Raw genomic sequence first — 57,671 nt, 5'->3', positions numbered from 1 at the left:
GTCGGCTGTCAGGGCGAGGTCGGCTCAGCGTCGGCCATGGCGGCGGCCGGGCTTTGCGCCGCCCTCGGCGGCACAAACGAGCAGATCGAAAACGCAGCCGAGATCGCCCTGGAACATCATCTCGGCATGACCTGCGATCCGATCGGCGGCCTCGTTCAGGTGCCCTGTATCGAACGCAACGCCCTTGGCGCGGTGAAGGCCGTGACCGCCGCCTCGCTGGCGCTGCGCGGCAACGGCTCTCATTTCGTGCCGCTGGACGGTTGCATCGAGACCATGCGCCAGACGGGCATGGACATGATGGAGCAGTATAAGGAGACCTCAAAGGGCGGTCTGGCAGTGAATGTCGTCGAGTGCTGAAAACGCTCCGGCGTCGTAACCCGGCCACTTGCGCACGGCAAGACCGATTGACTTGACGGCGGCAGTGGGCGGGCCTCCGATCACCTGAAGGCTCCCCCGTAAGAAGATCAGATCTGCTGAAGTCGCGTCTTGTGAGCGTGGGCGATGTGCCGCCGAGCGGCGGTTTCGGCTGCCGCGCTGTCGCCCTTGCCGATCGCATCGACAATCGCCGCATGTTCCTCGACCGCCGTCTCGCGGCGCTCGGGTGTATCCAGCGTCGTGCCGGCCATGAGGATCAGCGACAGGCGCAGATGGTCGATCTGGTCGACAAGATAGCGGTTGTGCGAGGCAAGGCAGAGGCGACGGTGGAACTCCCGGTTGGAGCGCACCAGGCTGTCCTTGTCGGCAATGCGCCGGCGGTCCGCGGTCACCAGATCCTGCAGAATTTCGATTTCCGGCTCGGAGGCGTGTTTGGCGGCAAGACCGGCAGCGGTGCCCTCCAGCACTTCGCGCATGAAATAGACTTCGTTGATCTGACCGTGATCCAATGTCGGAATGACCATACCGCGATTGGGCTCGTGAACGGCAAGCCCCTGCGCTTCCAGGCGCTTCAATCCCTCGCGGATCGGCGTTCTGGAAACACCGAACTCCTCCGCCAGATCCGCCTCGCGCAAGCGGTCACCGGGTTTCAGCACCCGCTCCTCGATAAGCCCGATCAGCCGCCGGTAGATTTCAGATCCGTTCATAGGATCTGGTTAGCGGCTGCACGGGTTTTGCGCAAGAGTGGCGGGAAGGTCTGGACCGGGTATGGATCTTTGTTGGTTTATCTATTTAGCGGGTAACCCCACCCATTACTCTTCTCTGCGCAGGTGGACCCCCACCCCTAACCCCTCCCCACAAGAGGGAGGGGGACTTGGCAGCGGCGCTTGGATGGGTTCGATGGCAGAACTTTTTTGAAAGACAAAGGCTGTGAAGGAGGCACAGCGGAATTCCCCTCCCCCTTGTGGGGAGGGGTTAGGGGTGGGGGTGCACCTGCGTATCTAATGCCAAACCAACTCTAATGCAGCCGCACGCCCTGACGCTTCAGTTCCGCCTGCAACAGCTGAATATCCATCGCCTCCAGATCCAGTCCATGTTTGACCGACAGCGCGGCGGCTACCCCTGCACCCTGGCCGGTCACCGTGCAGCACATCATGTTGCGGGTGGCGGCGTGGCTGACCTTGTCGCCGCCGGTGGCGCGGCCGGCGACGAGCAGGTTCTTGACTCCTTTCGGCAGCATCGTGCGGTAGGGGAGCTGGAAGTAGCGGCCTGTTGTCGGCAGGATCAGGATGCCGTAGCCGTCGATGAATTCCGGAAAGATGCCGACACTGTCCTCGAAGCGGCCCTCGCCGCGGACATCTTCGCCCATCATGTCATAGGCAGCAAAGATCTTGCGGGTGTCGCGGATGCCGATGGTCATGCCGAAATTGCGGAGCTTGGCCGTATCGCAGCCTGGCTGAAAGCGTTTCAGAGCTTCCACGGCCAGCATTGCCTGACGGCGGCCCTCGATCTCGTTCTTCGTCATGGACCCGGGATCGGTGCCGTCGCATTCGGGCAGATGCACCAGGTTGAGATAGGTGAGATCGCCGCTGTCATAGACCGCGCCCCAGGTTCCGGAGATCGTTTGCAGGGCCGCCGGGATCATGCCGGCCTGCATGGCCTGTTCGAACGGCTTGCGCAGGAAGGGCGAGAACATCGTGTCTTCCTTGCCGGTGGTTTCCACCGACCACTCGCCGCTTTCCCAGTCCTTGTAGGTCTGTGGGTCCGCCTTGACGGCCTCGATAAACTTGCGCTTGTCGACACCGGTCATGGAGAACATGACGGACGCCGCCTGCATCTCTTCTACCGGGGTCTTTTTCGTCCTTGCACCCGCCCGGAAGGCCACGTCGGCATCGCCGGTGGCATCGATCACCTTGCGCGCCAGGATCGCCTCGCGGCCCGCCTTGCTTTCGGTAATGATGCCGCGGATTTCGTTACCTTCCATGATGGGGGCCGCGAAGGCCCGGTGCAGCATGGGATGAATTCCGGCTTCTTCCACCAGAGTGTCGGCGACCAGCTTGAAGCCCTCTGCGTCGATTGCGTGGCTGTCGGATTGTGGTTCCGGCGTAGCTGCGCCCGCTTCCCGTGCCCGGTCCTCGAACTCGCGGCCGACGCCTTCCGTATCGATGGTCTTTTCGTGCCGATACCAGGCGAAGCCTTCGACCCCGACTGCGGTGATATTGCCACCGAAACAGCCGAACCGCTCGACCAGCGTCACCTCGACACCGGCCCGCGCCGCGCCAAGGGCAGCCGCCAGACCGCCCGGCCCGGATCCGACCACAAGCACGTCGGTTTCATGGATGACATCGATCTCGCGCGCGGGCTCAAGAATTCTCTTCACGCTTCCTCCGGAAAGTTGGACTGAATCACCCGGTCAGTTGCCCGGCGTATATAGCTTGCCGCCAACCACCGGACGGCTCACGCCGGTGGTCTCGGGGAAAGTTGTCGGCAATCCGGCCTTTAGCCGCGCGCCCAGAAACGCCATCGCCTGTGCTTCAAGCGTATCGCCGTCGATTTTGAGGGCATCGGCCGAAACGACCTCTCCGGAAAGACGGTCCGCCAGCGCCCGCATCAGCACCGGATTGTGCCGCCCGCCGCCGCAGACCAGCCAGAGCCCGGGCTTGTCCGGCAGAAGCTGCTCGGCCTTGGCGATTGTCCCGGCGGTGAAGGCCAGCAGGGTCGCCGCACCGTCTTCCAGGGAGAGCCCTTCGGCGAAGCTTCCGGAAAAACTGTAGCGGTCAAGAGATTTCGGGCCGGGCGCGTCAAGGAACGGGTGGCGCAGAGCCTCGTCCAGACGCTGCTCATCCACGCGCCCTGCCGCCGAAAGCCTGCCTCCGGCATCATAGTCGCCTGCCCCGTGCCGGCGGACCCAGTCGTCCAGCAGTGCGTTGCCCGGACCTATGTCGAAGGCCAGCAGGCGTTCAGCGTCGATATAGGTCAGGTTGGAAACGCCGCCGATATTGAGAAAACACAGGGGTTCCCTGTCCTGACCGACCAGCGACCTGGCCAGCGCCTGATGGTAGACGGGCACCAACGGAGCGCCCTGCCCGCCGGCGGCCATGTCCGCCAGCCGAACATCGCCGATCACCGGCAAGCCCAGCGCGTCAGCAAGCGCCTGCGGATCGCCGAGCTGGATGGTTTCTGCCGCCGCCGGATCGTGCCAGACCGTCTGGCCGTGAAAGACGACGGCATCCGGTGTCAGGTCGTGTTTTTCCAGATAGCTGCGGAGTGCAGTGGCGTGGTCGTGCGTCACGGCCTCGGCAAGATCGTGCCAGGCGTCGCGCCGCGTTCCCTTGGTCGCGGCGACCTCCAGCACCCGCCGTTTTGTCTCCGGCCGGTAAGCCAATGTCTCGGCCGGGCCGATGCGGGCGACTGTCCTGCCGTCCGTTTCGATTTCCGCAAGATCGATGCCGTCGGCGGAGGTGCCGCTGATCGTGCCGACGACGGACCATCCGGTCATAGGCTTTTCGCCACCGCATCAAGCCCGGCCTGCGCAATGTCGAACATCTCGTTGATCTGAGCCTCGGTGATGATCAACGGCGGGCAGAAGGCCATTGCGTCGCCCATGTTGCGGGAGATCAGGCCGTTCTCCTGAAAGACCGCATTGGTTTTCGCACCGAGCGCGCCCGGTGTCGCGGCAAGAGCCTGGTGGGACAGTTCTGCCGCCCCGATCAGGCCGATGCCGCGCGTTTCGACCACCAGCGGGTTTTCCGCCAGTCCGGCGAGCCGCTTCTGGAACAGCGGCGCCACGGCCTTCACATTGCCGACCAGATCGCGCTCCTCGATGATCTTCAGGTTCTCCAGCGCGACCGCGGCCGCCACCGGATGGCCGCTGCCGGTGTAGCCATGACCGAGCACGCCGATCTTGTGGCTTTCATCGGCGATCGGCTGGTAGACCGCGTCGTTGATCAACAGCGCCGAGATCGGCTGATAGGAGGAGGAAAGCGCCTTCGACAGCGTCATCATGTCCGGCTGCAGATCATAGGTCTGGGTGCCGAACATGTTGCCCGTGCGCCCGAACCCGCAGATCACCTCGTCCGCGACGAAGAGGATGCCGTATTTTTTCAGGACCGGCTGCACCGCCTGCCAGTAACCCTCCGGCGGCACGATCACCCCGCCGGCGCCCATCACCGGCTCCGCGAAGAAGGCAGCAATGGTGTCCGGGCCTTCGGCGAGGATCATGTCTTCGAGATCCTGCGCACAGCGTTTGGCGAATGCCGCCTCGCTCTCGCCGTCCTTCTTCATCGAGCGGTAATGCGGGCAGGTCGTATGCAGAACCTGCGGTATGGGCAGGTCGAAGGAGCGGTGATTGTTCGGAAGGCCGGTCAGGCTGGCCGAGGCGAGCGTGACGCCGTGGTAGCCCCGGACACGGGAAATGATCTTCTTGCGCTGCGGCTGGCCGAGAGCGTTGGACCGGTACCAGATCAGCTTGATCGCGGTGTCGTTGGCCTCAGAACCGGAATTGGTGAAATAGACCTTCGACATTGGCACGGGTGCTATCTCGATCAGCTTCTCCGCCAGCTCGATCGACGGGCCGTGGGTCTTGTAGGTGAAGGTATGATAGTAGGGCAGCTTCTCCATCTGGCGGGTCGCCGTCTCGACAAGACGCTTCTCGCCGAAGCCGACCGCAACGCTCCACAGCCCCGCCATGCCCTCGATATAGCGCTTGCCGTTGATGTCCTCGACATAGATACCTTCGCCCCGGTCGATCACCAGCGCGCCAGTTTCCTCCTGACGGCGCGCGTCGGCATAGGAGTGAAGCTGGGCCGCGATGTCACGGGCTTCAAGGGAATTTGGGAGCTGCGCCATGAAACGCCTCGTCTTGATGGCAGGAGGGAAAATTTCAGGTCAACGAAGCGAGCGGGCCGCGCCGTTTCCGCTCACGCTAGCCTTGCGGAAACCTGATGACAATCGGGATTTTTCTTTCTTGCACCGGCGTTCCCGGCGGGCGGCTTTTTCCGACCGGTATTACCGCAAGCCGCTGTTCTCAGGCCCGTTCAGGATTGCGTCGAAGTAAAGCTCCGGCTCCGGCCCCTCGACCGCCTCGAAATCAGGGCCCCAGTTCTTGCGAATGCGCGCGATCCGCCGCCGAAGGTACAGCTCCCAGTTCGACGAGATCCCACTGCGCCCGATGTCTTCGGGCGCGGGCAAGGTTTCAAAGAAATGCCCTTGGCTCCGAAGCACGGAGAACAGCCGCGGCGGGCAGACCACCACCACCGTTTCGAACCCGCTCAGCTTGGCCAGCTTGTCGGACAGCCCCGCTGACAGATGATCCTCCGTCTCGTCAAGCGCCCATATCAGCGCGACGCTGCCGCGTTTGCGCAGTTGCGACAGCAGGAGCGCATCTTCCTTGTCGGTGACACCGAGAATTCGAAGACCGCGCAAGGCAAACCTGAGACCGATATTTTGCAGTTGCCGCATCATGGTGCCGGTTCCTGAGAGGATCGCGGAAGCCGGGCCTGTATCTGCAGCTGACGGGCAATTTGCCCGGCACCATCCCAGCAGCCGGTCTTCCGGGCACAGGCCAGGGACAGACCTTGCCGGATATCGGGCTCAAGCAGTTTTCGCAGCTGCGTTTCAATTTCGTAGGGGTCTTCGGCGGTGCTTGCCAGGTTCCAGCCCGCACGCGCGCCATGCAGGGCTCTTGAGTCCTGATCGTCGGTTTCCGGATTGCTGTTGGGAATGAAAAGCGTCGGCAGCGCGGCGGCAATGTTTTCGTGGAACGTGTTGTATCCCGCCGCGCAGACAGCGAAGTCGAACGCCTTCAGATAGCGGCCTAGCGGAAACAGCCGCCGCTGCAGAAAACGTTCGTGAATATCGCTGTGCTCCTTCAGATGCAGCGGCGACCTGACATCGACGGCGATCACATCCGGATGTCTGTCGAGAAAATCGAACAGGAGTTCCCTGGGAACCGACATGTTGAAATTTGCCTCTGCCCCGAGCTGGACAAGACAGAGTGTGGCATTTTCCGGCAGGTCGAGCGCGCGCCTCGCGGCGGCCTTGTCGAGGAGCTGATGCGGCTGTGTCATCAACACGGGATTCACGCTGGTCACATTGTCCGGATTTACCCTTGAGTATCCGAGGTCCAGAGCTTCACAGAGTTCTCCAGGTTCGATTATGGCATCGAAAAAGCCTTCCCGGGCGATGCTGTCGGGCTGCGGCGTGCGCCACATCCCCCGCCTGATCCAGGCGGAACAGCTTTTGCCGTAGGAGTCCACCGCGTCGATAAAACCGGCGTAGGGCACATTGCCGTCGAAGAGAACCAGGGAAGGTTTGTAATGGCTCAGGGCTTCGCGCATTTCCTGAAAGAAAAAGCTGTTCCAGTCATCGACGTCCAGTTGCAGCCGGCGGTGGAAGGGCCGGAATTCGGCCAGGTAGCCCATGGACCGGGCGACTTCGATGGCTTCTGAAAGCGAAAAGAAAACCACGTTCACGGCGGGCCCGAGCGCCTCGGCTATGGCGAGCTGCCGGGTAAGGTGACCAAGGCCGACACCGTTGGAGGTCACCGAAAGAACAACCGGCCGCTCCGATGTCCGGGGGTGTTTCACCCTGCCCGGTGAAGAGGTTTTCGGTGCCTCGACGATTTTTTCGAACTTGTTCGCAAACTGATCCAGCCCGAAACGGGATTCGACATGGGCCCGAGCTCTCAGGGAGACCTCTTCCCTCAGCGACCTGTCGGATCGAAGGCGGTCGTAAGTCTGCTGGGCGTTTGCAGGCTCGGCATACAAACAGGCGTCGGAGAACGTCTCTTCCATGTAGTGCGGCACGACACAGGGCAGGCCGGTCGCCAGAGCTTCGAGCACGTTGTAGCCGAATGCTTCGACCCAGGTGTCTGAATGGAAATAACTATAGATATCCAGGCTTTGCAGAAACCCGGATACCGGCCGCGACGAAAACGCATAGATCTGCCAGTTCCACGGCAGCGTGTCGAACGCGTCGAGAAAGTCCTGGGGGACGCCCATCATCAGGTGGGCATAGTCCGGATGCTGCGGATAGCACTCCAGCGCGACCTTTGGAGAAGGCAGCTTGTCTCTACTGGGCCGACTATGGCGTCCGATCCTGACCGGCGAATTCAGCTCTCCGATCTGCTTCAGCGGGAAGTCTTCCAGATCAATCAGGTTGGTCCAGTTGGCGGGATGAAGCGCATGTGAAAAGCCATGCCGCTCCAAATCCTTGCGCACGACGTCGCTGACAGGCAGCAGCCGCAAGTCATGAGAGAACAGGTCAGCGGCAAGGCCGGACCAGTGCTCGGTCCGGTAATAGGCGCGCCCGCGCCGGTCCCGCGTCGGCTGATGCACCACAACGTAGAAGACATCCGCATCGAACCCGGCGCGCACATGCACGGTCTTGTCCAGCAGCGAAGGATGATACAAAAGCGCGACCCTGGCTTTCGGCGTTTCGTCTTGCGGCACGATCACCGTTCCGGTTGCCTCGATTTCAGCGAGCAACGCGGAATTGGGAACCTGGCATCTGGCAAACACCGGAGACGACAGAGGCACGACCCCTGCCCTCAGCCCCGCCTGTTTGCAGGCTCTTAGGTCGTATTTGAGCGATGTGGATGTGCCGCCGGGAAAGCGCAGGTCAGCCAGATAAAGGACGTCCAGTTCCATATTCTGCCCTTGCCGAGGAAAACAGCTTCAGATCCGCATACGAGTGTTCAGGACGGCGAACCGCCGTAGAGACGCCACAGTTCGAGTCCGCGATTGAACCGCGGACCGGGCACACCATCCAGGGCACCGTCATAGTACCCTGCTGTCTTCATTTGCGACTGGACGGCCCTGATCGTGTCAAGCGACCAGCTGTTAGCGTCAGCCGCCAGTTTCGAGAGTATCTCGCCATTGTCAGAAGTCAGAGCCGACAAAAGCAGCTCCGAAGCCTTTTGAGGTGATTTGTCGGTGTGAAAGCCTTCATCGTAGATCGCCGCAGCAGCGAGCGCGCCTTCCGCATAGCCTTGCCGGGCAGCGAGCTCGAAATAGGCCACGGCGTTTTCAGGCGACTTGTTGATGCCTTCCTTGGCGAACACACCAAGATTATAGGTCGCCCTGGCGGCCCCTTCCGAAGACGCGAACTCCAGAAGTTCGACCGCGCGCGCAACGTCCCGCGTGCCCCCGGCTCCCGAGTAAAGCGAAACGGCCAGGTTGATCGCTCCGTCCGTGCTGCCGTGGCTGTTGGCTTCCTCGAACAGCGCTCTGGCCGTAGTCAGGTTTTTCGGCACGCCCTGTCCAAGTTCGTAAAACAGGCCCAGGCTGACCAGCGCCCGCGTATTTCCCGCCAGCGCGGCCTGCTTGTAAAAATCTATCGCCCGGTCGGTGTCACCGCCCGCAGCAAGTGCCCGGGCCAGCAGGGCCTTGTAATGCGGATCTTCGGGAAATGTTCCCACGGCCCGCTCGCAGGCCCTGATCGCAGCGGCGGAATTTTTCGCCAGCCGATTGAGCGACACGCCCCGATAGACAATCGTGGAATCATTGGGATGTGTCGCGAATTGACGGCAGAGTTCGGCAGGTGTGATGTTCGCGTCATCGCCGGGTGCGATCTGGGTGATAATTTCCTTCGCCTGCTGCAGATTGCGCCCGTTCGGAAAGCGTTCGATGTAATATTCGAGCAACGAGCCGTTTCGGGACGCCAGCGCATTCGACCAGATTTCCTCTTCCAGCGCGTCGCGGTTCTTCGGGCCCTGCGTGAGCGAAACGGCCGGGTCCGATCCCGCCTTTTCCAGCAGGGTCCGCGCTTCACCGGCAAAACGTCCTTCCGGATAGCGTTGCATGTACAAGTCGATCAGTTCGGGATCCGCCTGCTGGGCCGCCAGTTTCCAAAGCCTGACCTCCACATCCAGTTCAGGCTTTTCGCCCGGCAGAAAGTAGAACTCTGGTTTGACCGAAAACTGGACGTAGGGAACCTGAGCACCACCGGTATCCTTGCGCACATAGCGGTTCACCTCCGCCAGCACGGACAGTACCTCCTGTCCCGGGGCGTGCATGTTGGCGAGAAGCGCGGACGTGTAAGGGCTGTTCTTGCCGGCGCCGTCGAAGGCGACCTTTCCGGGCTGCGTCGCGAAACCGATAAGGAACCCGCTGACATCGGGGGGCGGCGCAAGGCCGGCCTCGATACTGTCGATGCGATCATGAAACGGATTGTTCTGGCAGGCGTCGAGGAAGACCATCTTGAACGCGTTGCTTCTTCCAATCAGGTTCAGAAGCTTGTCGAAATGGACGCTTTGATCCACGAGACTGTCAACGTCGCTGATGGCCGCATCCACCGGGATGAAATAGTTCTTGCCGGCCAGTTGCACCCCGTGGCCGGCATAGTAGACGAGCACGACACCGGCATTGCGGCGGAGCGTGTCTTCCGCGAATTCCTCTATTTCACCAAGGAAGCGATCGCGCGTTGCATCCAGCACCAGCCGGACGTCGAAATCGAGCGTTCGCAAGGTGGTGGCGATACTCTCGGCATCGTTCCCGGCGTTGGGCAGCCTTTCGGATGTGTAGTTGGAGTTGCCGATAATCAGCGCCATTCTGATGCCGGAAAGCTCACCCTGAGCCGACGCGCTTCCGGACCACAATGCGACAATCAAAAGCCCGCAGGCGAGACCGGAAAATCTCGCCAGCAAGCGCTGTACCGCAAACCTTTCCAGGATCCCGAAAAGCTTTTCCCTCAAATCGCAATCGCTTTCGCAAGGTTGATCTCGACCGCCTGCAAGGTTTCCACCAGAACGCCACGTTGCTGCTGCTGAAGCTTCGCCACAACGGCGTCCTGCGATCTGACGAGGCGAATTCGCTGGACTTTACCGATCCCCCTTCGAACGATCTCCAGCCCCTGTGCGCTGCTGTTGGCCCTGCGGATATCTCTGGCCATCTGCCTGACAATCGGCAGGGCCGACTTCGCCACGCTGCTGCCACGACCGGCTTCGCGTGCCAGGCGTGCCTCATATCTCGCAAGCACATCGGCGAAGCATCTCAAGGGTTCCAGTCCACGCAGGATTTTCGTTTTGCATCGTTCGGATTCGGCAACGATGCGCGCCTTGGTGTTCAACAAGCGCTGAAGGATGGCCCTCTCCTGAGGGGCGCCCGAACCGTTGTCGGCATTGTTGCCGGGCGCAGGCAGATTGGGACTGATCGGGTCACTTCCCGATCCGGCCTTGGCATTGGGAGAGTCGCCCCCATAAGCGGCAATCGTGATTGACCCGTCGGTTCCCTGTTCGAGCGCGCCGGACGTCAGCCCGGCGCCAACCGGCACTTCAAGCGCCAGAAAAACCGAAGACGCCGGTCTCCGGCCTGAGAATTTCCAGACACCGGTCTCGACAGGATCCGCCTGCTCCAACCTGCTCCCCTTGGCGGAAGAGGTTGCTCCGGTAAGCCAGAAAATGATCAGCGACAGTAAAAAAGAAATGAGATTCAAAAATTTGCGCTTCGTCAGCTCAGCCATCATTCACCAAAAAAATATTGAAACAGGCGTCTTCTCAATTCAGGGCAATCTAGCATTCTTACGGAGAGTTCACAAACAATCGCGCGGCTACGATCTCGTGACCATCGTCGGTCGAACCGGGTCGGGACACCTGAGGGCAACCGGGTGCGAATCGCTCGATACGGCAGTTTCCTGTTTCTTCGAGGCAATGCCCGATGATGCCGAGACTGCTGCTTTTTTCTGGATTATCGGCGTAATCAGGGGCGTAAACCGACCGCAACAATGTGGAAAAGCGTATAAACCATTCAAATGTGCACTTGTTTTTCAGCATTCCCCCGGAGAATTTTTATCAAAAAAGTCATCATATTTGAGAAACGCGCCTTGTTTTGGCCACGCAGCTGGCTTATGTAACGCTCATCGATATTGTTTGACGAACTTTGTGACTGCGCGGCTTGCCGCGGCCTGAACGATCTTCCCTATCAACGTCGACAAACCGCCCGTTTCACATCTTGTGGGGCAGGCATTCTCTCATGACCGATTGAAAGGAAATCGTTATGACCATTGGCACCGTAAAGTTCTTCAATTCCACCAAAGGCTTTGGCTTCATCCAGCCGGAAGACGGCGCAGCAGACGTGTTCGTTCACATCTCCGCTGTTGAGCGCGCTGGCATGCACTCCCTGGTCGAAGGCCAGAAAGTCAGCTTTGAAGTTGTCCAGGACCGTCGCTCCGGCAAGTCCGCTGCTGACAACCTGCAGGCAGTCTAAATAACTCATCCCCGGTCCGTGACCACGGATGTACTGGCACGGACCACCGGGATGAGATGAGAGGTCGGGAAATTTCCCGGCCTTTTTTTTGTTCTGCACTTTTGAAAGGATCGGAAGCAATGTCCACCGAGACCAACAGCGGCAAGCTCAGCCAGACCCGGCGCGAGACCGCAGAATCAAAGGCGGAAACAACCAAGCGGATCTCGCAGGAAATGCTGCGGACCGAATCCGAGCTGCGCGATGCGAAGACAATGAGGCTGCGCGCGGCGCGCCTGGCATCTCAGGCCGACCTGCCGGATCCCAAACCGGCCAAGGGGCGCAAAGCGAAAAAGCCCGCGGCTGCCGCAGCCCGTGCGAGCAGCGCCGCCCGCAGTTAGAGCCTGACGCTCTGAGCCCCCCCGTCCGAGGGGGATGTTCCGGCCCGTCTGACCGCGTTGCAAACGCGGCCAGGCAGGTCGTCCTGCGCAAACATACCTTGCCGATATACCCGGAAAATCGCCACCGCAGGCCATCATCGACACGCCTTCGCGGACGAGCCGTATTCCGCCGTCAATCTGTTCACTGCCAAAGGCGCACCCGGCGTCCATGTTGCCGCGCCTGCCTCTGCACAGCCATCGCCAGCGGTTGCGAACCGGTCAGGCTCTTAGCCGGCATGGCTGATCTACGGCACCGGTAACTTGCTGCATGCCTTCTTCCGGATGGCGACGACCTGTTGCCCTGGAACTCTCCACCATTGGACGGCACCCTCCCCGTAACTTTGCTGCCCGATCTTTCCCAGCTGCATGGCGCTGTGGGAAACGATGTGCAGACACATCCACGCAGTTTGCCCCTCGCATTGCGGAAGAATTTGATCTGGAACAATGCGCACCGGGTCAATGAAGAGCTCTCCTTGACGATGGCACCTTGAGTTGTGTGAAGCGGTGCCTCCGGGATCGGCAATGCCGAATCTCTTCACTTGCCGCTTCATCCGCTGCGGCGCTCCAGACCCGGCGCAACCGGTATGCGCAGTCGCCAGCAGATGTTTGCCACGACCGACGGCATGGTAACCGGGACGATCGTCCTGCCTGCCGTCACCTTGCACGCCACGACCGCTCCGGCCGCGCATGAGAACAACGCATAAGGCTCAACCATGAACAAAACGCCCAAATATGAGCATTCGGTCCCCTGGTTTTGGCCGATGGCTGCGGCCATCGAGATGCAACAAGAGGGATTGAAGGTCTTTCAGGACAACATGCGTTTCATCGCCGAAGCCGGTGAAATAGCGGCACCGCCACCACCTATGTGGGCCACCGAGAACCGCGTCGTGAAAGATCTCGACACCATGCGGCTGCGCGATTTTTCCGCGCCGCAGGCGGATCCGGCGGCCATACCGGTCCTGGTCGATGCCCCTTATGCCGGCCACAGTTCGACAATCGCGGATTTCGCCAAGGGGCAGAGCCTGGTCGAAACGCTGTTGAATTCCGGGCTGCAGCGGGTGCTAGCAACGGACTGGAAATCCGCCACCCCTGAAATGCGCGACTACGATATCGACAAGTATCTTACCGATCTGAACATCGCGGTAGACGCGCTTGGGGGGCGGGTCGCCCTGGTCGGACTTTGCCAGGGCGGCTGGCTTTCAACCATGTATGCCTGCCTGTATCCGCAGAAGGTCATCGCCCTTGTGCTGGCCGGCGCGCCCATCGACACCGATGCCGGCAATGGCCCCATCAAGAAACTGGCGCATGAACTGCCGCTGAGCTTCTACGAGCAGATGGTTGCCGCCGGCGGCGGACGCATGCTGGGCCAGTATATGCTGGCCGGGTGGAAGGACATGCATCCCGGCAAACAGTATGTCGGCAAGTTCATCGATCTCTATGAGCATATCGAGGACAAGTGCTACATCGCCCGCACCGAACATTTCGAGCGCTGGTACGAAAACCCGATCGACCTGCCGGGACGGTATTATCTTCAGGCGATCCAACTCCTCTTCAAGGAAAACCGTTTCGCAAAGGGCGAATTCGTCGCCCTCGGCAAGACCCTTTCGCTCAGCCAGGTTGTCTGCCCGCTCTACCTTCTGGCGGGCGAGGCCGATGACATCACCACCCGGGAACAGGTCTTTGCCGCCAAAACCCTGGTCGGCACTCCCGGGGACCGGATCGTCAGCAAACTGGTGCCGGGCGGACATATCGGCCTGTTCATGGGAACGAAAACACTCAGGAACACCTGGCCGGGAGTCTGCCAATGGATCGCGGCCAACACGTCCGGACAGATCCCGGCGGCGGTGGCGGCGGCGGCGCGCTGAACGTGCTTGAAAGGCGGCCGGCGTCACGGATTCACACATGAGCATGAAAGCAACTCCCTTGTCCGATACCGCGCAAGTGACGGCCGTGCGGGGCCCTGTGCTGGACGTCCGGTTTTCCGGCCCCCTTCCCGCCATTCACGATGCCCTGGAAATCGGGACTGAAGCGCCCATCGTCGCGGAAGTGCAGGCCCATCTCGATGAACATCACGTCCGCGCAATCGCGCTGCAATCGACGCGCGGGATCGCCCGGGGTACGCCGGTGCGCGCCACCGGTGGACCGCTTACCGTTCCGGTCGGCAAGGCGGTTCTGGGACGCTTGCTGAACGTCATGGGCGAAACCGGTGACAATGGCGCTCCCCTGCCCACCGCGACGCCACGGCGGCCGATTCATCACAGTGCACCACCGCTCTCTTCCCAGCGCGGCCAGACCGAAGTCTTTTCCACGGGCATCAAGGTGCTCGACCTGCTGGCGCCGCTGGCGCAGGGCGGCAAGTCGGCGATGTTCGGCGGCGCAGGCGTCGGCAAGACAGTTCTGGTGACCGAACTGATCCGCGCAATGGTATCGGGGTATGACGGAATTTCCGTCTTTGCGGGCGTCGGCGAGCGCTCTCGCGAAGGCCATGAGATGCTGAACGAGATGCGCGACAGCGGTGTGCTCGATCAAACGGTTCTCGTCTATGGCCAGATGAACGAACCGCCTGGCGCTCGCTGGCGCGTGCCTCTGAGCGCATTGAGCATCGCCGAATATTTTCGCGATGAGGACGGCCGCAACGTCCTGCTCCTGATGGACAATGTCTTCCGTTTCGTACAGGCCGGATCGGAGGTCTCAGGTCTGCTGGGCCGCATGCCCTCGCGGGTGGGCTATCAGCCGACGCTGGAAACGGAGGTCGCCGACCTTCAGGAACGCATCGCCTCGGTCGGCCGGGCCTCGGTGACGGCAATCGAGGCCGTCTATGTTCCGGCAGACGATTTCACGGATCCCGCGGTCGCGGCCATCAGCGCCCATGTGGACAGCACCGTGGTCCTGTCGCGGCAACTGGCGGCCGAGGGCATCTATCCGGCCATCGACCCGATCGCCACCACGTCGGTACTGCTCGACCCGCTGGTGGTGGGCGAGGAACACGCGAAAGTGGCAGCCCGCCTGCGGGAGCTGATCGAGCACTATCACGAGCTGCGCGACGTGATCGCGCTTCTGGGTGTGGAGGAACTCGGGCGTGAGGAACGTCTGATGGTCGGCCGCGCAAGGCGCCTGCAGCGCTTCCTGACACAGCCCTTCTTCGTCGCTGCCGCCTATACAGGCATGGAGGGCCGCTCCGTACCGGTCGCCGAAACGGTCGCCGGCTGCGCGGCCATTCTCGACGGCGAATGCGACGACTGGGACGAGACATCCCTCTACATGATCGGCACGCTGGACGAGGCGCGGGAAAAGGAAGCTGCGCGTACGGCGAAAGACAAAGGGTCGAAAGCGGCATGACCCGGACGCTCACCCTTGTCATTACCACGCCTCTGGAAGTGGCAGTATCGGAGGATGCCGTCATGTCCCTGCGGGCAGAAGATGCCAGCGGCGCATTCGGTATCATGCCGGGGCACGCGGACCTTCTGACTGTTCTGAACCCGTCGGTGCTGCGTTGGCGCCGGGCGGACGGGGGCTGGCGCTATTGCGCCCTGCGCAGCGGCGTTCTCCGGGTGACAAACGGCGAGCGGGTCGACATCGCCACCCGGGAAGCTGTCCCGGGCGACAATCTGGAAAATCTGGAGGCTGTCGTGCGGGAGAGCGAGGCCACCGGAGAGGATGCCGCCCGCCGGGCGCGCGGCGAACAGGTCCGTCTTCACGCGAATGCGATCCGCAGCCTGATGCGCCATCTCGGTCCACACCAGGCGGGCGAGGATCTTGCGGAGGATTTCCGATGAGTGAGCGCGAAGACTACGATGAAGACGGCCATCTGGCCAATGCGGCCCGCAGAACCCACCAGCGCGATGAAGCGGCGAAGGAGGACCCGGAACCGTCTCTCGCTCGCCGGTTCGGCCAGATCGGCGTGCTGGGCTGGGTGATCGTCGGTCCGACCCTGTTGGGTGTCGTGACGGGAAACTGGCTCGACCATCTGCTCGGCAGCGGCATCACACTCACGGCCGCGCTCACCATGGCCGGCGCCGCCCTTGGTCTTTGGCTCGCCCTGCGCTGGATGCACGAACAATGAGTGAAATTCCAACGATATTGGCAATCGCCGCGCTCGCGGCTCCCGCAGGTGTGGCAGCCGGCTGGCTGCATTTCCGCAGTCTGCTACGCGTGAGCGAATGTCTCGCCGCAGGCGACCTGAAGGCGGTGGTCCTGCAAGTGGTCCGCTTCATCGCACTCGGGCTGTTTTTCTATCTATGCGCCAGGATGGGAGCAACCGCGCTGCTGTCCGCCGCCGCGGGCCTTTGGGTCGGCCGCTCGCTTGTCCTGCGGCAGGCGCGGAAGGAGGCGGCATGAGCGACTCTCCGTTTGCCGTTTCCACGGTCTTTTCCATCGGATCCATCGGCATCAGCCAGACGGTGGTCACCACCTGGGCCATTCTCGCCGTGCTGGGTGTTGGGTCCTTCCTGGCAACCCTGCGGCTGTCGGTCAAACCGGGCCCGGTTCAGGAAGTGCTGGAACTGGTGGTCACCGCAATCGACGATCAGATCAAGGCGACAATTTCCGGCGACCCGGGCCGGTTCCGCGCGCTCATAGGCACGTTGCTGCTGTTCATTCTTGCCGCCAACTGGTCGTCGCTGATCCCGAGTGTGGAACCGCCGACCGCCCATCTGGAAACTGATGCCGCGCTGGCGGTGATCGTCTTTGTCGCGACCATCGCCTATGGCCTTAGGGCACAGGGCGTCTGGGGCTATCTGAAGAGCTTCGCCCGCCCGACCTGGGTGATGATCCCGCTCAACCTGATCGAACAGGTCACCCGCTCCTTCTCGCTGATGGTCCGCCTGTTCGGCAACGTCATGAGCGGTGTCTTCGTCATCGGCATCGTCCTGTCGCTGGCCGGGCTGCTTGTGCCCATTCCGCTGATGGCGCTCGATCTCCTGACCGGTGCCGTCCAGGCCTATATCTTCGCCATCCTCGCCCTGGTTTTCATCGCCTCGGCCGTCGAGACAGACGCCCCTCCGAAAAAGGATCCACCTGCATGAGCTACATCGAAATTGTCAGTATTCTGGCCGCCGCACTTGCGGTTTCCTTCGGAGCGATCGGCCCTGCCCTTGCCGAGGGCCGCGCGGTTGCCGCCGCCATGGAGGCCATCGCCCGCCAGCCCGAGGCCTCCGGCACCATTTCCCGAACGCTGTTCGTCGGCCTGGCGATGATCGAAACGATGGCGATCTACTGCCTGGTGATCGCGCTGCTGCTGCTGTTCGCCAACCCGTTCGTGCAATAGGCCATGCAGTTCGACTGGATCACCTTCGGCCTTCAGATCGTCAATGTGCTGGTGCTGCTGGCGATCCTGCGGCATTTCCTGTTCCGGCCCGTGGCAGGGATCATCGCGCGCCGGCAGGCTGAGACCAGAGCGGCCATGGATGCGGCGGAGAAGGCGAAATCCGACGCCCTCAAGGCCACCGCCCTGGCGCAACAGGAAGCGGAGAAAACCGCAGCCGCCCGCCATGACGTCCTGACCAGGGCGCAGGCGGACGCCGAGGAGCAGCGCAAGCAGTTGCTGGAGGCCGCCCGCAAGGAGGCCGCCGCGATCCTGGCCGCGGCGCGCGCCGATGCGCAGAAGACGGCGCGGGATGCGGAAGCCGAAACACTCCGGCGTGCGCGGGATCTGGCCGAAGCCATTGCGGAGCGGGCATTGTCGGCGCTTCCCGTTCCCCCCACCGTCGAAGGCTATGCTGCCCGGCTGGCCGAAACCATCGGCGCGCTGCCGGAGGACCGCCGGGCCGCCCTTTTGGGCGGAAAGAACCTCAGGGTCATTTCCCCCCACCCGCTGTCCGGGAACGACAGGAAGATCATCGATGCGGCGCTGAAGCCATTCGGGATTGCCGCAGCCGAAGTGCAAATCGACCCGGCACTTGTCGCCGGGCTGGATCTGTCGTCCTCCACCGGCACGGTTCACAACTCCCTCACGCACGATCTCACGCGGATTTCGGAGGCCCTGAAGGATGACCATGAAACCCGGCCTTGAAGATCTGAAGGCCCGCGTGGCCGCCGCCACCCTTGGCCCGGAAGCGGAGGAAACCGGCACGGTCACAGAGATCGCCGACGGACTGGCCCATGTCACCGGGCTGCCCGGCGCCCGGCTGGATGAAATCATCGCCTTTTCGACCGGCGCCCGGGGGTTTGTCCTCAACCTTGACGAAGAGGTCCTTCAGGCCGCGTTTCTCGACCCCATGACAGGGATCGAGGCCGGCAGTCCGGTGACCCGCACCGGGACCCTGCTTTCCGTTCCCGTCGGCGATGGGTTGCTCGGCCGGGTCGTGGATCCGCTCGGACGCCCGCTGGACGATCTGGGTCCGATCGAGACCACCGGGATTGCGGAAACCGAACGCCCGGCGCCTGAAATCATCGAGCGTGACTTCGTCACCGAGCCGGTGGAAACCGGGCTGCTGGTGGTCGATGCCCTGTTTGCCATCGGACGCGGTCAGCGCGAGCTGATCATCGGCGAACGCGGAACCGGCAAGACGTCGATTGCGGTCGATACGATCCTGAACCAGAAGTCCAGCGACATGGTCTGCATCTATGTGGCAATCGGCCAGCGCACCACCGCAGTGCGCCGGGTCATCGAGGCGGTGCGCGCCAAGGGCGCCTTCGAGCGGACGATATTCGTCGTTGCCCCGGCAACGGCGGAACCGGGTCTGCGCTGGCTGGCGCCTTTTTCGGCAACCTCCATCGCCGAGGAGTTCCGTGACCGGGGCGGCCACGCCCTGATTGTCTACGACGACCTGACCAAACATGCCGCCGTGCATCGCGAGCTCGCCCTGCTGGCCCGCCAGCCGCCGGGGCGCGAGGCCTATCCGGGCGATATCTTCTATCTGCACGCCCGCCTGCTGGAGCGCTCCGCCAAACTGTCGCAGGAAAAGGGCGGCGGCTCACTGACCGCCCTGCCGATCGCCGAAATCGAGGCCGGCAACCTGTCGGCCTATATCCCCACCAACCTGATCTCCATCGCCGACGGCCAGATCGTCACGTCCGCCGCGCTGTTTGCCGGCAACCAGCGCCCGGCGGTCGACATCGGCCTGTCGGTCAGCCGGGTCGGCGGCAAGGCGCAATCGGCGGCGCTGAAGGCGGTCGCCGGCCGGGTGCGGCTGGATTATTCCCAATATCTTGAAATGAAGATGTTCTCCCGCTTCGGAGGGTTCGCCGACGCCGGCATGAAAGCGCGCCTGGAACGCGGCGAGCGGATCGGCGCACTGCTGGCGCAGAACCGCTTCTCACCGCTGCCGACAGTTGCCCAGGTGGCCTTGCTCGCCGCCTTGGCCGAAGGCTTGCTGGACAGTCTTTCCCCTGACGCCATACCAGCGCTGAAAACGGAACTCCTTCCCATCCTGGCCGCGGAACCGAAACTGGCCGGCACAGGGACCGGAAGCGCCGAAGCGGACCTGCTGGAGGATGAGGTACACGCCGCCCTTGTCGACTGCGTGCGCACCGCTGCCGCGCGCCTGTCCGGCACCAAGCCGGAACCGCCGTCATGAACCGGCCCGAGGACATCAAGGAGCGGATCGCGAATATCCATGAGATCGACAGCGTCGTCTCGACCCTCAGGGCGCTTGCCTCGGCCCACCAAATGGAAGCGCGAACGCATCTGGACGCTATCCGGACGCATGAGGCGACCGTGGCCGGAGCCCTGTCCGCTGCCCTGCCCCTCGGCGACCGGGGAGCGCCGGACAAAGCGGAAGGCCCGGCGCTGGCAATCGTCGTCGGGGCGGCTCAGGGATTTTCAGGTTCTTTCGGCGACGCGATGGCCGAGGTCTGTCTTGCCATGGCCAGGGAGGGCCGCGCATTGATGGTCGTCGGCAACCGGACGAAAGCAACGCTGGACGAGCACGATGTCGCGCCGATTTGGTGGACCGACATGGCGCCGCACGCCGCCGAGGTTCCTCATCTGGCCAACCGTCTGGTGGACACGCTTTTCGAACGTTTCGCGGACACGCCCGGCATGACCCTCGACATTGTCTTCGGCGACCCGGTCACGCCGGAAAAACCGCCGATCCGCAGGCCGCTGTTTCCCTTCGACTTCAGCCGCTTTCCGGCCGCCCCCGGCACACCGCCGCTGACGACGCTTTCCGCCGAAAACCTGATCGGCGCGCTGGTCGAGGAATATGTTTTCACCGAGGTCTGCGAGGCCCTGATGCTGGGGTTCTCCGCCGAAAATGCCGCCCGCGCGGCAGCCATGTCGCGGGCGCAATCGAACGTCAAACGGATCGCCGCCGACCTCAAGGGCGAGTTCCAGCGCGCGCGCCAGGAACAGATGACCACCGAAATCATCGAACTCTCGACGGCCGCCGCACAGGATCGGACATAAGGACTCGTGACTGCTGGTCGCGGCAGGACGGACTCCATGCCGAAAACCGCTTCACCGCCCGGGTTCCGAGCGCTGAGAGAAGCTCCAGATCATGTCCGGGTGTCCCGGTGAAGGGGCGCTTTCAGGGGCGACCTTCACCGGGTTTCCGTTGCCGGTCAGGAGATCAGCGGTACACCATCCCGCCATCGGTGATGATGGCCTGCCCTGTCACATAGTCGGAGTCCGGCCCGGCGAGATAGGACACCAGGGCGGCGACATCGTCCGGGGTTTCGGCCCGGCCAAGGGCGATCCCCTTGACGTATTTCTTGTATGTCTCTCCCTTCGGCGTGCCGGTCAGCTCTGCGAAGCGCTCATCGATGGTCACCCACATGTCCGTGCCGACAATGCCCGGGCAATAAGCGTTCACTGTGATGCCATCGCTGGCATATTCCTTGGCGGCAGCCTGGGTCAGCCCGCGAATTGCGAACTTCGTGGACGAATAGACGCCCAGCATGGCGAAGCCCTCATGGCCGGCAACAGACGCGGCGTTGATGATTTTTCCCTTGTGGCCACGAGCCTTGAACCTGGCCGCAGCCGCCTGAATCCCCCAAAGCACGCCCTCGATATTGATCTTCAGGATCTGTGTCACCTCTTCGGGCTGCACTTCGGAGATCGGGTTGACCTGTGCGATGCCGGCATTGTTGACCATGATGTCGAAGCCGCCGAGTTCCTTTTCGGCATGATCGACCGCCGCATAGACCTCGTCGCGATTGCCGACGTCGGCCTTGAACGTTGTCGCCTTGCGGCCGAGGGCTCTTATCTCGGCCGCGACGGCTTCCATCTTGTCCGTCTTGATGTCGACAATCGCGCCATCCTTCGCAAGCCGCAAGGCGATACCGCGTCCGATCCCCTGACCGGCTCCGGTTACCAGTGCCACTTTACCGTTGATAGTCATGTCAGATCTCCTGTTCGTTCACGTCGCAAGGGAGGTTGCGACCATGAAACTGCATTGCTGCATGCGGCGGATTTCCAGGGCGGACCCGGCCCCGGCACAATCGCGTGAGAGTCTCCCTGTCCGGCGGCACCCGAAACGGGCCATCCGGGATGACAGGCTTCGGGGCCTGATCCTCATCCGGATCACGAACCGAGATGCCCTTCGGCACCCCGTCCGCTTCCGCTGCCGGGACGGGACAGGCACGTGTCTGCGATGGTTGGCCGAATCCACCCGCTTCCGCAGGTGTCACCGGGTCCGCCATCTCGTGCGTCCCATTCGAGACTCGTCACGCGCTGCAAGATAGGCGTTGCCGTTCCGTCCGGAATTGACAGGTATCAATTGTGAAAAGGTCGGACACGCCCGCGCTTCCGCCGGGCGTCTCTTGCGGCCCGGATTTCCGGCTGAAGCAATTTCGCCAGTCTGCCGCGCGGGAACCGAAGAGGAAATTCGCAAACGGTTCATGCGCACCTCATCAAATGCACAGGCCGCCGTTCGAAAGCCGTTTCATCGAGAATTTTTGCAGCTTCATCGATTTTGAACTGAAATCCTCTGCCCCCTCGAATAAAGCAGGTGACTCAAGAATTTCAAATTTCGACCAAAAGCCTTCCGCGGATACGTGTTCACTCGATGCCATATTCGCGAATTTATTTCGGATAAAACGCAATGCAAACTGTCCCCTCCTTGAAACGACATGTGCGGATGGAAGCCAGAACCGCTGCCAATCGCCGGCAGAACAGAACGCTTCTCCTGACGTCCGTTTCCCTCACCTGCATCAGTCTGGCTTCTCCAGGGTTTGCCTCTTGCGATAATTCCAGCGATCCATGGGTCTGCGAAACAAATTCGGGCGATTCCTCGGAATTTCTTTTAGAGACCGCAAATTCGGTGGATCCCGGTGACGCCAGTGTCGCCATGGAAGCAACGAACAACACCAATCTGCTTTATCAGCTGTTTGGCGGTGCTTCCCCGGTTGCCTGGTATTTCGGCACAACTGCTGGGCCCGGGAAGGATGATGGTGACGCCGGCAGCGCCGGTTGGCTCAAGATTTACAACAACGGCACCTTCGACACCCAGGTCTCCAACACCGGCTACAAGGCGACAATGTACCTTCGCTCGGTTGGTGGCGACGGGGATCAGGACAACAGCAACTATAAATCCAACGGCGGACATGGCGGTTCTGGTGGAGCCATCACACTCCAGACCGCCGACAATGCGGGATACTACGTCTCCGAATCGGCTGTGGACGGTTTTGCGGTCTTCGACGCAGAAACATCCGGTGGCATGGGCGGAGAGCAGAACAGCGGTGCCGCCGGCGATCAGTTCGGCGGCGACGGGGGAGATGGCGGCGCCATCACGATCACCTCCGGTGCGGGCAGCTTTCTGAATGTCGGGGCAAGCAACGCCTTTTTCGAAGGACTGGATACAGGCGGCGGGATCGTCGCCAAATCCATCGGTGGCCAAGGCGGATACCAGAACGGCAACGCAGGCGCCGGCGGTGCGATTTCGATTACCGGCAGCCTGAATACTCAACTCTACTGGTATTTGTCAGGGACCGGCGGGACCGGCCTGTTCGGGCTTTCGGCACTCAGTCAGGGCGGTGTCGGCTATCCGACCACCGACAATAGCGACCGGGGAGGCTTTGGCGGTGACGGAGGGGCCGTCACGATTACAAATGACGCGCCGGTGGTGCTTGAGGTCCAGAACGGAACCCCGGCGATAAGTGCCGCAATAGCCGCGCGCAGCAAGGGCGGCGCGGGCGGGCAAGGCCCCAGCAAAGACGAATCAGGTGGAAACGGCGGAACCGGCGGAAACATCACGCTCGGGATGAGCGGAACCTCCGCCGAAATTCGGACGACCGGCGATTACGTTTACGGGATACTCGGCCAAAGCATCGGCGGGTTGGGTGGATCCGGCGGCGACTCCACGGCCCTCGCCGGAACCGGTGGCGGCGGAGGCTTCGGCGGGAATGCCGGAAATATCGTGCTGACGTTGTCCGGCACCTCCGACGACAAATTCATCTCCACCACCGGAGACTATGCCGCCGGCATCGTGCTTCATTCCGTTGGCGGAGGCGGAGGCACCGGCAGCGACTTCGTGAGCGTTCTCGGCGGTCAGGGCGGCAATGGTGGCAACGGCGGTGACGCGGGTTCCGTGACGGTCAACAGTGACATGGGGATTCAAACGGCCAGCGACCATGCATTCGGCATGGTCGCACAGTCCATCGCGGGCAGTGGTGGCGCAGGCGGGATCGACACCTCCACCGTAGTCGGTCTCGGAGGCGATGGCGCCGGTGGCGGCTTGGCCGGGGTCGTCACCATCAATTCCAGCGGCGACATAACCACCCAGGGCTTCAATTCTTCCGGCATCATAGCCCAGTCGATCGGTGGTGGCGGCGGGGCGGCCGGCTCATCCAGCGGACTGGTCAGCATCGGTGGCAATGCGGCGGGTTCCACATCTTCCAGCGGCGGGTCTGTCGGTATCTCGAACACCGGAACGATCTCCAGCGCAGGCGATTCGTCGATCGGCATCCTGGCACAATCGATCGGAGGCGGTGGCGGCTCGGGCGGCGATTCGGCGGGTGTGACGGGCGTTGGCGGGCAAGGCGCCGCGGGCGGTTCAGGTGGACAGATAGCTGTTGCAAACATCGGCACGATCCTGACATCCGGTGATTATGCCGCCGGTGGCATCTTTCAGTCGATCGGCGGCGGCGGCGGCAATGGCGGCGGCGTGCTGACGATCTCGGAAATCGCGTCCATTGGCATCGGCGGCTCTGCCAGCCAGGGCGGCGCCGGCGGTCAAATCTGTATCGACAATACCGCGTCCTGTGGTTTTTCCGGCCTGGGTTCACTTGCCGTCTCCACGGGTGCCGGCAATGCCAACGTGAAGACGACCGGCGAATTTGCTCCCGGCCTGATCGCCCAGTCGATTGGCGGCGGCGGCGGCAATGGTGGCAGCGTCAAGAACTTCAGCGCGCTTTCCTTCCTGGCGCTTCAGACCGGCGGAAACGCCGGTGCAGGCGGCAACGGTGCCAAGGTCGCACTTACCCAGAACGATTTGCAGATAACCACTTCGAGCGCGCAGTCGGCGGGCATCCTCGCCCAGTCGATCGGCGGCGGTGGTGGCACAGGCGGAAGCGCAAACTATTTCGACGCGACCATCGGGTTCAACGCCGCCTTCATTGTCGGAGGAAGTGGCGGAACCGGCGGCGCGGGCGGAGCGGTTTCGATCGATCTGTCCGACAGCACGATCGCGACGGGCCTGGTCGCCTCAAACACCTCCGAGTACGGCCCCAACAACTCCGTTGGCGTTCTTGCACAATCGATTGGCGGTGGCGGCGGAAACGGCGGATCGACCTCGGCGGGCGATCTGGTCGTCGCCGCACCGACAGGGACAGGCGTCCCTATCGCCTTCAATTACGTTGCTGCCGTCGGTGGCAATGGCGGCAACGCCGGCAATGGCGGGACCGTTACGGTTTCCTATGATCAGGACTCCGGCCTGACCACGATCGGAGACGCCTCTCACGGCGTCCTGGCCCAGTCGATCGGCGGCGGCGGCGGCAATGGTGGTGATGCCTCCGCGCTTTCGGCGACGCTCGGCGACAAGGATACGGTGGAAGCCACCTCGAGCGTGGCACTCGGAGGCGGTGCGGGCAACATACTGAACAGTTTCAACCCCGACTATGCCTATGCGACGTCCGGAGGGGGAGCCGGCGGCCAGGTAAACGTCGTGCTGGGGACATATGGTGCCGCATCCAATTCCACGAACACCACCGCCACGAAACTGACGACGCTTGCTCCTGACGGAACGCTGCTGACGATTGGTGACGGTTCGCACGGCCTTCTCGCCCAATCAATCGGCGGCGGCGGCGGCAATGGCGGTCTCGGCAACAGCAATGCCTACGCGCAAGGCGGCATCGCGTCGCTCAAGGCGAAGATCTCCCTGGGGGGACAGGGAGGCTTTGGCGGCGACGGCAACGCGGTCACCGTGCACAATTTTGCCGGTCACACCATTCAGACCCAGGGCTCCGGCGCCAAGGGGATGGTTGCCCAGTCCATCGGCGGCGGCGGCGGCAACTCCCAGGGCGGCACAATCTATCTGGCGGCCAATGTCAGCGGAATATCCGGAACTCTTGACCTTGGCCTCGGCGCGACCGGCGGTGGCGGCGGCGATGGCAACACCATTTATGCCGAACAATATGGCCGTGTGGAAACCTTCGGCGGAGACGCTGATGGTGTTGTTCTGCAATCGATCGGCGGTGGTGGCGGCATTGGCGGCTCGCTTGGCAACGATGCGTCCACTCACAAGATCCTCGATGCGATCGGCAAGCTCAAAGGACAGATCAAACGTTTTACCGATGCCGGGAGTTCGTATGAATTCACGGTCGATGTTGGCGGTAGCGGCGGATCGGGAGGCGACGGCAACCAGGTAAAGTATTACCACAATGGCCAGATCATCACCCAGGGGGCCTGGGCGGATGGTGTCGTTCTGCAGTCCATCGGTGGCGGTGGCGGGCAAGGCGGCTCATCGGCGGCCAGCGGCAGCGAGGTCACCGCTTCCGTCAACGTCGCGGTCGGTGGCAAGGGCGGCTCGGGCGGAGATGGCGGCGAGGTCGCAATCTGGCTTCAAAGCGCCAGCAACAATTTCATCACGACACATGGCTACGGCGCGGCAGGCATGCTGATGCAGTCCATCGGTGGTGGCGGTGGCCAGGGCGGCGACGGCTCGGACAATCAGACGGGCACTCTGGCCATTGGGGGTGATGGCGGTGGATCCGGTGCGGCCGGTGGCAATGGTGGCCAGGTCAATACCTACGACACCAGCGACGTGACCATCTCGACATACGGAAACGATGCCGCCGGTTTCATTGCCCAGTCCATCGGCGGCGGCGGCGGCACCGGCGGGGTCGGAAGCAGCTCCGAGAATACCCGCGTGGACGGTGAGGAATTGAGTGTTTCGGTTGGCGGCAAGGGGGGCGTCGCCGGTTATGGCGGGACGATCGGCCTGACCATCGGCGCCAGCATATCGACCTCGGGACAGCGTTCGCACGGGGTTCTCCTGCAGTCCATCGGCGGTGGCGGCGGTTACGGCGTCACCGGGAGCGTCGAAGGCGGTCTCGATGTCGCCGTCGGCGGCTCCGGCGGTTCGGCGGGCAATGGGGGCAGTGTCACCTTCCAGCTGACCGAGGGAGAGGGCATCAGCACGTCAGGTGTCGGTGCCTTCGGGCTCGTGGCGCAGTCCATAGGTGGCGGCGGAGGACTGGCAGGCGACACAACCGGCGGCGCCCTGTCGAGCACGCCCGTGACCTTCGTTTCCGATGGTGCAAGCGGTAACGGCGGGGTTGTCGACCTGACAATAGATGCCCCGATCATGGTATCGGGAGACGAAGCCATCGGCATCGTGGCACAGTCCATCGGCGGCGGCGGCGGCATCGCCGGAAGCGGTGATGGCGGGACGGCCGGTGTCATGTCCTCCGATGGTTCCGGGACCGGTGGAGAAGTCGATATCGTGGTGTCGAGCACTGTGGCGGCGACAGGCTCGCAGGCAACGGGCATCTTCGCGCAAAGCGAGGGATCCGACGGAAACGGTCAGATCAATGTCAACGTCTCCGACACTGGCTCCATACAGGGAGGCACGACCAAAAATGCGGCCGCGGTCATGGTTGCAGGCGGCAAGAACAACCGCCTCGTCCTGAGCGACACCGCCGTTGTCCAGTCGGGCGCGTCCAGGAACGGTGTCGATTACGACAGTTCCCACGCAGTCCGTTTTATCGGAACGGGGACCGCCGCAGAGGGCGCGATCCTGAACATAACGGTCAACGACAAAGCCTCCCTTTACGGTGACGTGGTGCTGACCAACGCCAGTGGCGGCAGCGCGGGGACAGTGACCAACAATTCGTTCTACACGATGGCCGACGGCTATCTCTATGATGCACATGTCGTCAACAATGGCCGCTTCGTTCTCGGACGCTCACGAGACCCGGGAACAACGGAGATCACGGGTGATTTCGTGCAGAGCGAAAATGGCCTGCTGGTTGCCGACATCGATCTCAACAATTACAATTCCGATCTTCTGAAGATCGGCGGCGATGCGACGCTCGCGGGAACGCTGGGACTTGAAACGATCAGCCTGCTTCCGAACAGGCGGACCCGTTTCCTGACGGTCTCGGGCACCGCAACCGGTTCTCTGACACCCCAGAATTCCCTGATCTTCGACTATGGCCTGAATGCCGTCGCGAACGATTTCTACTTTCATGTCGACGGTGCGGACTTCACGCCCAACGGACACGCCGGTCTCAATGGCGATCAGCATGCTGTTGCGGTAAACCTGCAGGAGATCTGGGACCGGGGCGGCAATACCGTCTTCGGCACGCTTTTCGGCGCCGTGGCCGATGCCGTCGACAACGACTCCCGCCAATATTCCGATGTTCTCGACCAATTGCTTCCGCGTGCCGCATTCGCCCCTGTCGTGGAGCAGAGCTTCGAGATGCTTTCCTTCGGCGACAGCCTCATGAGCTGTCCCGTGTTCGACGGCGACCTTGCGGGCCTGTCGGAATCTTCCTGCGGCTGGGCGCGTGCGACCGCCGGTACCGGCCACCGTGCCCCCCTGGGCGGCTCCCCCAGTTACAATGCCAATTCCCTGACCTACCAGCTTGGGGGGCAACGGGAATTTGCTCCGGACTGGTACATCGGCGGCGCCGCGGCCTTCCAGCAGAACTGGATTTCACAAGCCTCCAGCACCGTTCAGGGCAGCGGCACCGCCGGATATCTGGGGGCGAGCCTGAAGCACGAGTTTGGCGGCTGGACCGTTTCCGGCGGGCTCGCCGGCAGCTACGGAAAGACCGACATCGACCGCCAGCTCTCGATCTCCAACCTCTCGCAGACGATTTCCAGTTCACCTGATGTTCTGGCCGGATCGGTCAAGGCACGCATTGCACGTACCTTTGCCGCGACCAACTATTACGTCAAACCGTATATCGACGTCGATGCCATCTATACCTGGGTCGACGATTACAAGGAAAGCGGGCCTTACGGGCTGCAGTTCGCGGCCAACGGCCAATGGAACTTCGCCGCGACGCCGGCCCTGGAAGTCGGCAGCCGTCTTCGATACAAGGACGGCAAGGATCTGCGCCTCTACGGAAAGCTCGGTGTTTCATTCCTGTCGAACGACAGCTGGGAAACCGAGGCGCGCTTCACCAACGGCGTTCCGGGAACAAACACGTTCAGCACATCGCTGGAACATGAAGACATCTTCGCGATCGTCGGCGCCGGCCTTCAGCTGACCTCGATCGAGGGCGTTGATCTGAGACTGGAGTACAACGGCCGCTTCTCGGAAAGCCTCAGCACCAACAGCGGTTCATTGCGCCTCAGCGTGCCGTTCTGACGCCCTCACGGGCGGAAGGCATGCAACTCCTGCGTCATTGCAATCGCCGGACGGCCTGTTAGCCTCGGCGATTGCAACAAGCTTTCGAGGTCCCGAATGCCCCGCTCCTTCGAAGAAGATTGCGCCCGTGAACTGCGATTGGCCTGTACCACTGTCATCGGTTTCGGGCAACTTCTGGAGGACGCCGACACCCTCGGGATTTCGCAAGTGAAGCGGTTGCAATATCGCGCCTTTCTGATCGGCGGCGCCCTTCGGCTTACAAACCTGGTGAATGAGCATCATCACGTGATCGCGGATGCCTTTCCGGGCGAGCGGACGGCCGCTCTGAAACACCGGGCTCAGGAATTCAGGATCATGGCGATGGCTCTGGACGGGCACCACCAGAGCGAACTGGAAAAGCACGCAATGACGTTCGGGTGCTCTTTCCTTCAAATCCTGAATCGATGAAGGACAGTGGCAGGTCGGCACGCATGGCAGCGTCGATGCCGGGGCAAGGAGGTGCACATGGCATTTCCCTGCTCCCTGCGGGTCAGGGCCGCTTCCCGCGCGGCCTCAAATTGGTGCGGGCGAGTTCCACGAGTTCATCACCACGCCCGCTCATGATCGCCTTTATCATGAACAGGCTGAACCCCTTGGCCTGTTCGAGCTTGATCGACGGCGGCATGGCAAGCTCCTGCTTGGCGACCTTGACGTCCAGCAACACAGGTCCGTCGTGCGCCAGTGCATCTGACACGCCGTCTTCAAGCTTGTCCGGATCTTCAACCCGGATACCCTTGATGCCGATCGCTTCAGCCATGGCCGCAAAATTCGGATTGTCGAGATCCGTATTGGCATCGAGATAACCCGAGGCCTTCATTTCCATGGCAACAAAGCCGAGCGAGCCATTGTTGAAGACGACCAGTTTCACCGGGAGCTTGAGCTGCCGCAGCGAAAGAATGTCCCCCATCAACATGGAAAAGCCGCCGTCGCCGCACAGTGACACCACCTGGCGGCCGGGGAAGGCCGCCTGCGCGCCGATGGCCTGCGGCATGGCATTTGCCATCGAGCCGTGGTTGAAGGACCCCAGCAGACGCCGTTTGCCATTCATCTTCAGATAACGCGCCGCCCAGACCGTGGGCGTACCGACATCTGCCGTGAAGATCGCATCGTCTTCAGCGTGTTCGCTCAGGAGGCGTGTCAGGTGCTGCGGATGAATGAAGCGATCGGATTTCCCGGGGAATGCCAGGTCATCCAGCCCCTTGCGGGCTGAGGCATAGTGTTCCCTGGCGCTCTGGAGAAAATGCCTGTCTTCCTTACGCTTCAGGCGCGGCAGGAGCGCGGTAATTGTTGAGCGAAGATCACCGACCAGCCCGATATCGACCGCCCGGCGGCGCCCGATTGCTTCGGGGCGGATATCGATCTGGGCCACTTTCGCCTTTTCGGGATAAAACGGGCGATAGGGAAAATCCGTACCGAGCATGAGCAGCGTGTCGCAGTTCTCCATGGCATGGTAGCCGGAGGAAAATCCGATCAGCCCGGTCATGCCGACATCGAAGGGATTGTCCCATTCGATGTGCTCCTTGCCGCGAAGCGCATGAACGACGGGAGCGCCGAGCGCATCCGCCAGCGCGACGACTTCGTCATGTGCGCCGGCCGTGCCGCTTCCGCACAGCAGGGTAATCGCTTCCGAGCCGTTCAAAAGGTCGGCGAGCCGATCGATATCGGCAGAAGCCGGAGTGATTTGCGGTGGCTGAGCAAAGGTGATCGGGGCGGGTTTTGCCGGAGCCGGTTCAAGCGAAGTGTTGCCCGGAAGCACGATCACGGAAACGCCGCGACGTTCCACGGCGGTTCGAATGGCCGTTTCCATGACGCGCGGCAATTGGGCCGGATCTGTGATCAATTCAACATAGTGGCTGCACTCGCGGAAGAGCTCCTGAGGATGCGTTTCCTGAAAGTATTGCGTGCCGATTTCGGACGAGGGAATGTGCGAAGCGATCGCCAGGACCGGGACCTGATTGCGCTGGCAATCGTAGAGCCCGTTGATCAGATGCAGATTTCCCGGTCCGCAACTTCCCGCGCAGACGGCAAGCCTGCCGGTCACCGCCGCCTCGGCGCCGGCCGCGAATGCGCCCGTTTCTTCATGGCGGACATGCATGAATTCTATCTTGCCCTGCCGGAGGAGACTGTCATTGATGCCGTTAAGGCTGTCGCCGGTTACACCCCAAATCCTCGTTACACCGATTTCAGCAAGAAGTTCGGCGATGTAATCTGCACAGCTTGTCGTGGTCAATTCACAGCTCCATTCAATTCAGCTGACGGCCAGGGTCGCGCAACGCGACATGGAAAACCAGAAGGTCCCCGACTTTCTCCAACATCAGAAAAGCGGGCGACCGGATGCGTTCAAAGAAATTCGTAGCATAGGGGTTTTGGGCTTGCCTTGAAAAAGTGGAATGCACCCTTGCCTGAAAGGTGTCCTCGACGCTGTCGCCCTTCAGCCATATTGGCTGACAGCAAGATGCCCTTCACCTTGCCGAACCGGCCCCGCAATCCATTGAGACCATCGATCTGCATGTACCGGAACAAGAAAAACATCCACCGTTCTCGCCGGTCAGAGACACGGAATCACGGAAGTCGACGATGCGATCAGGAGCTGGAATTTTTCGAGAAAAGAGAGTCGTGCAGTACCGGCAGAAAGCCACTCACACCGAATAAAGGGGTCCTGTCTCTCCGGTATCAAATGTAAACCATGTGACGAGAATGGACCGATGAGAAATGGCGCACCTTGGAGGAGTAAGTTCGAACACTTTGTTCGACATTCTCGCCAAATGGAATGAGGTGCTTAAGTCGCTCGAAAACCCTGCAAATGACCCTGAGCGGGACATTTGCGGGGTGGTCGGATGAAAAAGAAAGACCCACCCTTCTCACTCCGACTGACCTTTGAAGAACGCGCAAGGCTTGAAGAACTTGCCGGAGATGAGCCGCTCGGCTCCTATATCAAGCGTAAAGTCTTCGATGGCAAGGGAACCGGCAGAAAACGGGCACGCTCTCGTGTCCGGCGTCCTATTGAAGACGAGAAGAAGCTTGCTTACGTGCTGGCGCAGCTCGGTCAGTCGCGCTTAGCAAATAATCTCAATCAACTCGCCAAATCCGCACATATGGGCACATTGCCTGTCATGCCCGATACAGAGCGCGACATTCGCCGTGCGTGCGCGGATATCGCCTTAATGCGGCTGGAATTGCTGCGGGCGCTCGGTCACCGCACGGTTTCGGAGCCGTCATGATCCTCAAGGCCAAACCTCGCGGCGATGGACGTCAACTCGGTCGATACCTCCTCACCATGGGAGAAAACGAGCATATCGAAGTTCATGAAGTCCGGGGCTTTGTGTCCGATGATGTTGCAGGTGCGCTTTCCGAAGTGGATGCCATAGCCAAAGGCACGAAATGCAGACAGAGCCTTTTTTCTGTCTCGCTCAATCCTCCGCCGAATGAAAATGTGCGGATTCAGACATTCGAAAAGGCCATTGAGGCTATCGAGGAAAAGAACGGTCTGAGTGGTCAGCCGCGTGTCGTCGTTTTTCATGAAAAGGAAGGGCGTCGGCATTGCCATGCTGTATGGAGCCGTATTGACGCCGAGACGATGACGGCGAAACCGCTCCCCTTCTTCAAGAACAAGCTTCAGGAAGTCTCAAAGCAGCTCTATCTCGAAAACGGCTGGCAGATGCCGCGCGGGTTGATCGACAAACAAAACCGCGATCCGCGCAATTTCACGCTCGCCGAATGGCAACAAGCCAAGCGAAGCGGACGCCATGCGGGCGAGATCAAGGGTCTGATACAGGAAGCCTGGGCGATATCCGATACGCGGCAATCCTTCTCTCACGCATTGGAAGAGCGTGGTTTCTATCTCGCTCGTGGTGATCGGCGAGCATATGCAGCCGTAACCTTCGAGGGCGAAGTTATCGCCATTCCCCGCGCTATCGGGAAAAAGACAAAGGATGTTCGAGAACGTCTCGGCAAAGCTGAGGAGTTGCGCAGCATCGAAGAAACCAGGCAGCGGATTGCGGAAGGCATTCTGCCACGCATGAAATCCCACCTCGATGAAGCTCGGGGCAAAGCTCGCCTTGAAACAGGCGCTTTGAACTCTCGGCGCAGTGTGATGACGGAAACGCACGCTGAAGAGCGTGCCAAGCTTGATGCCGGACAGAAACAGCGCTTTGAAGATGAATCACGGAACCGTGCTGATCGCCTGCGAAAAGGCGTGCTGGGATTATGGGATAAACTGACGGGCAAGCGCGCCAAGCTTGAAAAACAGAACGAGATGGAAGCGCTATGGGCTTTGCAGCGTGATCGTGAGCAGCGGCATGCGGTCATTGCCTCCCAGATGCAAGAAAGACAAAACCTGCAAGCTGAAATCACGGCCACTCGCAGCAGGCACGCGCAAGCCTTGCTCGACCTACATTCCGATACTGCCAACTACCGTTTGATGCAGCGCGGCGAAGCGCCGAAGCCGAGAGCAAAAACGTCTTTCGAGCGGCTGGAAGCCTTGAGGGAGAAATCCCGTCAGCCGGAATCTCAGCGCCAATCGAAGCCTGCCACTCAAATAAAACCAAAGCCGAAGCGGCAACCGCTATCGCCCGACGAGCGGCTCAAACGCCTGCGCGAACGGCGAGAGCAGCAGCGGGATCGTGGGCCGGAACTGGAGCCTTAAGGCAGATGCGCTGTTACTCAATGTCTTTGGGTAAGCGCGCGGCAATGTTCATACGGTGAGCGTAGAGCGCGTCGAGAATAATCGTATCCTCATCCTCAATCCGGAAGAAGATCGAAACAGGGAAATCCTGCACGCCCCATTTGCGGAATTCCTTGCCTTCCAGCCGCGTGTAGACCGCGCAAGCCAAGGGCTTCGCGGCAATAAAGCGAACGCTCACCTCAAGCTGGTCGACAAATTTAAGAGCAATTTCCGATCCCGCGCGGCTGCGGTAACCGGTAGTGATTTCAATAAGCTGGCGTTTGAAAAGTGCGCTGCGGATAATCCTGGACATAAGCGCCTATTCAGTCGCTGCTTTGCGGGCGTCGGCAAAGTCGTCGTCTGTCAGATCGGAATAATCGTTCTCGCGCAAGGATTGGGCAAGCAATGTGCGGATATCGCCGCGTTCCTGTTCTAGCGATTTTTCCATGTGCCTGCGCACCAGATCGCGGATGAACTCGCTCGGTGTCTCGTATAGCGAGCCCTTGCCGGTGATTTCACCAACGTACAGCGCCAGTGGGTCGGGCAGCGTGGTATTCAGCCGTTTGATCATTTTCGTGTCGTGCGTATCCGCCATGGCGTTTCTCCTATCATTCACGTCTTATTTTCTCACATTTGCGCGTGCAACGTCAACTAAACGCGCATTTAGCGCGCATCCGTGCGTTTACAGCGTTCCTCCTTCTTGTTGATCCGGCGTCACCCCCCGCGAACCATCAGGCCTTCTCTGAGCCAATGATGCTGGGAACGGGCCGAAAGGCCCTGAATGGTTCGGGGCCTCCTTGAAACAAAGGAGGAAACGATGAAACTCATCTCCCGCTTTGAAGCTGCGTCCCGTAACACAGCCGAACTTAACGCTCTTTACCGTGAGGCATTCAACGCATTCGCATCCGCACCGCGCGGATCGGAAGATCGCAGAAATGCTTTGGCTTCACTTGAAAACATTGAGGCTGAACTCGTGCTTCGTCCGCCCTTCGGCTAACCGCCACGCGGCAGGCGATCCCTGGCCTGCCGTTTCCATTGCCGCCTTCAGAGGGGATATCTTTATCCAATGGGGCTTGCATCAGGGTAACCAAGCCGGATTGTCGTAAATCTCTTCGTAGCTTTCGGCCTCGATCATCTGAAGACCCAATGCCTTGAAAAAGGGACTCCGGTCCCTGTTCCCGCTTGATTTGTTCGTCACATACCAAGCCTGCTGTTTCCATTCGGGGCGGATTTTGTGAAGCCTTGCTCGCTCCAAAAACAACCATCTGAGGAAGGTTTCGTCCTTTCCAAACCCGAACCCGAGAATAAGCAGCGGTGAGAAAAACAGTGGGTCGAGCCATGTGTTCGCGCCAGGCCAATTCGAGAGGCTTTCCTTGGCATTCATACGAATGCCCTTTTTGCCGTAAACCCAGCTTCGCGCCCGCTGCACCGATCCCATGTAATGCGTAAGACCGAGGCGAATGCTGCGCGAATATCTTTTCATTCCATGCGCGTGCCAGATCGCAAAGCTGGTCCTTGGAGTGGCGATTTCCGATTCCGCAAAATATGAAGTCCAGGGATAGTAGTCAGTGAAACCTTTTCTGGCTTTTGGCGCGTGATATTTTGCCCTGACCGCTTGGGAAAGGTTCTCGTCAAAATTGACAGTTATGACCGGCGCTGAACGGCTTCGCGCCCAGCCCACTATTTTCGAATGGTGGCTCTTGGGCTGCCAGCTATCCATCAGCGCGCAGAACTTTCGTTGCAGATCACTTCGGTCATCACCGGGTCTGGCAAGATCAAGGATATCGAAAAACTCCGTATTCGACATCTCTTTGAGTTGGTTTTGGCTGAAGGCAAGGTTTTGGGCCCGGGCTATTTGTTGCAACAGGCTCTCCCAAGAGGATGACCCATTGGTGTTCTGATAGCGGTTTATTCCGTTGCCGATGAGCAGCGCCGGTGAAGAGCGTTTCCTCAAAATGTCTTCGAGAGTTTTCAAGTCAGCCCCCATAACTGAAATGCAGTAATTATTTCAATCACTTTACCTCTCGCGGCAATCGAATGGCAACCTATTGGTTTGGAGTGAACACACACAAGAATTCCTGGCAACCTCCCAAGAATAAGTAGGCTCGTTCAACCTTGACGCGGATTCGCTGAGCGTGGACGATCAGGCTGATTGCAAATCAGTATTTTCAAGGGGAACGGGATGACGGGATTTAAAGCAAAACTTCTCAAGCCTATCGCTGCAGCTGCGGTATTGGTCATGGCATCAAATGCAAATGCCGCAAGCCCGAGCGAGGACGATTTCCTTGCCTGCTTGTCCTTGGTTGCAAAAGCGCAAAGCATGATGAGCGAAGTCGAGGAATACAGCGAGTATGCCTCGCGGCTTTGGGGGTACGAGCCTGTTAAGATTGCAGATACGCTTGAAAAGTATCGGTTTGAAGCCAGTTTCGGGCTCCTACTCCATCGATACGAGAACAACCGGATCGACGGCAACAAAGCGACTTCCGTTGCATTCACTGAGGTTGCCGATTCCTCGCGGAAGGCGAACGTCGATTACACCGCGCAGTTGATTGCATCAGCCAGGTCAGCCGCTGATCCGCTCGCCGAAACAAAGGCACTGGTTCAAGCGCAGCTCGGTCGCGAGATTTGGAAATGCGAGGGCGCGGTTCGAAAACTTCGCTACAAGATCGAGGCATACGCGCCTCTGAAGGCTGAGATGGAAGCGCGTATGCAAGCCGCACGGCAAGAATTCGAGCAATCATCCCCTATCAGCATCCTGCGCTAGCTAGGAAAACAGGAAAACACTCAATAACTTGACTGAGCTATTAAATATTGGCATCATTTTATCTGGCCTTAAGCACAGGCCGGTGTGCCCACCGCTCGCGAAGCAACGCAGTGCTCTCAATTAAATCTTTCACGACCGTTCCCGATTGGGCGGGCTTGATTGGCAGTGGGCACCTAGTCAGGTCCGTGAATCCGAAAGGAATGGATCATGACAGATCAAAACAAACTAACCGACCTAAAGAAATCCGCAAAACAACTGGCTAGAGGCTCTCGTATTGCCCATCACGAGGCACTGGATGCAATTGCAGTTGCATGCGGGCAATCGCACTGGAATAGCCTGACATCCGCCTTTGAGAACGGGTGGCGACCTTCAAAAGAGAATGAGACTGCCGTGCGTGCTCTCTTAGAAGGTGGAGCTGAGGGCCAGATACCGCTGGATTCCGAGGAAACCCATCGGGGTGAAATTGATGGGCATCCCTATGAACTCACCCTTGGCTTTGACTATGTGCTGCTTGGGGAAAATGGCTGGTGCATCCATTTAGGACATGCACCGTCCGAACCTCCGACAATCGAAAAATACAAGGCTTGCCCGATTGATGACCCTGCGATTTTGGGGCGCGCTTTGAGCATCGCAAAAGAAGCGGCAGATCGGGTTCGGGCGCGTATTTCATCGGACTGGCCTCGACGTTCCACCAAGCCTGATGCCCAAGGGCGCGTCGTTCATCCGCTATGGGAAAACAAAGAGCTGGCTAGCCAGTGGTTTTGCCTTCACTGCGATGCTGCGATCAGTGGCAAGCAATTGGCAGAAAACATGTGGCATTGCCCGGAATGCAGTGCAACGCCGATAGACATCTTCTCATCGCCGTTTTGGAAAGAAGCGTCCTAACAGCTTGCCATGCTGAATTGGGAAAGGGGTTCAGCCTTGCTGAACCCCTACTCTTCAGTCAGATGTGAAGCCGTCTTCATGTGCTGATGCCGATCACGCGCATTGAAAAATGAAATTGGTTCCCGCTATCGTGGTTTCGGAATAGTCCACCGCGAGGTCACGGGCGATGGCCTCATAGTCGATGTAAAATTGCAGGCTTTCGGGGATTGCTCCGTAAAGGCCTTCCTCTACAAACTGCTCTGCCAGATCACGCATGGATGACAGCTCGTAGATGCTCATATCTACGCTGCTCGGATCGCTTGCCACCTGCTCATGGGAATAACCGCACTCGCCCACGGCGATGATGTAGCGGTGCTTGTCGTCTTCATCCCAATCTTCTGCTGCCTCTAGATACGCCGCAAAATTGGCTTGATTGATCCCCCACGCCTTTGCCAATGCGCAATCGATGTCATCGCCATCGATGAACTGGATTTCGTATTCCTCGACGGGCTGGCCGTAATCGTTCTTGTTGTTTTTTGCCTTGGCCTCGTAGCTTTCTGCGTCTTCAAAATAAAAGCCAACTGCCGAGATATCGTAGGGTTGTGCATGGAGTAGGATCATTGCTGCCTCACTTGGTTTTAGGGTTTCAAGCAGCGCGAGAAACCTTTCACCCCGCGCTTGAACCCTTGCCCAGCGGCGAGCGTCCGATACCAATCAAAGAGACAAAGCCGCCGATCCGCACCAGCGGACGGCGACGATCAAGAGGACGGGAGTACCGTCAAACAGAGCGCCCCAAAGTCCTGTCGCTTGCGACGCCAAAGGCGATCTCGGCAACACGGGAGATGCGGCCCAGGGCCGTATCGAATGGAGCGGGCAGACGCAGATCAGGGCTATTGGATCAGGCGGGATGGGACGGTTTAAGCTGGAAGCTTAGGTTCCAAGAGCGTGTGACACACGCGCAATAAAGCCGGCGCCCCGCGCCGCCATGCCCGAAACGCGCAAGGGATGGACGCCCCCATGGCCGAGACTACAGGCTCGGTTCACGACAGCCCGGTCCCACTAAGTGGGATGCGCCTACCACTCAAGGAATCCCTCATTATCGGCAGTGTTTAACGTTGAAGTCACTCTGCAATCTACATTAGAATATTTCAGTATTTTAGACATTTAATTGCAATCACACGCTTTCGATAACCGGGGTGCGACATAACAAAAGGCATTACGACGATCACAAAGGCAGCCGACATTGACGCAAAAAGTAACGAAGAAGCACTCGATCTCATCGGGAGCTTGATCGACATGGCCGGAGACAACGGCGATGCAGCACTAACCAGGCGCGCTTTTACGTTGATGGACGCCATTGAAAAGCGCGACCTGACACCCAAGCAGAGCGTATTGCTCCATTATTTCCGCTCTAATGCCTGGGAAAACAGACTTCGCGAGAACGCCAAAAAGCAAAGCTGGGATTGGGACATTGAGGAGATTCAAAACCAGATTCTGCACCTACGCTTAGCGGCAAGGCACGAGGGCTTTGAAGAACTTGAGGAAGTTTGGCGCTGCGCAATACTGACGAATCTTGCCAACACACTCAATTCCGTGGGCCGCGTGATCGAAGCTATCGAACTATGGGATCGTGTTCTTTGCCTAGAAAAGCGATTTGCGGTGGCACTTGCAAACCGTGGGCTAGGATTTTCCTACTATGCAAGAAGCGTCTACGATCAGGGGCACGCATATATGCTCCAACTGGCCGCAGCAGATTCATATGCAGAGGCGTCGTCACCGGAAGCCGTTTTTGAATCCGTTCACAACGCAGCATTTAGCGATCAGTTCAAAAAGTCCCATGAACAGATTGCAGCCCAACTTGATCTGGATAGCGCGCGTGAGAATCTAAATTCAACGGAGTTCTCTCTCGGAGATAGCCCAAAAGAATGCGCATACCGAAAATGGGTTCTGCGGAACCGTCTGTTCCTAAACCCGCTCAATGATATCGGCGCAAAAAACATCGCAGCTCAGGATATCCTGACCCTCCCGTCAATGACGTTTGCATTCGACGAATACGAAGGGCCGAACCCACCGCCTGTGATCGGATTTTATAACCAGCTCAAGCAAGAATTCGTTTCAGCACGATATATTTTCTATGAGGGCGCGGAATTGGGTTCAGGCTTCGACACCGCGCATTTTTCCGACAAGGATGTCGCGCTCTACAACACACTAGACTATCCGTCATATGCCCTGGCTGTTGAGAAAGTCCGACTTGCCTACCGAATGGGATATTCGCTGTTCGACAAAATCGCTTTCTTCATCAATCACTACATGCAAGTCGGTTGGGCTGACGACAAGGTGAATTTCAGGAATGTTTGGTACCGGTTCAAGAAAGACCGGACGAAAGAATTGCGGCCGATCTTCCAGCGGCGGGAAAACTTAGCGCTGCGCGGCTTGTTCTGGCTCTCAAAGGACATCTTTGAGCCCGAGTTCAAGAAAGTGATGGAGCCCGAGGCTGAGTCCCTGGCCGAGATCAGGAATTTTCTCGAACACAAATACTTTCAGGTTCACGAATCCTGGGCTCTTGGCGGAGGTTTCCAAGATCATCTCGGAGGCAGTCCCGGTTATCACATTTCTCGAAACGAATTCGAGGCTAAGACATTACGCGTACTTAAACTGGCCCGCTCGGCGTTGATCTATCTGTCTCTGGCCGTGTATCGCGAAGAACAGATGCGCCATGCAGACAAAGATGGATTGGTTGCGAGCATGCCGCTCAGCAGGTGGGATGACGAATGGAAAGTTTAGCATCCATCTATGCAATCAAGACTTGGCATGAGAAAATAGATCAACCTCGCGTTCGATAATTTCTCCTTCATAGAGATTTCTCATCGTAGATAAAAATTCGGTCTGCCCGCCGTAGCTCGGGTGTCTAACTTTGCTAACCCGATCTTCGCCGCAGGCTGCACTCAGAACTTTGAACGCGTCATTTCCGATCGCAATAATACGGCGCGGCTTAATATATTCGACAATTTTCACTAGGATTTCCGTGCCTGCTTTTCTCTCCCGAGCATTGTGAGCACGATTTGAGAATGGATCTCCCTTCTCAAATGGATGTAATGGAAAGACATTCCATAGGAAAATGGGTTCATTCACACGAAGCAGAATATCCCAGATAACCGCTGCAGTTCTTTCAGCAACCGGATCACCATAGGTCGGACGCTTAGGATCAAGCCCCCAACGAACGAGATGATCTGAAAAGTGCACATCGTCCGTCAACGCGAGTCCGGTTCTCCGTCCTCCACGGTAACCGAGATCACGCCCTACCCATATAGCGTCAAGATCACTTGCTGCCGCCCGTTCCAGCATTTCTACAAGGTAGTGGCAGCGCAATTCTGCAGCGTCTTCCGAGTCGTAGACTGAACAACGTTCAAAATACGGATTGAAGGTATCTTCGAAATCCATCTGTTTAATGGCGTTCAGAATTTCCTTCGAACTCATAAAACCTTCCTTTTGAGCGGCTTGTAGCGCAGCGTTCTATCTTTTCTGTTGCCGATGACAATACCACCTTCGTTTTTTCGCATTTGCCGAAAGACTTCATAACCTTGAAGGATTGCGTCTTCCCATAGTTTTAAGGGGCAGCGCTCCACTTCATAGCCCCGTACAAAATTTTGAACTGCTTTGAGAAGGTCAAAGGAGACGGTGTCTTGATTTTCGAAAAAGTTCAGTGACTTAGCATGAGAGAAAATGTAGGCGGAAAGCCCTTCATCAATGACTATTGCGCGACCGCTATCCTGGGCTTCGTCAACGTCTTTCATGCTCTTACGCTTATGCTTAATTAGAGCACGGAAAGTAGGCGACCAATGAAGTATGGCTGCATTGGCAAAATGGAACACGTCGTGGAAGCGGTAGCCGTCAGGATCGCCGATGTTGTCAGACAACGGATCCCCGATAAATACGCCCTGCCACCGCAGATAACTCCTACCGTCTGCTTTTTGGGTAATTTCAATCTCGAAATCTCTTGGAATTTGTTCGTCTTCAGGAAATTCGGCATCAAAATCAGGAAGAGTGTCAGCAGGCGGCGTAATAAATCGGCCACAGGTTTTTGAGATATTGCCGTTTAAGACTGATGCAAAAGACACCTTGGATGCTTGCACTGCCTCGATGTAAGTTCGAATAAATTCAACCAATTCTGTCTTGGCGTTTGCTGCATCCGTTTCCAGATTTAGTAACCTAGCGGCCTGCTCACCAAGGCGCAGTAATATTGAATCCAAAGGAGCTAAATCAACGGAGCTAATGGCTTTCGCAAACGGGAGGCTAGGATTTCCGTTTGCGACTATGCTCATCGAAAAACCTTGCCCCTCAAGAGCCTCCGAGAACAGATCCGATAGATTTATATCAAATCTCCTGCAAAGAGCTGCTACATACCACAGCGTATCTCCAAGCTCTTCCTCAACATCGCGCATATAACCAGCGGCAAAAGCGCTTTTCTCTCGGTGTAATTTCTTGGACGTGCTCATTACGCTGCCGACCTCACCAAAAAGTCCAAGCAGGATCGGGATGACATCGGCCTTGGAGAAACGGTCTGTCGGAGCGACTAATCGCTCATATTCAGAAAGCAATACGTTTGAACTGGCCCCCGCTTCGGTCATGTGCGTTTCCTCGCCGCTTCAAGCATATCGAAAGGCCGCCCTTGGTAACCTTTGACACCGAGTCCTTCCAGCCACTGAACAAAGGCCTGAATGGTCGCTTCGTCTTCGATTTTTTTTCGACCTCGCCCAGAAAGAACAAGGCCTGCGTCTTTAAGATCGTCGGGTATTTCTGGCCCTTCAGCGCCAAAATAGACAAAATCATTGCTGATCAAAATACGGTCTACTGACGTGTCTCTGTTGATATGCTTTTGAAAACATGTGCCGTCTTCTTGGCTATGGTAGGAATTTAACTGCCCCCATCCACCACCTTCAACGGGATAGTAAATATTGTCGCCACAAGCCATGCGATAGCTACCGTATAGATTTGGCTTCTTTTTCGAAAAGCGGGGGTCGTGCCAGTATTCACCAAATGTGAGCGCCTCGCAGACACGCATGGCATAGACGAGAAACCCTCCGCGACGCACCCCCGCTCTGTTGCTACCGGTGCCGACGATCCAATCACCTATAGCCGCTCGCTGCCTGATGTCAGGCTTGCAGGTAGCAAGTGTGCAAAAACCATTAAATGGGTTAGGAGCAAACCCGCTGTCATAGGCTACAATATAGCTGTGAAGTGTCGGCACATTAGTCACCTCACCCGCAGGGATGTCGGCGAATAGGCCGAGGTCCACAGGGCGTGCCGTCAGGGTTTTCAAATTGCTCATAATCACCATTAATCGCGTCAATAATTTTGTCTGCATTCCAACCGACAAGAGCGTGACCGTATTCGTCCAGCGCTTCTGGAACTTCGCAGCCATTGGCACCGCGTTCCCACACTCCAATGATTGTCTTGTCTTGCTTATGAGCGCGCTCGATCTCCCAGTTGACCCAATCGCTATTTTTGGTTTCCGGTGAAATGTAAACAATCATTGTGCTGGCCCAATCGATTCGGGGAGCCAATATCTGTGATTTGATATATTCGGGCGATGTTGCGTTGTTCGGACGGTCCGAATTAATCGAGCTGTCCCGAACATCCATGCCTTTGTTTTTCAAGAGATTCTTCAGGTCAGCAAGACCCGCGTCGTCTTTATGGACGTGACTAATAAAAACATTTTTTGTTTCTTTTGTCATAGCTGAAGACAACCCTTGGTGTTCTATTTCATTATGATACACTACACATAATCGTAATGCGAGCAAAGAACTCAATGAATGAAAGAGGTTAGATGCTTCCTCCTGTCCTAGAGATATTTCTGATTTGGCATCCTCAGGATGAGGCGGGAGCAGCTCTAGCCGAAGCCATCTTCAAGCACTTTATGCACGGGCCTACGTTTTCAGGCGTAATCGGCGGGGGCATCCAAGTATCGATGCGAAGCGCCACTTGGGAAAGTGATAACGGCGCTCCGCGGCCAGTCTATTGGGAGGGGGCTCCAGCTCCCAACGGGATACCACCGGCTAATTTTGTTGCAGCGGTGCCACTATTAGGAACTGAACTGGCAGCTAGTGTCGAAGACACGAACTCCTCATGGCATCACTTCATTGCTTCTGTAGCAGGTGCACAAGAAAATCAGCCGGACAAATTCGGTGTGTTCCCGTTCCTGCTTTCGAGAGGAGCAACGGACGGTACAGAACTTGGTCGATTGCTTGGCGGCTATCAATTTTCAGCAGCAGGCCAGCCTGATAAGGAAGGGGAAGATGTCAAAAGCATGCTTTGTCGAGATCTAACCCAAGGCATCGCGCAACTGGTTTCGCCAGATGAAATGGATAGATTGACAACCTTCATCAGCCATACAAAACGGCACAGCCAAACTGAGGGCGAAGACGTAGATGAGTTGGTTGATCTTGTCAGACACGTAATCGGCAGCACACGCCTGAATGACTTCTTTGATGCCAACGACATTCAACCAGGCACGGATTGGGACGCGGAGCTGAGAGGCAAAGCCGGTACAAGCGCCATGCTTGCGATCCGAACAGACCTTTATTCCAGCCGAGAATGGTGCCAACGCGAGGTCGTGATTGCAAAAACCGAAGGCATGCCTGTGATCATGATGGACGCAATAGGCTATGGTGAAGAGCGAGGATCATTCTTAATGGATCACGTTCCACGGATTGCCGTCCGCAAAATCGATGGACGATGGCAAAAAAGAGACGTGTATCGTGCTTTGAATCTCCTCGTTGATGAATGTCTAAAGCGGGCACTTTGGCTACGCCAAAAAGAGCTCGCTCAGAACCGTCCGGAGCTCGATGTCGCTTGGTGGGCTCCCCATGCGCCTGAGTTCCTCACACTATCTCACTGGATTGAAAACAATCTTGAAAACGCGGCGGACGGTGAAGGCGATATTCGAATACTCCATCCCGATCCGCCATTGGGACCGGAAGAAAGGAGTGTTTTGCAAAAATATGTTAGTGGAACTCGCCTTGGACGGGGAGTTGATATTATGACGCCACGTCAACTGGCGACCAGAGGCGGGTAGTTATGAGCACTGACCTACACCGTGCGGAGTTGCTCCCTGCCGACGCGCTTCGTGAAAAACGTCTTGGAATTTCAGTCTCAGACAGCCCCGACCTGCATAGGTTGGGTTTGCTAGATACGCATTTTCGTATGACGTTAGGTGAACTAACGCGTACTGTTATAATTGGCGGCGGCTCCCTGTTCTACGGAGGGCACCTTCAATCGGACGGCATCACAAGTTTTTTGATAGAGGAACTGCATCGCTATGGCCGTCGAGATCGCCCTCTAAAAGTATGCCTTGCCTGGACGATACATCGCTCTCTGACCGCAGAGCAGATAGCAGAGCAAAAAGACTTTCTGGGTCTTTTTGGAGATATTGTTTTTTTATCGGAAGATGGGGATCGTCTGGACGGGCCGCACAACGATCCGCCCCAACAAGAATTTACGGCTGATGAGCGAGCCAAGTCGCTTTCTGGTTTAAGAAACTACATGACTAACAATACTGATGCCCGCATTGTTCTTGGTGGCAAACGAGCCGGTTTCGAAGGCGCAATGCCCGGCATTGTAGAGGAGGTCTTACTTTCTCTAAAACATCGTCAACCGCTTTATCTTGCAGGCGGTTTTGGGGGAGCAACAATTGATATCGTTCGAGCACTTCGCCCGAGTTACGCTGAGTGGCTTCCGACGGCTGAAGCAGACAAAGATCAGCGCGACCAGCGTTTGATTGATGGCCTTGATGCCCTAAAAACAATGGCTGAAACGCAAAAATGGGATGGGTATGAAAATGCATTGAGTGATGACGACAACAAGCTGCTAGCCGCCTCCTACCGACCAAGTGAAATTGCTGCGCTTGTTGGCAAAGGCCTCGGCCATCTTTTTAAAGAGTAATTCAACACTGAGTTGCGCGTTGGATATGACTCGGTTTCACATGTAGTAGCCATAGCGAACTTGAGGTGTATCAGTCTCACTCAGGTATTTCATCACCTCACCGACCTTTCTTGCGCAACCCAATGTCACTGGGTATTTCCCATCGAACTGAGTATTATTCCAATTCATTTTGGTCAGGCCAAGTATCTCATTCGCAATAAGCCTTGGAGATTCTTCTGATTTTACAATCCGCAATTCAATTGGCTGAGGCACATAGAGGCCCGGATAAGTTTGATAATACCAAACCGAGCCTCTACTATAGAGGAGATGTCGATCACTTTCGACACGAGCCAATGTCCCTCTAAATGGTGGATATTGACCATCTCTAAACAGTCGAAATCTAGAATCCATTATTGTTACAAAATCGACAGCATCAATTCTTAGTTCTTGTGCGGCATCTTCTATTCCAGCAATCTCTTCAGGCGTGAAATTCGATGATTTATGAACGACTACACGCGCCGGAAAGTTCCGCATAGCAATACGATATTCCTTCAAGGCTGCGGAGAAAAGATTATGAGCTTGCTCGGCTGATAGACGTGGTATGCGGTCATCTTTATCGAGCTGCACCGGGGTGCCTCGTAAGATCAATCCATTTCCTAATTCATCGAAAATTTGCGCAAGACTGGTTCGAAGCGTCGCGCGATCTCGACTTCGATAAAATGCGATGCCAATTGCGCATGATGTTCCACGAGACTGTTCGTTCTCCAGTTTCCAGGGAATTGTCGGACCGGATTTGTAGTATAGTGCTGTGCAAAAATTCCAAGCTTTCGTGGCGTCGTCTTGCTGCTCACGTACTTTAGTTCCATCTAAACTAACCTGGCGCACGAGCTGCAAGGGCTTACCCAAAGGCATTGCTTTCGCCTTTAAAGCTCTGCGGAAATTCAGCTCCTCCGATGGCAAATCGTCTTCAAGAGTATCCTGGCCAGGATTTTCTTCTGAGGAAATAGCATCATATAAGTTTTCGGGTAATACGCAGACGATTACGTCTACATGTCGATTTTGAGCGAGGAACTTGATCTCTTCATAGTACAATTCAAGAGCGGCGTCGATTCTCTCGGTTCGAGACGTGATATTTACGACTCGCCCGATGTCTGAGTTTTTTATAGACCTGCCAAGGTCACTTCCAAAGTGCATTTCAGCATGAAAGCCGTGAGATTTATTGAAGCCGCAAAAATCCAAACGTAAGTTTTGTTGCCGCGCATCAGCGGGCGCTGCAATGCCTTCTTTGCATCTCTCAAGCCACCGCCCAAGTGTTTCAATACCTTCGGCTGTACCGATTCCGCCTATATGGATTTCCGAACGCCGCGATTCTTGCGTTTGATCAAACACGCCATATGCAGTAATGCCGCGACGAGGACAGATATGATTTCCATTCGCAAAAATAAGCCTCGGCTCATTTAGAAAATCAAGCTTCAAACTTCACCAAACCTTTCCTGGATATGATCGTCGTCAGGTGAGCTAAGCGGTGCCCAGAGTGACTCATTTAGATGCCGCCCACCTTCAACGACGAGAAGTTCGCCAAAGCTAAGTTTTGAGGCAGAACTTTCTTCCGTAGAAAAAAGGTCTTCGCGATCAATTTCCTCAAGCCATGATGCAAGGAACCTGACTTGATCATAAACAGATCGGTTCTTTTCCATACGCTTTAGACCGCTCAGCAACTTTTCGCCGAAATGGGATCTGCGGTAATCGTCGCCATAACTAAACAACCAGTCAGGCGTCAGTACTACGTACCAATTTTCATCTACTGACAAAAACTCCGCACTAAACGCGAAATGGCGAGTTGAAAGCACTTTCTCAGGGTTGTTTCTGTTGTATTTTCGCTCAAAAACCATGCGAGAAGATGTTCTTTGGCCTGTCCAAGATTCAGTCCGTTTATCATCACCATCGCGCAAGGGAAGGAATATGAATTTATGCTCGAAATGTTGCCATAGCACACGGTGTCGATATAACTTTTGCTGCATCGTAAAACGAAGTAATGATTTAAAGACCCGCTCGTGGTCGCTGTCTATTTTGTAGAAATCAGCAGGCGAAAACGTTTCAACGGTGCCTTCTTCAATTATATCTCTGAAGGGATTATTACGCTCTTCCAGATCATGGAAAGTAATTAATCGCCCGCCAAGAGCCTCGAAATCCGATGGAAGTGTTCTTTGTAAATCGAATGCAAAGTCCCTAATACCCTTCCGGTGATTTCTTATTGTCTTACCGTTCTTATTGGTAATTGCATCCGTAACAACCTCTGCAATGTAAAGACGGCCCGAAAAAAATATTTCGACTAAGTTTGTTCCTAACTTCTCGGCAGGTTCCATCGGTGGATCAAAATCTTCATCTGCTAGCCCCACACTTATTCCTCTGCGATAGCTGAGCAAATGTTCTAGCGCCGCCTTCAACTTCTTCGGATTGGAATTTGCCGCTCTCGTGGAGATATCTCTTTGATCTAAAACATCTTCACGTGTGTTAAAAGAAAAGATCCCACTACAAAGTTTTTCTACTGCATCCTGGGAATATGATTCCTGTCTGCGTGTAATGATGTATATAATAAATCGGTCGAATTTCTCATATAACTTATGTTCTTTGACGGCTTTTAAAGTTTCTTTGATTTTATCGAGTGTCTTATCCGAGGTTATCTGTATAGCCACTCGCGCTTGATCGTCGGCCAGATCAATGCCAGGAAAATTTTGTTTTTCTTCAGCATTTAGGTTTCGAAGATGGTCAAGATCGAATAGCTCTTTGAAAATACCGCAAAATACATCTTCACATATTTTATTTATGTCAAGATGACCCATTGCAACTGAAGATTCCACTTCTACAACGAGCTCTGAAATTTCTTTCCGAAAAGAATTTAGTATTTCTATATGTTTCAATTTTTGACCTTCAAGTTCTGCAGATCGTTGTAAAGTTTCTTTTTGCGGTCCTTCGTATCTTACTGCTCCGAAAAATCAGTGGTTCCGCCCAATCTTCCGGACACAAAGTTGCACAAGAATGAGATCACCCTCTATTGTTGCCATATTCCAATACCTTAGTGAAGGGATTTAGCAAAACCCACTCACAAACAAGGCTTGTGCACCTCAGTTAGCCTGCGCGATTGAGCTAGCACCGTTCTTTGACGGGGGACAACTGCCGACATCAATATTGCATGGTTAGGTGTCGATGGAGAGGCATATCTACAAGCCTGGGGAGTGGTTTCGAGGGGCGCGATAGCCCTTTGATCGGGTTCAGCGTCGATACGCTGACGCGCATCCAATTTGCGAAAGGTTGGTCAGGTTTCCAAAGGGCACGAAGGCTCATTGGTCGATAGGAAGGTTCCAAGGAAGGGCAGCGCGACAGCTCCCTTCCTGGTCAGGATTGCATAAGGGCAGGAACGCCCTTTGCTCTCGATGAAATCGTCTCCATGACATGGCCTCAATGGAATTGTCAGGGGTCTTGGGGGCAGGAACGCCACCCAAGTCGATGGGGGCAGGGAGAGCGAAGTCTTCCGCGAGTGGCTCAATCCGGCGATACGGGTTGGATGGCTCTGAAACGGGTTCAATGCCCTGGAAGAGCCAAGGCCGGGAGGTTGCACAGGAGGCGCGCAGCGGGCCTCCTTGCCAAGATGTGGGGTACTACCCCACACATCTTGCGACTGAGAGATAACCGAAATCCCCGAGAAAACGGGCCATTTAGAATAAGTGCACGCTATTCCACATCACTAGCTTCGACACGGCGTATGCTGCGCCGCAAGGTACTTGCTGACACTCCAAAACGCTCCGCTACTTCAATCGGCGATTTACCTCTGTCTCGCATATAGGATTGTGCCTCTACGACCTGCTCATCCGTCAGACATCTCGGCCTTCCAATTTGTGCTCCCCGCTCGCGTGCCGCCCTTAAGCCAGCACAGGTGTTTTCGCGGATCAGATTGCGGGAGAACTCGGCCACGGCGGCGAAAACATGAAAAACAAGCTTTCCTCCGGGCGTTGTCGTATCGATCCCTTCCGTCAAAGAACAAAACTGAATTCCGTTCGCATCAAGCCGTGTGATGAGATCGGCAAGGTGCAATACCGAACGCCCCAATCGATCCAGCTTATAAACGACCAGGGTATCCCCTGCCGCTAGTGCGTGCAGCGCTTTGTCGAGACCGGGCCTCTCGACTAACGCTCCCGAAAGGCCGTGATCCTGAAATACGCTTTTACAGCCCGCCTGTTTCAGTGCGTTAAGCTGAATGTCCAACTTCTGCTCGCAGGTTGAAACGCGAGCATAGCCGATTAACTTGCCACTTTGCGCATTTAGCAATGACGTTGGGTGCCAGTGTTTCATGGCAATTTCCTTTCGGGACTAGCAAAACCGATCGTTTTTGCATGTCCGTCATGGGGAAGGCTCCGAACTCGGCAATGGCAGTCAGAAAACCACGAAATCAGGGTTTTTCTGAAAGCTCTTCTTTTCCAAAATTTACATAAACATAACATAGTCAAAATCCATCAGTTTTGACTACGCCAACAACAAAGAAACATAAAGAAGAAAATTCAATATGCCTCAGTAACAATGTTGCTAAAAATTTGCATTTTATTTATAATTGCTTTAGTGTTCTGACAACTAATAAAGAAAAAAAGAATGTTGAGGGTGTGTCTGGCGCAAATGCGAGGACACAAATGGCACAAGCCAAACAAACAAGCAGATTATTCGGAGCCGTCGCTGGCGCGGCGATGACCGCTGCCGCCTTATTTACTCCAGTAGCAGCGAACGCGCAGGAGGTTACATCAGTCGCTAATACAGTAGAGACTTCTAGAACCGCTGAGATCGCTGAGCTAAGAGCTGCCGACCGTGCGGCCACAGCTTACGCAAAGGAGCATGGCGTTGCGATACTCCTGCACGTTGGAATGGACATCCAAAACCATGAACAGCCAGAAGATCTGCTGCAATGGGTTGAAAATCAATTCAAAGAGAGCTTTGCCAAACACGGAATAGATATAGGAATCTTTCCGCGAACGAATGATGCTCGTGGATCAGGTTTAACTTATCACGTTGGGGATCATATCTATTCGCCACCCGGGTCTAACGGTTTGTTCGATCTTCAAACGGCTTCGGAAATCGTACCGGACGTTGTTAAACAGGCCAGAATTGCGCTTGAACTTGCCAATGCGGACATCGACGCGTTCCAGTCAAGTCAGCCAGGTGGTTAAGTTAGGTCCCTTCCTATTTCAACTTTAACAGTATGCTCGGCTGTGCTGGCAAGCTCAGCAGTTTTCGGCGCGGCAGCTTTAGGGAATTGAGTTTCAAAATCCGCTTTGGCCGTTTCTAGCGCCCCGTCAGATCCCGGAAACCCAGAGAAAAAGGAGCTGCTCTTTTCTACGCTGGATGCGTCATTGAAACTTGCATCGCTATGGTTGTCTTGCGTTCCTCCGCCAAAGTCCGAAACTTCAGACACCTCGGATTCATCGCTAACCACTCGGGCAACGGCGTAGTTCCCTTCCACTTCATCTTTTATATGCGCGATTCCGGCATCGGCTCCCTCTCGCAACGCTATTTGGTCAGCCTCTCGTGTTTTTTCACGAGCGTGTTGCGTGACTTCGTGGTTGTTCACGAACCTAGCTAGCGGATCATTCTCATATCCGGCCTTGATCGTAAGATCATCGTTTAAAACCTCATCCGTAACCGCGATCAGAACACGGCGATGATAATCGGCATCGCTCTCGCCGGGCACTCGCTCTGGCATATCGTCACCGAGGAAATTTTCTGCATATTCTTCGAATTTCCGGCCTGTCTCAGCCTCTATCATTGATATGACATCAGTAACTTCGGCATCGCTCATGCCGCCAAAAATGTTTTCGGCAACGTAGGCGTCGAGATCGCCGCTGTTGAGAAGTGCCAAGAACATAGCATCTTCATATTGCTCTTTGGCCTTACGTTCGGAATTCTCCTGTGCTGATCCTTGCGCCTCTTTGGAAGCTGCAGCGGTCGTTAGATGCACACTTTCGATAGAGCCGCTTTTCAAACCATGCTGAATGTCGTCATGCTCTTTGACGATTTTTGCGGCTTGTTCAATTGCGAACTGCTTGTCGGATTGTTGCGCGCCAGGCGCAGAGATGGCCTTCGCGGCTTCTGCAAAGTCACCCAATGTATCGACTGCTCGAAATCGGTTCTTTAGACCGGTTTGCTCTCCATAAAAACGCATCTTTAAATCCCCACACTTCCCCGCAACCTCTTTCAAAACGGGTGCATTCGGTGTGTATTCATAGTATTATATGCAGATCAATTTAATATTATGTAAATAATAGATTGTATTTTACCTATTTTTAATCATATATTACATATTCACGTATATGATTATATTGTGCGTTGGTAATCCCCTCCGCACAATATACACGAAAAACTAAAGGCAGCTCCCACCAGAGAGCTGCCTTTTTCTTTATTGCGCAACACATGGGTACGGCCAAACCAGGCTAGCAGCTAATGCATGTGTTGTCACAATTGAGGCGGATTTGACTAATCCATTTTCGGTTGTGTATTTGATCGATTGCTAACTTTTTACTGGAAACCCGAGTTTATTATGCAATGAGTTCTGTTATTAAATTTCAGCCAACCAAAGTGGTAGTTCGACGGCAATACAGTGCCTATTTTATCACGCGTTTATGGAAGAGCTTTCGAGCTGAATTCATAAAATTTGGCCGAAGCGAGGAACGGTTTGCAATACATGTCAATGATGAAGTCGCATCTCTTGCGGAAAAGGTTGATATCCGCTTGCCAAATCAAGACAAGGTTCCATTTCCAAAAGTATTCCCGACGCCAATAACCTATAAGAAATTTTTAGACACAAGCCGTGTTGATGAGGTTCTAGAAAAAAGAATTCTAAGATCCTCGCCTTATACACTACAAATTATTCATCTATTCTTATGGACAATTAAACCGAAGATCGTAGAGAGCTGGGCAGAAGAGCATAGATTTGCATTATTCAAACCGTACGTAGAAGACTTGGATGCATCCTTCGACGTGTTAGACCCAAGTGATTTGCTGCCAACCACTGTCAGTCTTTACAAAATACCGGTCGAGGAGAAATATACCCAGTGGAGTTTGTGTTCTCCAAGCGAAATAATTGAAATTCAAAAGGGCAAAGCAGTCTGGGTAAATGCCCAATACAAGAAATCCGGGAAAGATAATGCTTCCTTCGAGGAGATCTCAAGAAAAGAACATGAGATGGAGCATTTTGGTCTCCTGCATTTTTCTAAGAAACGAAATATCGCGGGACATCAACAAGCCTATTTCCTATCCGCTGAACAAACTCGGGATGCTCTTAAGAACCCACACTGGAAGCGTTCGGGAGCGGCACACGACGCATTTTTGCCGATACAAGATAGGAATACCGACGGTTCCATAGCGATTGATCTAAAAAGAATAAGCTTTCATGCAGCACTTGGAAGTGTTGGCGCAAAGTTGTCCCTCGATGAAGAATATTGCATCTGCATCCGATCATTTGATCGATTGGCGGGCACTTCTTTTAATAGTTACTTCAAATACATAAAATCAAATATAGGCCCAGTTAGAGACCGAAATTATTATAAGAAGATAGATGAAACATATATAGGGCTGCCGAGGAAAACGAACGACTTCGTTCTAGACCTATTGTTTGGTTGGTTATTTTTCGTGGAAGCTTCAAAAGAAGAAAAGTTGCTTTGCGAAAACTTTGAGAAATTGAAAAAGTAGTGCTAAAATGAAAAATGCTAGAAAAACAAAAACAGAAAAGGGTTTTGTGCGTAAATCGAGTTTGGTAAAGGCGATATTAGATAGTAATTTTCAGGAAGCTGTTGAAATTATTGGGAATAACCCGCAGTCGGTCAATGAAATTCATACAAGTAGTGGAATGAGCGCGACTATGCTAGCCGCCTACGGACGTCTTCCTGCCTATCTCGAAGAAATATTTAGATATGGATATTTAGTGGACTTCACACATCGCGACAAGCTTGGTTTTGATCTCCATGAGATAGCCGTCGAGTCGCTGGAGCCGGAAGTTTTAAGGCTCGTAGTTGAAGCCTATAATGTACACGCGCCACATATCATCAACAATTGGCCAGAACCAAACTAAATATAGAACAATAAGTGAACACAGTATTTGCTTTGCCGCAAACATTGTAGACTGACCCTGTTCGCTTGGATGAGCATCTGCTCATACAAAATATCCAATCTTCTCTTTAAGGGAACCGTCTGCTTTGGCGCGGCGGTAAACGGGAGACGTGTGTGCAAACGGATCTCAAATCCCTTGCTCTCGAAAGCAAGGACGGCTGATATGGCTCAGATCGTCCAGCAAGTCATCGAAATCGGCATCCCCGTTGCCGAAACCATTGTAATTGGTGGAACCGCAAATATTGCCCTGCGCACGGTGGTTTTCACTACACTGCGAATTTTTGGCGCATTCGATCCACGATGGGACAAGAAGTGGCCGCGTCTGCCTTGGAGATGGCCATACCTGCGTCTCTGGATACGTTTTCAGGAATGGCAAGAAGAGAATTTCAAACAAGGCAAAGCCAGCGCTGGAAAATCCGGAGCATTAACTCAACTCGCCTTGCGATACGAGGAAGGCAACAGCCTGATTGGGCGCGTACGCTTGCCGCTTGGCATTCCCCATTACAGCCTAATCGGCGAGAAATCGGAACGGCATAAGCTCTATATCGCGTCTTCGCGGTCGGGGAAATCGTTGCAGGTTCAAACTGAACTTGCCCATATGCCGCAAGACGCATGCGCACTGATCGTTGACCCGACGGCCAACCATACAAATCAAGTCCTCATCCCACTTGAACGGCGCGGACACACGCTCTGTGCATTAGACCCGTTGGGATTACTGGACGGCCCATCTCAATCCATCAATTTCATCGCCCAAATCGATCTGATCAACGCACGGCTCGGCCAAGACCGGACAACGATATTGTGCGACCGCATCGCAACCCTCTCTTTCCCGCCTAGCAGCAACGAGAAACCTTTCTTTCGCGATATGGGGCGCGAGGGATGGGCACGAATTATCCTTTTCGCGAAAATCACTATCGAAAACTCAAGCATGCTGGATGCCCGCCGTCTGATCTTGGTCGGCTTCATTGAGGATGCTGAAGGCGACCCTGTGCTTGCCATGGCTATGCTCTGGGAGGCGATGCTGGCTTGCGATGCCTATGACGGCTACGTGTCGTCTTTTGCTGCGCAAATGATCGCAATGGACGAACGTACACGTGAAAATGTCCTTGCGACGATCCGAAGTAAGACAGCGTTTTGGGACCACGAACAGGTCAAATCGGTTTCCCGATCCAATGATGTCAATCTTTGCGACCTCAAAGATCCCGACAAAAATCTCATAATTTCCCTGCCTGTCACTGTCGGGGAAATGCGCACGACCCTTAGGCCCTGGGTGGGCGGCATCATTTCTTTGTCGCTCGCGGTCATGGAATGGATTCCCGGTGACCTGAAAACCAAGACGCGGTTTGTGATTGAAGAGATTCAGGCACTTGGTGAAGACGCGTTGCAGGGCGTGGGCGAAGCCTTTCCTCTCATGGCTGGCCAAGGCGTCTCTCTGACAGCCGTAGGTCAGGACTTGCCAGGCCTGCGGAAAGCCTTCCCGAAAGACTACAAATCCATGATTGGGAACGCACAACACGTGGTTTTCATGGCGACGAATGACCATGAAACTTACGAGTACATCGCCAACCACGTCTTTGGGCAGAAGACCGTCAAACGGAAGAAATGGAGAATCCCATTTCTTTGGACGGTTAGCAGCAAAGAAATCCCCGTCATCACCCCGGATCAGGTTCGGCGGTTTCTGGAGGCGGGGCGGAACAATGCCATTGTTCTTCGCAATGGCAAGCGCTCCATGATGGTGAAAACAGCCCTCAGCTACAAAGTTTTACCGGTCTGGATGATCGACCCCAGCCGCGACCATCGTGAAACACGTGCCCGCGCTTGGTTTCGAAAGGTCTGGAAAGACTTCACGGCGCGGCGTGCTGAACGCCCTGAACCTATCACTGAAATTCCTCTTCCGCTCACCGGTACGGCCAAGCTCGAAGCGCTTGCCCGTTCGGTAGCGGCAAGCCGCCCCCCTGAAACCTGAAAGGAGAAATAGAATGAGACTTCAAACTGGTCGCTACATTCCGCCGACAGTTGCCTATAATGTTTTGGCACATCTATCGCTGTTCAGATCGATAGCTGAGAACCCAAACATCAATGGACCTGCGATATTAATCATGCAAGGGCCAGCCGGCTCCGGCAAGACGTCCACAATCCGGCATCTTTGTAACCATATCTGTGCGCCCCTATACGAAATCCACGGCAAAGACATGGTGTCGCAATGGGAGGGCCAAGGCACCAAAGCACTTGAACGAAAAATCATAGAAGCCGCCAACGACCCGAGCCCGTTTCAGCCTGTCGTCCTGCTGGACGATGCCGAAATGGGCGGCCTTCGCGTCGATGAGCGCTTTACCGGAACAGTGAATAACAACGCCTCGTCCGGTTGGCTCATGCAGTTTGCGAATAACCCCAGAGAGTTGCTTGTCGAATCCGATACGGGAACAAGGCGAACAATCAGGTTTAAGCGCCCTCCTGCGCTTATTTTGATCGTCAACAACATCTCAGCGCTTCATTCACCACTGGTGCGTGAGGGACGGGCAGCGCTATGCACGCTTGACCCAAGAGGTGTCGACCTACAAAGGGTGATTGCCGGTATGTTTCCCAAGCTGTCCGTTCGTCAGGCCGGGCAATTGGTGAACAAGTTTCCTGAAAAATCGGTCGCCTTCTTTGCCGAATTGGTCAACGACCTCGCAAAACAGGCAGCAATGAACTGCGCTCGTGATGCGGGCTTTGATTTCCTCAGCGTTGATTGGAAGCACGCAGCAGCTTCGATTGTTGATGCCTCAAACGGAGCCACGTATCCGCAGCTAGTGGCTGCCGGTGAAAAGCTGGCCGCGCAATCACGGAACACCAACTTTGTGAACCAGGCGAAGTCGGTTCAAGAGGAAGCCAATCCGCTCATCGGGCAGGAAGGCTTTCATAACTACGGCAACGGCGCGCTTCATCCTGCAAATGAGGAACTGCCGCAGCCGCATATCCCTCCGGTGAAAATCTAACTGAAAGGAGAAGCCCCATGACAATGGTGCAAACAAAAGCGCGAGTATGGAACCTAACAAGAAATCAACTGCTGCAAGGTGTGGCGCGGCGATTTTTCGAGATCGCCGCTGATCATGGCAAGGATTGCGATTGGTATCTTGAACGCATCGACGTGATGCTCCGCATGGAACTTATCGAGTTCTACTATCTGGTCGTATTCAAGGCTGATGAACCCATCGCGGGTGCGAAGCTCTGCTTTGATTGGGGCCGCCACACCGCCCTCGTTGAATCGATGGGTGAGTTTTTCGATCCTGAAAAAATCAATCAGTTCGGCACAACGGACTCCATCGCCGACACGATGGAAGCAGTCCGCGCCTATGTAGACGGGCTGTTCGAGCACTGCGGCGCAACCCGCGTCGAGGTCTGGTACAGCGTGCGCGATGAACAGATTAAAACACTCGGCTCCGAACGGGTCGATCAGTTGCTGGACGTTAGCAGGTCTGATGAGGCTAAGAAAAAGTCCTCTGAGAGATGGGCAAAAATCATGAAAGCCAAAGCGGACAAGGGCGCGAAACGCGTTTCCACGCTCGGCGATCTTCCCGAAGCTTCATTCGACATTTGGTAAGGAGAGATAATCATGGACGACATGATGAAGAGACTGTTTGACGATCTGGATGCGTCGTTGAGCGCTATCGAAGCCCGCTTCACGGGCGGAACGGACACGCCGACTTTGCCTGACGATCTGATAGACGAACTCAGTAATATCGCCTCCAGCGATGAGGCAGGATCGGAAAGTGGAAACGATCAAACAGGGGATGTATCCGGCCAGATCGCAGCCCTGAATGACCGTTTCCGTCAGAACCAGTCAACCGACGATGACGAAATCAAAGGTCGATGGATCTTAGGCGATGATATAGAGGAACTTCCCGGCACGACAAAGGCGGCGATCAAGAAAAAGGTTCGCCAGTTCGCGGACTTTGAGGAATTCCCGCTCCGTGATCGCGGTGCCTTCGAACACCGGAGCAAGGATAAGTCCTTCCCCATCATCTGGATGATCAAGGTCTACGAGGACGATACCCTCGCCAATGAAGCCAGCCATCCTGAAGACCCCGCTCAGAGCTATCGGGTCTTGCTGCTCGATCTTTCCGATGACACAGGCGAGGAGGATTGATCCATGACCAACAGACCGATAGCGAAGTTTCAGGAGTTCCCTGCGGAAATCTCCCTTTTTGAACAGGAAAGCGAGAAAGGTCCCTGGCTGAATGCTCATGTCAGCAAGATCTACAAAGAGGGCGAAGACTACAAGCGGACGAACAACTTCAACCGCAATGATCTGCTGAAACTGCACACCCTCGTTCCTCAAGCCATTGAACGGATGCAGTCATGGGAGCTGGAGCAAAGGCAGGCACGGTCCCAATCAGACAGCCGAGACATCGATAGTCTGAAAGAACGCGCCCGAACGCGAAGGACGGCACGCGGACAGTCGCAAAACCACGAGGAAACCCCGTGACGACCTTGATGCGTGCTTCGCAGTGAGCCTTGATGCTGCCCTGCAATAGTAACCAATTGAAATTGATCAGGAATTTGCACTCCTGATCAATTTCGAGGTACACTATACTTATG

At 56.6% G+C, this 57,671-nt stretch carries 54 protein-coding genes (1 of these 54 only partly in view); 32 read left to right on the top strand and 22 right to left on the bottom strand.

Annotation, left to right across the window (positions count from 1 at the left end; all coding sequences use genetic code 11):
- Positions 1–357, top strand: partial view of an L-serine ammonia-lyase gene (locus tag Q1B40_RS04395; protein ID WP_299810568.1) — the end only. Its footprint begins 1,038 nt before the window's first position; 357 of the gene's 1,395 nt are visible here — the last part of the coding sequence; the start codon falls outside the window, past its left edge; it ends in the stop codon at positions 355–357.
- Positions 358–464: 107 nt separating this feature from the next.
- On the opposite strand, the gene Q1B40_RS04390 is transcribed toward Q1B40_RS04395, so the two are convergent.
- The 8 genes from Q1B40_RS04390 to Q1B40_RS04355 all read right to left on the bottom strand — a co-directional run bounded on the left by Q1B40_RS04390 (position 465) and on the right by Q1B40_RS04355 (position 10,731).
- Positions 465–1,082, bottom strand: a complete 618-nt coding sequence (locus Q1B40_RS04390; protein ID WP_299810565.1) for a GntR family transcriptional regulator — start codon at positions 1,080–1,082, stop codon at positions 465–467.
- Between the two features lie 311 nt (positions 1,083–1,393).
- Positions 1,394–2,755: an FAD-dependent oxidoreductase gene (locus Q1B40_RS04385; protein ID WP_299810562.1), complete on the bottom strand. Its 1,362-nt coding sequence runs from the start codon at positions 2,753–2,755 to the stop codon at positions 1,394–1,396.
- A gap of 33 nt (positions 2,756–2,788) precedes the next feature.
- Positions 2,789–3,874 (bottom strand): anhydro-N-acetylmuramic acid kinase, encoded by a 1,086-nt coding sequence (locus tag Q1B40_RS04380; protein ID WP_299810559.1) that lies wholly within the window; start codon positions 3,872–3,874, stop codon positions 2,789–2,791.
- Complete coding sequence (locus tag Q1B40_RS04375; protein WP_299810556.1) at positions 3,871–5,223, bottom strand: aspartate aminotransferase family protein; 1,353 nt, start codon at positions 5,221–5,223, stop codon at positions 3,871–3,873. The genes Q1B40_RS04380 and Q1B40_RS04375 overlap by 4 nt, the downstream gene beginning before the upstream one ends.
- A gap of 159 nt (positions 5,224–5,382) precedes the next feature.
- Positions 5,383–5,838, bottom strand: a complete 456-nt coding sequence (locus tag Q1B40_RS04370) for a hypothetical protein (RefSeq protein WP_299810553.1) — start codon at positions 5,836–5,838, stop codon at positions 5,383–5,385.
- Entirely contained in the window at positions 5,835–8,024 is a 2,190-nt protein-coding gene (locus Q1B40_RS04365; RefSeq protein ID WP_299810550.1) for a glycosyltransferase, read from the bottom strand. The genes Q1B40_RS04370 and Q1B40_RS04365 overlap by 4 nt, the downstream gene beginning before the upstream one ends.
- A gap of 47 nt (positions 8,025–8,071) precedes the next feature.
- The gene (locus tag Q1B40_RS04360) at positions 8,072–10,021 is read right to left on the bottom strand and encodes a caspase family protein (protein ID WP_299810547.1); all 1,950 of its coding nucleotides are present in this window, start codon (positions 10,019–10,021) and stop codon (positions 8,072–8,074) included.
- 44 nt (positions 10,022–10,065) lie between these two features.
- Positions 10,066–10,731, bottom strand: coding sequence for a hypothetical protein (locus Q1B40_RS04355; RefSeq protein ID WP_299810544.1), 666 nt, complete (start codon positions 10,729–10,731; stop codon positions 10,066–10,068).
- A gap of 43 nt (positions 10,732–10,774) precedes the next feature.
- On the opposite strand from Q1B40_RS04355, the gene Q1B40_RS04350 reads away from it, so the two are divergent.
- The 13 genes from Q1B40_RS04350 to Q1B40_RS04290 all read left to right on the top strand — a co-directional run bounded on the left by Q1B40_RS04350 (position 10,775) and on the right by Q1B40_RS04290 (position 20,342).
- On the top strand, positions 10,775–11,281 hold the full coding sequence (locus Q1B40_RS04350; protein ID WP_299810541.1) for a hypothetical protein: 507 nt from the start codon (positions 10,775–10,777) through the stop codon (positions 11,279–11,281).
- 88 nt (positions 11,282–11,369) lie between these two features.
- Positions 11,370–11,579 carry a cold-shock protein gene (locus Q1B40_RS04345; protein WP_068418285.1) on the top strand — a complete coding sequence of 70 codons (210 nt, stop codon included), beginning with the start codon at positions 11,370–11,372 and terminating at the stop codon, positions 11,577–11,579.
- Between the two features lie 119 nt (positions 11,580–11,698).
- Positions 11,699–11,956, top strand: coding sequence for a hypothetical protein (locus Q1B40_RS04340; RefSeq protein ID WP_299810534.1), 258 nt, complete (start codon positions 11,699–11,701; stop codon positions 11,954–11,956).
- Between the two features lie 752 nt (positions 11,957–12,708).
- Positions 12,709–13,860, top strand: a complete 1,152-nt coding sequence (locus Q1B40_RS04335) for an alpha/beta fold hydrolase (RefSeq protein WP_299810531.1) — start codon at positions 12,709–12,711, stop codon at positions 13,858–13,860.
- Between the two features lie 43 nt (positions 13,861–13,903).
- The gene (gene atpD / locus Q1B40_RS04330) at positions 13,904–15,334 is read left to right on the top strand and encodes a F0F1 ATP synthase subunit beta (RefSeq protein WP_299812527.1); all 1,431 of its coding nucleotides are present in this window, start codon (positions 13,904–13,906) and stop codon (positions 15,332–15,334) included.
- Positions 15,331–15,771 carry a F0F1 ATP synthase subunit epsilon gene (locus Q1B40_RS04325; RefSeq protein WP_299810528.1) on the top strand — a complete coding sequence of 147 codons (441 nt, stop codon included), beginning with the start codon at positions 15,331–15,333 and terminating at the stop codon, positions 15,769–15,771. The genes atpD and Q1B40_RS04325 overlap by 4 nt, the downstream gene beginning before the upstream one ends.
- Entirely contained in the window at positions 15,768–16,058 is a 291-nt protein-coding gene (locus Q1B40_RS04320) for an AtpZ/AtpI family protein (protein ID WP_299810525.1), read from the top strand. Before Q1B40_RS04325 ends, Q1B40_RS04320 begins: the two co-directional genes overlap by 4 nt.
- Positions 16,055–16,333: an ATP synthase subunit I gene (locus tag Q1B40_RS04315; protein ID WP_299810522.1), complete on the top strand. Its 279-nt coding sequence runs from the start codon at positions 16,055–16,057 to the stop codon at positions 16,331–16,333. The genes Q1B40_RS04320 and Q1B40_RS04315 overlap by 4 nt, the downstream gene beginning before the upstream one ends.
- Positions 16,330–17,019 carry a F0F1 ATP synthase subunit A gene (locus tag Q1B40_RS04310; RefSeq protein ID WP_299810520.1) on the top strand — a complete coding sequence of 230 codons (690 nt, stop codon included), beginning with the start codon at positions 16,330–16,332 and terminating at the stop codon, positions 17,017–17,019. Before Q1B40_RS04315 ends, Q1B40_RS04310 begins: the two co-directional genes overlap by 4 nt.
- Positions 17,016–17,261, top strand: a complete 246-nt coding sequence (locus tag Q1B40_RS04305; RefSeq protein ID WP_299810517.1) for a F0F1 ATP synthase subunit C — start codon at positions 17,016–17,018, stop codon at positions 17,259–17,261. Before Q1B40_RS04310 ends, Q1B40_RS04305 begins: the two co-directional genes overlap by 4 nt.
- Before the next feature lie 3 nt (positions 17,262–17,264).
- A complete protein-coding gene (locus Q1B40_RS04300) occupies positions 17,265–18,005 on the top strand; it encodes a hypothetical protein (RefSeq protein ID WP_299810514.1) in 741 nt (246 codons plus the stop codon).
- Positions 17,983–19,512, top strand: a complete 1,530-nt coding sequence (locus tag Q1B40_RS04295; protein ID WP_299810511.1) for a F0F1 ATP synthase subunit alpha — start codon at positions 17,983–17,985, stop codon at positions 19,510–19,512. Before Q1B40_RS04300 ends, Q1B40_RS04295 begins: the two co-directional genes overlap by 23 nt.
- Positions 19,509–20,342, top strand: a complete 834-nt coding sequence (locus tag Q1B40_RS04290) for a F0F1 ATP synthase subunit gamma (RefSeq protein WP_299810509.1) — start codon at positions 19,509–19,511, stop codon at positions 20,340–20,342. Before Q1B40_RS04295 ends, Q1B40_RS04290 begins: the two co-directional genes overlap by 4 nt.
- Before the next feature lie 163 nt (positions 20,343–20,505).
- On the opposite strand, the gene Q1B40_RS04285 is transcribed toward Q1B40_RS04290, so the two are convergent.
- Positions 20,506–21,276, bottom strand: a complete 771-nt coding sequence (locus Q1B40_RS04285) for an acetoin reductase (protein WP_299810506.1) — start codon at positions 21,274–21,276, stop codon at positions 20,506–20,508.
- A 921-nt stretch (positions 21,277–22,197) separates the two neighbouring features.
- Between Q1B40_RS04285 and Q1B40_RS04280 the strand changes: the two genes are divergently transcribed.
- A complete protein-coding gene (locus Q1B40_RS04280; RefSeq protein WP_299810503.1) occupies positions 22,198–28,692 on the top strand; it encodes an autotransporter outer membrane beta-barrel domain-containing protein in 6,495 nt (2,164 codons plus the stop codon).
- 96 nt (positions 28,693–28,788) lie between these two features.
- Positions 28,789–29,139, top strand: coding sequence for a hypothetical protein (locus tag Q1B40_RS04275; protein ID WP_299810500.1), 351 nt, complete (start codon positions 28,789–28,791; stop codon positions 29,137–29,139).
- Between the two features lie 82 nt (positions 29,140–29,221).
- Here Q1B40_RS04275 and poxB read toward each other — a convergent pair whose 3' ends face one another.
- Positions 29,222–30,961 (bottom strand): ubiquinone-dependent pyruvate dehydrogenase, encoded by a 1,740-nt coding sequence (gene poxB, locus Q1B40_RS04270; RefSeq protein WP_299810497.1) that lies wholly within the window; start codon positions 30,959–30,961, stop codon positions 29,222–29,224.
- Between the two features lie 607 nt (positions 30,962–31,568).
- Here poxB and Q1B40_RS04265 point away from each other — a divergent pair.
- The gene (locus Q1B40_RS04265) at positions 31,569–31,952 is read left to right on the top strand and encodes a hypothetical protein (RefSeq protein ID WP_299810494.1); all 384 of its coding nucleotides are present in this window, start codon (positions 31,569–31,571) and stop codon (positions 31,950–31,952) included.
- The gene (locus tag Q1B40_RS04260; RefSeq protein WP_299810491.1) at positions 31,949–33,376 is read left to right on the top strand and encodes a relaxase/mobilization nuclease domain-containing protein; all 1,428 of its coding nucleotides are present in this window, start codon (positions 31,949–31,951) and stop codon (positions 33,374–33,376) included. The genes Q1B40_RS04265 and Q1B40_RS04260 overlap by 4 nt, the downstream gene beginning before the upstream one ends.
- A gap of 13 nt (positions 33,377–33,389) precedes the next feature.
- Here the strand turns inward: Q1B40_RS04260 and Q1B40_RS04255 are convergent, their stop codons facing one another.
- On the bottom strand, positions 33,390–33,707 hold the full coding sequence (locus Q1B40_RS04255) for a type II toxin-antitoxin system RelE/ParE family toxin (RefSeq protein ID WP_299810488.1): 318 nt from the start codon (positions 33,705–33,707) through the stop codon (positions 33,390–33,392).
- 6 nt (positions 33,708–33,713) lie between these two features.
- Positions 33,714–33,989 (bottom strand): hypothetical protein, encoded by a 276-nt coding sequence (locus tag Q1B40_RS04250; protein ID WP_299810485.1) that lies wholly within the window; start codon positions 33,987–33,989, stop codon positions 33,714–33,716.
- Positions 33,990–34,211: 222 nt separating this feature from the next.
- On the opposite strand from Q1B40_RS04250, the gene Q1B40_RS04245 reads away from it, so the two are divergent.
- Positions 34,212–34,391, top strand: a complete 180-nt coding sequence (locus tag Q1B40_RS04245) for a hypothetical protein (protein ID WP_299810483.1) — start codon at positions 34,212–34,214, stop codon at positions 34,389–34,391.
- Between the two features lie 81 nt (positions 34,392–34,472).
- On the opposite strand, the gene Q1B40_RS04240 is transcribed toward Q1B40_RS04245, so the two are convergent.
- A complete protein-coding gene (locus Q1B40_RS04240; protein ID WP_299810479.1) occupies positions 34,473–35,369 on the bottom strand; it encodes a hypothetical protein in 897 nt (298 codons plus the stop codon).
- Positions 35,370–35,576: 207 nt separating this feature from the next.
- Here Q1B40_RS04240 and Q1B40_RS04235 point away from each other — a divergent pair, with 207 nt between their 5' ends.
- On the top strand, positions 35,577–36,158 hold the full coding sequence (locus Q1B40_RS04235) for a hypothetical protein (RefSeq protein WP_299810477.1): 582 nt from the start codon (positions 35,577–35,579) through the stop codon (positions 36,156–36,158).
- A gap of 207 nt (positions 36,159–36,365) precedes the next feature.
- Positions 36,366–37,043, top strand: coding sequence for a hypothetical protein (locus Q1B40_RS04230; protein ID WP_299810475.1), 678 nt, complete (start codon positions 36,366–36,368; stop codon positions 37,041–37,043).
- A 93-nt stretch (positions 37,044–37,136) separates the two neighbouring features.
- On the opposite strand, the gene Q1B40_RS04225 is transcribed toward Q1B40_RS04230, so the two are convergent.
- Entirely contained in the window at positions 37,137–37,643 is a 507-nt protein-coding gene (locus Q1B40_RS04225) for an antirestriction protein ArdA (protein WP_299810473.1), read from the bottom strand.
- Positions 37,644–38,318: 675 nt separating this feature from the next.
- Between Q1B40_RS04225 and Q1B40_RS04220 the strand changes: the two genes are divergently transcribed.
- Complete coding sequence (locus Q1B40_RS04220) at positions 38,319–39,806, top strand: LA2681 family HEPN domain-containing protein (RefSeq protein WP_299810471.1); 1,488 nt, start codon at positions 38,319–38,321, stop codon at positions 39,804–39,806.
- Positions 39,807–39,821: 15 nt separating this feature from the next.
- On the opposite strand, the gene Q1B40_RS04215 is transcribed toward Q1B40_RS04220, so the two are convergent.
- From Q1B40_RS04215 to Q1B40_RS04200, 4 genes are read right to left on the bottom strand one after another with little or no spacing between them, the layout of a single operon-like run.
- Positions 39,822–40,499 (bottom strand): uracil-DNA glycosylase, encoded by a 678-nt coding sequence (locus tag Q1B40_RS04215; protein WP_166191157.1) that lies wholly within the window; start codon positions 40,497–40,499, stop codon positions 39,822–39,824.
- The gene (locus tag Q1B40_RS04210; protein WP_299810458.1) at positions 40,496–41,650 is read right to left on the bottom strand and encodes a nucleoside triphosphate pyrophosphohydrolase family protein; all 1,155 of its coding nucleotides are present in this window, start codon (positions 41,648–41,650) and stop codon (positions 40,496–40,498) included. The genes Q1B40_RS04215 and Q1B40_RS04210 overlap by 4 nt, the downstream gene beginning before the upstream one ends.
- Positions 41,647–42,270, bottom strand: coding sequence for a hypothetical protein (locus Q1B40_RS04205; RefSeq protein ID WP_299810455.1), 624 nt, complete (start codon positions 42,268–42,270; stop codon positions 41,647–41,649). The genes Q1B40_RS04210 and Q1B40_RS04205 overlap by 4 nt, the downstream gene beginning before the upstream one ends.
- Positions 42,271–42,280: 10 nt before the next feature.
- Positions 42,281–42,757, bottom strand: coding sequence for a TIR domain-containing protein (locus Q1B40_RS04200; RefSeq protein ID WP_299810452.1), 477 nt, complete (start codon positions 42,755–42,757; stop codon positions 42,281–42,283).
- A 92-nt stretch (positions 42,758–42,849) separates the two neighbouring features.
- On the opposite strand from Q1B40_RS04200, the gene Q1B40_RS04195 reads away from it, so the two are divergent.
- Positions 42,850–44,097 carry a hypothetical protein gene (locus Q1B40_RS04195; protein WP_299810449.1) on the top strand — a complete coding sequence of 416 codons (1,248 nt, stop codon included), beginning with the start codon at positions 42,850–42,852 and terminating at the stop codon, positions 44,095–44,097.
- Between the two features lie 2 nt (positions 44,098–44,099).
- Positions 44,100–44,963, top strand: a complete 864-nt coding sequence (locus tag Q1B40_RS04190; RefSeq protein WP_299810446.1) for a hypothetical protein — start codon at positions 44,100–44,102, stop codon at positions 44,961–44,963.
- 36 nt (positions 44,964–44,999) lie between these two features.
- Here the strand turns inward: Q1B40_RS04190 and Q1B40_RS04185 are convergent, their stop codons facing one another.
- From Q1B40_RS04185 to Q1B40_RS04175, 3 genes are all read right to left on the bottom strand, one after another.
- A complete protein-coding gene (locus Q1B40_RS04185; RefSeq protein ID WP_299810442.1) occupies positions 45,000–46,418 on the bottom strand; it encodes a hypothetical protein in 1,419 nt (472 codons plus the stop codon).
- Positions 46,415–47,863, bottom strand: coding sequence for an SMEK domain-containing protein (locus Q1B40_RS04180; RefSeq protein WP_299810439.1), 1,449 nt, complete (start codon positions 47,861–47,863; stop codon positions 46,415–46,417). Before Q1B40_RS04180 ends, Q1B40_RS04185 begins: the two co-directional genes overlap by 4 nt.
- A gap of 811 nt (positions 47,864–48,674) precedes the next feature.
- Positions 48,675–49,292, bottom strand: coding sequence for a recombinase family protein (locus tag Q1B40_RS04175; protein WP_299810436.1), 618 nt, complete (start codon positions 49,290–49,292; stop codon positions 48,675–48,677).
- A gap of 167 nt (positions 49,293–49,459) precedes the next feature.
- On the opposite strand from Q1B40_RS04175, the gene Q1B40_RS04170 reads away from it, so the two are divergent.
- Positions 49,460–50,155, top strand: a complete 696-nt coding sequence (locus Q1B40_RS04170; RefSeq protein WP_299810433.1) for a hypothetical protein — start codon at positions 49,460–49,462, stop codon at positions 50,153–50,155.
- Here Q1B40_RS04170 and Q1B40_RS04165 read toward each other — a convergent pair.
- A complete protein-coding gene (locus Q1B40_RS04165; protein ID WP_299810430.1) occupies positions 50,152–51,147 on the bottom strand; it encodes a hypothetical protein in 996 nt (331 codons plus the stop codon). The genes Q1B40_RS04170 and Q1B40_RS04165 overlap by 4 nt on opposite strands.
- Positions 51,148–51,527: 380 nt before the next feature.
- Between Q1B40_RS04165 and Q1B40_RS04160 the strand changes: the two genes are divergently transcribed.
- The 7 genes from Q1B40_RS04160 (at position 51,528) to Q1B40_RS04130 (ending at position 57,558) form a co-directional block, all read left to right on the top strand.
- Positions 51,528–52,673: a hypothetical protein gene (locus Q1B40_RS04160; protein WP_299810427.1), complete on the top strand. Its 1,146-nt coding sequence runs from the start codon at positions 51,528–51,530 to the stop codon at positions 52,671–52,673.
- A gap of 7 nt (positions 52,674–52,680) precedes the next feature.
- Entirely contained in the window at positions 52,681–53,052 is a 372-nt protein-coding gene (locus Q1B40_RS04155; protein WP_299810424.1) for a hypothetical protein, read from the top strand.
- Between the two features lie 201 nt (positions 53,053–53,253).
- Positions 53,254–55,056 (top strand): type IV secretory system conjugative DNA transfer family protein, encoded by a 1,803-nt coding sequence (locus Q1B40_RS04150; RefSeq protein ID WP_299810421.1) that lies wholly within the window; start codon positions 53,254–53,256, stop codon positions 55,054–55,056.
- Between the two features lie 13 nt (positions 55,057–55,069).
- Positions 55,070–56,068 carry an AAA family ATPase gene (locus tag Q1B40_RS04145; RefSeq protein WP_299810418.1) on the top strand — a complete coding sequence of 333 codons (999 nt, stop codon included), beginning with the start codon at positions 55,070–55,072 and terminating at the stop codon, positions 56,066–56,068.
- Between the two features lie 17 nt (positions 56,069–56,085).
- On the top strand, positions 56,086–56,673 hold the full coding sequence (locus Q1B40_RS04140; protein ID WP_299810416.1) for a hypothetical protein: 588 nt from the start codon (positions 56,086–56,088) through the stop codon (positions 56,671–56,673).
- A gap of 12 nt (positions 56,674–56,685) precedes the next feature.
- The gene (locus Q1B40_RS04135; protein WP_299810413.1) at positions 56,686–57,219 is read left to right on the top strand and encodes a hypothetical protein; all 534 of its coding nucleotides are present in this window, start codon (positions 56,686–56,688) and stop codon (positions 57,217–57,219) included.
- A 3-nt stretch (positions 57,220–57,222) separates the two neighbouring features.
- A complete protein-coding gene (locus tag Q1B40_RS04130) occupies positions 57,223–57,558 on the top strand; it encodes a hypothetical protein (protein ID WP_299810410.1) in 336 nt (111 codons plus the stop codon).
- Positions 57,559–57,671: the final 113 nt, after the last annotated feature.

It is taken from the genome of uncultured Roseibium sp., assembly GCF_947496995.1.
Lineage (GTDB): Bacteria > Pseudomonadota > Alphaproteobacteria > Rhizobiales > Stappiaceae > Roseibium.
Note: the sequence above shows the minus strand (reverse complement) of the source record. Positions and strands in the feature narration are given on the sequence as shown.

Excerpts from the sequence above, each read along its gene's own strand:
- Q1B40_RS04390 (WP_299810565.1), bottom strand. The coding sequence starts at position 1,082 with ATGAACGGATCTGAAATCTACCGGCGGCTGATCGGGCTTATCGAGGAG.
- Q1B40_RS04380 (WP_299810559.1), bottom strand. The coding sequence starts at position 3,874 with ATGACCGGATGGTCCGTCGTCGGCACGATCAGCGGCACCTCCGCCGAC.
- Q1B40_RS04375 (WP_299810556.1), bottom strand. The coding sequence starts at position 5,223 with ATGGCGCAGCTCCCAAATTCCCTTGAAGCCCGTGACATCGCGGCCCAG.
- Q1B40_RS04370 (WP_299810553.1), bottom strand. The coding sequence starts at position 5,838 with ATGATGCGGCAACTGCAAAATATCGGTCTCAGGTTTGCCTTGCGCGGT.
- Q1B40_RS04365 (WP_299810550.1), bottom strand. The coding sequence starts at position 8,024 with ATGGAACTGGACGTCCTTTATCTGGCTGACCTGCGCTTTCCCGGCGGC.
- Q1B40_RS04350 (WP_299810541.1), top strand. The coding sequence starts at position 10,775 with ATGATCAGCGACAGTAAAAAAGAAATGAGATTCAAAAATTTGCGCTTC.
- Q1B40_RS04345 (WP_068418285.1), top strand. The coding sequence starts at position 11,370 with ATGACCATTGGCACCGTAAAGTTCTTCAATTCCACCAAAGGCTTTGGC.
- Q1B40_RS04340 (WP_299810534.1), top strand. The coding sequence starts at position 11,699 with ATGTCCACCGAGACCAACAGCGGCAAGCTCAGCCAGACCCGGCGCGAG.
- Q1B40_RS04335 (WP_299810531.1), top strand. The coding sequence starts at position 12,709 with ATGAACAAAACGCCCAAATATGAGCATTCGGTCCCCTGGTTTTGGCCG.
- atpD (WP_299812527.1), top strand. The coding sequence starts at position 13,904 with ATGAAAGCAACTCCCTTGTCCGATACCGCGCAAGTGACGGCCGTGCGG.
- Q1B40_RS04325 (WP_299810528.1), top strand. The coding sequence starts at position 15,331 with ATGACCCGGACGCTCACCCTTGTCATTACCACGCCTCTGGAAGTGGCA.
- Q1B40_RS04320 (WP_299810525.1), top strand. The coding sequence starts at position 15,768 with ATGAGTGAGCGCGAAGACTACGATGAAGACGGCCATCTGGCCAATGCG.
- Q1B40_RS04315 (WP_299810522.1), top strand. The coding sequence starts at position 16,055 with ATGAGTGAAATTCCAACGATATTGGCAATCGCCGCGCTCGCGGCTCCC.
- Q1B40_RS04310 (WP_299810520.1), top strand. The coding sequence starts at position 16,330 with ATGAGCGACTCTCCGTTTGCCGTTTCCACGGTCTTTTCCATCGGATCC.
- Q1B40_RS04305 (WP_299810517.1), top strand. The coding sequence starts at position 17,016 with ATGAGCTACATCGAAATTGTCAGTATTCTGGCCGCCGCACTTGCGGTT.
- Q1B40_RS04300 (WP_299810514.1), top strand. The coding sequence starts at position 17,265 with ATGCAGTTCGACTGGATCACCTTCGGCCTTCAGATCGTCAATGTGCTG.
- Q1B40_RS04295 (WP_299810511.1), top strand. The coding sequence starts at position 17,983 with ATGACCATGAAACCCGGCCTTGAAGATCTGAAGGCCCGCGTGGCCGCC.
- Q1B40_RS04290 (WP_299810509.1), top strand. The coding sequence starts at position 19,509 with ATGAACCGGCCCGAGGACATCAAGGAGCGGATCGCGAATATCCATGAG.
- Q1B40_RS04285 (WP_299810506.1), bottom strand. The coding sequence starts at position 21,276 with ATGACTATCAACGGTAAAGTGGCACTGGTAACCGGAGCCGGTCAGGGG.
- Q1B40_RS04275 (WP_299810500.1), top strand. The coding sequence starts at position 28,789 with ATGCCCCGCTCCTTCGAAGAAGATTGCGCCCGTGAACTGCGATTGGCC.
- Q1B40_RS04265 (WP_299810494.1), top strand. The coding sequence starts at position 31,569 with ATGAAAAAGAAAGACCCACCCTTCTCACTCCGACTGACCTTTGAAGAA.
- Q1B40_RS04260 (WP_299810491.1), top strand. The coding sequence starts at position 31,949 with ATGATCCTCAAGGCCAAACCTCGCGGCGATGGACGTCAACTCGGTCGA.
- Q1B40_RS04255 (WP_299810488.1), bottom strand. The coding sequence starts at position 33,707 with ATGTCCAGGATTATCCGCAGCGCACTTTTCAAACGCCAGCTTATTGAA.
- Q1B40_RS04250 (WP_299810485.1), bottom strand. The coding sequence starts at position 33,989 with ATGGCGGATACGCACGACACGAAAATGATCAAACGGCTGAATACCACG.
- Q1B40_RS04245 (WP_299810483.1), top strand. The coding sequence starts at position 34,212 with ATGAAACTCATCTCCCGCTTTGAAGCTGCGTCCCGTAACACAGCCGAA.
- Q1B40_RS04235 (WP_299810477.1), top strand. The coding sequence starts at position 35,577 with ATGACGGGATTTAAAGCAAAACTTCTCAAGCCTATCGCTGCAGCTGCG.
- Q1B40_RS04230 (WP_299810475.1), top strand. The coding sequence starts at position 36,366 with ATGACAGATCAAAACAAACTAACCGACCTAAAGAAATCCGCAAAACAA.
- Q1B40_RS04225 (WP_299810473.1), bottom strand. The coding sequence starts at position 37,643 with ATGATCCTACTCCATGCACAACCCTACGATATCTCGGCAGTTGGCTTT.
- Q1B40_RS04220 (WP_299810471.1), top strand. The coding sequence starts at position 38,319 with ATGGCCGGAGACAACGGCGATGCAGCACTAACCAGGCGCGCTTTTACG.
- Q1B40_RS04215 (WP_166191157.1), bottom strand. The coding sequence starts at position 40,499 with ATGAGTTCGAAGGAAATTCTGAACGCCATTAAACAGATGGATTTCGAA.
- Q1B40_RS04210 (WP_299810458.1), bottom strand. The coding sequence starts at position 41,650 with ATGACCGAAGCGGGGGCCAGTTCAAACGTATTGCTTTCTGAATATGAG.
- Q1B40_RS04200 (WP_299810452.1), bottom strand. The coding sequence starts at position 42,757 with ATGACAAAAGAAACAAAAAATGTTTTTATTAGTCACGTCCATAAAGAC.
- Q1B40_RS04195 (WP_299810449.1), top strand. The coding sequence starts at position 42,850 with ATGCTTCCTCCTGTCCTAGAGATATTTCTGATTTGGCATCCTCAGGAT.
- Q1B40_RS04190 (WP_299810446.1), top strand. The coding sequence starts at position 44,100 with ATGAGCACTGACCTACACCGTGCGGAGTTGCTCCCTGCCGACGCGCTT.
- Q1B40_RS04175 (WP_299810436.1), bottom strand. The coding sequence starts at position 49,292 with ATGAAACACTGGCACCCAACGTCATTGCTAAATGCGCAAAGTGGCAAG.
- Q1B40_RS04165 (WP_299810430.1), bottom strand. The coding sequence starts at position 51,147 with ATGCGTTTTTATGGAGAGCAAACCGGTCTAAAGAACCGATTTCGAGCA.
- Q1B40_RS04160 (WP_299810427.1), top strand. The coding sequence starts at position 51,528 with ATGAGTTCTGTTATTAAATTTCAGCCAACCAAAGTGGTAGTTCGACGG.
- Q1B40_RS04155 (WP_299810424.1), top strand. The coding sequence starts at position 52,681 with ATGAAAAATGCTAGAAAAACAAAAACAGAAAAGGGTTTTGTGCGTAAA.
- Q1B40_RS04150 (WP_299810421.1), top strand. The coding sequence starts at position 53,254 with ATGGCTCAGATCGTCCAGCAAGTCATCGAAATCGGCATCCCCGTTGCC.
- Q1B40_RS04145 (WP_299810418.1), top strand. The coding sequence starts at position 55,070 with ATGAGACTTCAAACTGGTCGCTACATTCCGCCGACAGTTGCCTATAAT.
- Q1B40_RS04140 (WP_299810416.1), top strand. The coding sequence starts at position 56,086 with ATGACAATGGTGCAAACAAAAGCGCGAGTATGGAACCTAACAAGAAAT.
- Q1B40_RS04135 (WP_299810413.1), top strand. The coding sequence starts at position 56,686 with ATGGACGACATGATGAAGAGACTGTTTGACGATCTGGATGCGTCGTTG.
- Q1B40_RS04130 (WP_299810410.1), top strand. The coding sequence starts at position 57,223 with ATGACCAACAGACCGATAGCGAAGTTTCAGGAGTTCCCTGCGGAAATC.